57 protein-coding genes and 1 pseudogene are annotated in these 54,911 nt (G+C 62.9%); 32 read left to right on the top strand and 26 right to left on the bottom strand.

The features are described from left to right. Positions 1–214: 214 nt before the first annotated feature. Together AB0H22_RS21645 and AB0H22_RS21640 are read left to right on the top strand one after the other, a co-directional pair. A complete protein-coding gene (locus AB0H22_RS21645) occupies positions 215–589 on the top strand; it encodes a hypothetical protein (protein WP_180749519.1) in 375 nt (124 codons plus the stop codon). A gap of 188 nt (positions 590–777) precedes the next feature. Further along, complete coding sequence (locus AB0H22_RS21640) at positions 778–2,037, top strand: MFS transporter (RefSeq protein ID WP_180749518.1); 1,260 nt, start codon at positions 778–780, stop codon at positions 2,035–2,037. A gap of 27 nt (positions 2,038–2,064) precedes the next feature. On the opposite strand, the gene AB0H22_RS21635 is transcribed toward AB0H22_RS21640, so the two are convergent. After that, positions 2,065–3,096, bottom strand: coding sequence for a crotonase/enoyl-CoA hydratase family protein (locus AB0H22_RS21635; RefSeq protein WP_358148861.1), 1,032 nt, complete (start codon positions 3,094–3,096; stop codon positions 2,065–2,067). A 183-nt stretch (positions 3,097–3,279) separates the two neighbouring features. Between AB0H22_RS21635 and AB0H22_RS21630 the strand changes: the two genes are divergently transcribed. Beyond that, positions 3,280–3,879 (top strand): TetR/AcrR family transcriptional regulator, encoded by a 600-nt coding sequence (locus tag AB0H22_RS21630; RefSeq protein ID WP_180749516.1) that lies wholly within the window; start codon positions 3,280–3,282, stop codon positions 3,877–3,879. Positions 3,880–3,939: 60 nt separating this feature from the next. Here the strand turns inward: AB0H22_RS21630 and AB0H22_RS21625 are convergent, their stop codons facing one another. Next, positions 3,940–5,433 (bottom strand): PPE domain-containing protein, encoded by a 1,494-nt coding sequence (locus AB0H22_RS21625; RefSeq protein WP_358148859.1) that lies wholly within the window; start codon positions 5,431–5,433, stop codon positions 3,940–3,942. A 502-nt stretch (positions 5,434–5,935) separates the two neighbouring features. Here AB0H22_RS21625 and AB0H22_RS21620 point away from each other — a divergent pair. From AB0H22_RS21620 to AB0H22_RS21600, 5 genes are all read left to right on the top strand, one after another. After that, positions 5,936–6,322, top strand: a complete 387-nt coding sequence (locus AB0H22_RS21620; RefSeq protein WP_180749514.1) for a DUF2237 domain-containing protein — start codon at positions 5,936–5,938, stop codon at positions 6,320–6,322. A 59-nt stretch (positions 6,323–6,381) separates the two neighbouring features. Then, positions 6,382–8,046, top strand: a complete 1,665-nt coding sequence (locus AB0H22_RS21615; RefSeq protein WP_180749513.1) for an ABC-F family ATP-binding cassette domain-containing protein — start codon at positions 6,382–6,384, stop codon at positions 8,044–8,046. Positions 8,047–8,429: 383 nt separating this feature from the next. After that, positions 8,430–9,269 (top strand): SH3-like domain-containing protein, encoded by an 840-nt coding sequence (locus AB0H22_RS21610; RefSeq protein WP_180749512.1) that lies wholly within the window; start codon positions 8,430–8,432, stop codon positions 9,267–9,269. A 46-nt stretch (positions 9,270–9,315) separates the two neighbouring features. Continuing rightward, a complete protein-coding gene (gene scnC, locus AB0H22_RS21605) occupies positions 9,316–10,014 on the top strand; it encodes a thiocyanate hydrolase subunit gamma (RefSeq protein ID WP_180749511.1) in 699 nt (232 codons plus the stop codon). An 18-nt stretch (positions 10,015–10,032) separates the two neighbouring features. Then, positions 10,033–10,404, top strand: coding sequence for a thiocyanate hydrolase (locus tag AB0H22_RS21600; protein ID WP_358148855.1), 372 nt, complete (start codon positions 10,033–10,035; stop codon positions 10,402–10,404). Positions 10,405–10,438: 34 nt separating this feature from the next. On the opposite strand, the gene AB0H22_RS21595 is transcribed toward AB0H22_RS21600, so the two are convergent. After that, positions 10,439–11,188 (bottom strand): enoyl-CoA hydratase-related protein, encoded by a 750-nt coding sequence (locus tag AB0H22_RS21595; RefSeq protein WP_358148853.1) that lies wholly within the window; start codon positions 11,186–11,188, stop codon positions 10,439–10,441. A gap of 116 nt (positions 11,189–11,304) precedes the next feature. On the opposite strand from AB0H22_RS21595, the gene AB0H22_RS21590 reads away from it, so the two are divergent. Next, positions 11,305–11,901, top strand: coding sequence for a hypothetical protein (locus AB0H22_RS21590; protein WP_358148851.1), 597 nt, complete (start codon positions 11,305–11,307; stop codon positions 11,899–11,901). Between the two features lie 7 nt (positions 11,902–11,908). Here AB0H22_RS21590 and ppc read toward each other — a convergent pair whose 3' ends face one another. Continuing rightward, the gene (gene ppc / locus AB0H22_RS21585) at positions 11,909–14,698 is read right to left on the bottom strand and encodes a phosphoenolpyruvate carboxylase (RefSeq protein ID WP_358148849.1); all 2,790 of its coding nucleotides are present in this window, start codon (positions 14,696–14,698) and stop codon (positions 11,909–11,911) included. A 269-nt stretch (positions 14,699–14,967) separates the two neighbouring features. Further along, the gene (locus AB0H22_RS21580) at positions 14,968–15,996 is read right to left on the bottom strand and encodes a fused (3R)-hydroxyacyl-ACP dehydratase subunits HadA/HadB (RefSeq protein ID WP_358148847.1); all 1,029 of its coding nucleotides are present in this window, start codon (positions 15,994–15,996) and stop codon (positions 14,968–14,970) included. Positions 15,997–16,336: 340 nt separating this feature from the next. Here AB0H22_RS21580 and AB0H22_RS21575 point away from each other — a divergent pair, with 340 nt between their 5' ends. The 3 genes from AB0H22_RS21575 to AB0H22_RS21565 all read left to right on the top strand — a co-directional run bounded on the left by AB0H22_RS21575 (position 16,337) and on the right by AB0H22_RS21565 (position 18,314). Then, on the top strand, positions 16,337–16,594 hold the full coding sequence (locus AB0H22_RS21575) for a hypothetical protein (RefSeq protein ID WP_358149061.1): 258 nt from the start codon (positions 16,337–16,339) through the stop codon (positions 16,592–16,594). A gap of 110 nt (positions 16,595–16,704) precedes the next feature. After that, positions 16,705–17,664 carry a glycoside hydrolase family 6 protein gene (locus AB0H22_RS21570; protein ID WP_358148845.1) on the top strand — a complete coding sequence of 320 codons (960 nt, stop codon included), beginning with the start codon at positions 16,705–16,707 and terminating at the stop codon, positions 17,662–17,664. Between the two features lie 65 nt (positions 17,665–17,729). Next, complete coding sequence (locus AB0H22_RS21565; protein ID WP_358148843.1) at positions 17,730–18,314, top strand: helix-turn-helix domain-containing protein; 585 nt, start codon at positions 17,730–17,732, stop codon at positions 18,312–18,314. Here the strand turns inward: AB0H22_RS21565 and AB0H22_RS21560 are convergent. Further along, positions 18,296–19,117 carry a hypothetical protein gene (locus AB0H22_RS21560; RefSeq protein ID WP_255485639.1) on the bottom strand — a complete coding sequence of 274 codons (822 nt, stop codon included), beginning with the start codon at positions 19,115–19,117 and terminating at the stop codon, positions 18,296–18,298. The genes AB0H22_RS21565 and AB0H22_RS21560 overlap by 19 nt on opposite strands. A gap of 207 nt (positions 19,118–19,324) precedes the next feature. On the opposite strand from AB0H22_RS21560, the gene AB0H22_RS21555 reads away from it, so the two are divergent. Beyond that, complete coding sequence (locus tag AB0H22_RS21555) at positions 19,325–20,842, top strand: cytochrome P450 (protein WP_358148840.1); 1,518 nt, start codon at positions 19,325–19,327, stop codon at positions 20,840–20,842. Between the two features lie 19 nt (positions 20,843–20,861). Continuing rightward, positions 20,862–21,083, top strand: a complete 222-nt coding sequence (locus tag AB0H22_RS21550; RefSeq protein WP_180749505.1) for a ferredoxin — start codon at positions 20,862–20,864, stop codon at positions 21,081–21,083. Positions 21,084–21,110: 27 nt separating this feature from the next. On the opposite strand, the gene AB0H22_RS21545 is transcribed toward AB0H22_RS21550, so the two are convergent. Then, entirely contained in the window at positions 21,111–21,503 is a 393-nt protein-coding gene (locus tag AB0H22_RS21545) for a PPOX class F420-dependent oxidoreductase (protein ID WP_180749504.1), read from the bottom strand. Positions 21,504–21,514: 11 nt separating this feature from the next. After that, a complete protein-coding gene (locus tag AB0H22_RS21540) occupies positions 21,515–22,129 on the bottom strand; it encodes a class I SAM-dependent methyltransferase (protein WP_358148837.1) in 615 nt (204 codons plus the stop codon). A gap of 78 nt (positions 22,130–22,207) precedes the next feature. On the opposite strand from AB0H22_RS21540, the gene AB0H22_RS21535 reads away from it, so the two are divergent. Continuing rightward, entirely contained in the window at positions 22,208–22,819 is a 612-nt protein-coding gene (locus AB0H22_RS21535) for a TetR family transcriptional regulator (RefSeq protein ID WP_180749502.1), read from the top strand. A 163-nt stretch (positions 22,820–22,982) separates the two neighbouring features. After that, entirely contained in the window at positions 22,983–23,780 is a 798-nt protein-coding gene (locus AB0H22_RS21530) for a L,D-transpeptidase (RefSeq protein WP_358149036.1), read from the top strand. Positions 23,781–23,949: 169 nt separating this feature from the next. On the opposite strand, the gene AB0H22_RS21525 is transcribed toward AB0H22_RS21530, so the two are convergent. Next, a complete protein-coding gene (locus AB0H22_RS21525; RefSeq protein ID WP_358148835.1) occupies positions 23,950–24,399 on the bottom strand; it encodes a hypothetical protein in 450 nt (149 codons plus the stop codon). Between the two features lie 491 nt (positions 24,400–24,890). After that, positions 24,891–25,892, bottom strand: a complete 1,002-nt coding sequence (locus AB0H22_RS21520; RefSeq protein ID WP_358148833.1) for an adenylate/guanylate cyclase domain-containing protein — start codon at positions 25,890–25,892, stop codon at positions 24,891–24,893. A 132-nt stretch (positions 25,893–26,024) separates the two neighbouring features. On the opposite strand from AB0H22_RS21520, the gene AB0H22_RS21515 reads away from it, so the two are divergent. From AB0H22_RS21515 to AB0H22_RS21505, 3 genes are all read left to right on the top strand, one after another. Further along, positions 26,025–26,471 carry a hypothetical protein gene (locus AB0H22_RS21515; protein ID WP_358149034.1) on the top strand — a complete coding sequence of 149 codons (447 nt, stop codon included), beginning with the start codon at positions 26,025–26,027 and terminating at the stop codon, positions 26,469–26,471. Between the two features lie 178 nt (positions 26,472–26,649). Beyond that, on the top strand, positions 26,650–27,048 hold the full coding sequence (locus AB0H22_RS21510; protein WP_180749813.1) for an MmpS family transport accessory protein: 399 nt from the start codon (positions 26,650–26,652) through the stop codon (positions 27,046–27,048). A 35-nt stretch (positions 27,049–27,083) separates the two neighbouring features. Further along, entirely contained in the window at positions 27,084–29,867 is a 2,784-nt protein-coding gene (locus tag AB0H22_RS21505; protein WP_180749811.1) for an RND family transporter, read from the top strand. Here AB0H22_RS21505 and AB0H22_RS21500 read toward each other — a convergent pair. Together AB0H22_RS21500 and AB0H22_RS21495 are read right to left on the bottom strand one after the other, a co-directional pair. Beyond that, a complete protein-coding gene (locus tag AB0H22_RS21500) occupies positions 29,791–31,053 on the bottom strand; it encodes a PepSY-associated TM helix domain-containing protein (RefSeq protein WP_358149030.1) in 1,263 nt (420 codons plus the stop codon). The genes AB0H22_RS21505 and AB0H22_RS21500 overlap by 77 nt on opposite strands. A gap of 142 nt (positions 31,054–31,195) precedes the next feature. After that, on the bottom strand, positions 31,196–31,891 hold the full coding sequence (locus tag AB0H22_RS21495) for a cupin domain-containing protein (protein WP_180749499.1): 696 nt from the start codon (positions 31,889–31,891) through the stop codon (positions 31,196–31,198). 157 nt (positions 31,892–32,048) lie between these two features. Here AB0H22_RS21495 and AB0H22_RS21490 point away from each other — a divergent pair, with 157 nt between their 5' ends. Genes AB0H22_RS21490 through AB0H22_RS21475 form a run of 4 tightly spaced genes read left to right on the top strand, consistent with a single transcriptional unit; the run spans position 32,049 to position 35,216 of the window. Then, the gene (locus AB0H22_RS21490) at positions 32,049–33,065 is read left to right on the top strand and encodes a nitronate monooxygenase (RefSeq protein ID WP_358149028.1); all 1,017 of its coding nucleotides are present in this window, start codon (positions 32,049–32,051) and stop codon (positions 33,063–33,065) included. 17 nt (positions 33,066–33,082) lie between these two features. Beyond that, the gene (locus tag AB0H22_RS21485; protein WP_180749497.1) at positions 33,083–33,493 is read left to right on the top strand and encodes a tautomerase family protein; all 411 of its coding nucleotides are present in this window, start codon (positions 33,083–33,085) and stop codon (positions 33,491–33,493) included. A gap of 30 nt (positions 33,494–33,523) precedes the next feature. Next, entirely contained in the window at positions 33,524–34,417 is an 894-nt protein-coding gene (locus AB0H22_RS21480) for a LysR family transcriptional regulator (protein ID WP_180749496.1), read from the top strand. A gap of 28 nt (positions 34,418–34,445) precedes the next feature. Next, complete coding sequence (locus AB0H22_RS21475) at positions 34,446–35,216, top strand: DUF1906 domain-containing protein (protein WP_358148830.1); 771 nt, start codon at positions 34,446–34,448, stop codon at positions 35,214–35,216. Between the two features lie 27 nt (positions 35,217–35,243). Here AB0H22_RS21475 and AB0H22_RS21470 read toward each other — a convergent pair whose 3' ends face one another. Next, entirely contained in the window at positions 35,244–35,855 is a 612-nt protein-coding gene (locus AB0H22_RS21470; RefSeq protein WP_358148828.1) for a TetR/AcrR family transcriptional regulator, read from the bottom strand. A gap of 128 nt (positions 35,856–35,983) precedes the next feature. Between AB0H22_RS21470 and AB0H22_RS21465 the strand changes: the two genes are divergently transcribed. Further along, complete coding sequence (locus AB0H22_RS21465) at positions 35,984–36,919, top strand: metal-dependent hydrolase (RefSeq protein ID WP_358148826.1); 936 nt, start codon at positions 35,984–35,986, stop codon at positions 36,917–36,919. A 2-nt stretch (positions 36,920–36,921) separates the two neighbouring features. After that, positions 36,922–38,064 (top strand): hypothetical protein, encoded by a 1,143-nt coding sequence (locus AB0H22_RS21460; RefSeq protein WP_358148824.1) that lies wholly within the window; start codon positions 36,922–36,924, stop codon positions 38,062–38,064. 75 nt (positions 38,065–38,139) lie between these two features. Here AB0H22_RS21460 and AB0H22_RS21455 read toward each other — a convergent pair whose 3' ends face one another. The 6 genes from AB0H22_RS21455 to AB0H22_RS21430 form a co-directional block, all read right to left on the bottom strand. Next, positions 38,140–38,334 carry a hypothetical protein gene (locus tag AB0H22_RS21455; RefSeq protein ID WP_358148822.1) on the bottom strand — a complete coding sequence of 65 codons (195 nt, stop codon included), beginning with the start codon at positions 38,332–38,334 and terminating at the stop codon, positions 38,140–38,142. Positions 38,335–38,394: 60 nt separating this feature from the next. Then, positions 38,395–40,338, bottom strand: coding sequence for a YhgE/Pip domain-containing protein (locus AB0H22_RS21450; protein ID WP_358148820.1), 1,944 nt, complete (start codon positions 40,336–40,338; stop codon positions 38,395–38,397). A gap of 2 nt (positions 40,339–40,340) precedes the next feature. Beyond that, positions 40,341–41,108 carry a hypothetical protein gene (locus AB0H22_RS21445; protein WP_358148818.1) on the bottom strand — a complete coding sequence of 256 codons (768 nt, stop codon included), beginning with the start codon at positions 41,106–41,108 and terminating at the stop codon, positions 40,341–40,343. Between the two features lie 141 nt (positions 41,109–41,249). Then, positions 41,250–41,924, bottom strand: coding sequence for a nitroreductase family protein (locus AB0H22_RS21440; protein ID WP_358148816.1), 675 nt, complete (start codon positions 41,922–41,924; stop codon positions 41,250–41,252). Positions 41,925–41,937: 13 nt separating this feature from the next. Beyond that, the gene (locus tag AB0H22_RS21435) at positions 41,938–42,303 is read right to left on the bottom strand and encodes an ATPase (protein WP_358148814.1); all 366 of its coding nucleotides are present in this window, start codon (positions 42,301–42,303) and stop codon (positions 41,938–41,940) included. A gap of 26 nt (positions 42,304–42,329) precedes the next feature. Next, positions 42,330–43,175 carry a patatin-like phospholipase family protein gene (locus AB0H22_RS21430; protein WP_358148812.1) on the bottom strand — a complete coding sequence of 282 codons (846 nt, stop codon included), beginning with the start codon at positions 43,173–43,175 and terminating at the stop codon, positions 42,330–42,332. 241 nt (positions 43,176–43,416) lie between these two features. Here AB0H22_RS21430 and AB0H22_RS21425 point away from each other — a divergent pair, with 241 nt between their 5' ends. Then, positions 43,417–44,472, top strand: coding sequence for an NAD-dependent epimerase/dehydratase family protein (locus tag AB0H22_RS21425; protein ID WP_358148810.1), 1,056 nt, complete (start codon positions 43,417–43,419; stop codon positions 44,470–44,472). A gap of 21 nt (positions 44,473–44,493) precedes the next feature. After that, entirely contained in the window at positions 44,494–45,117 is a 624-nt protein-coding gene (locus tag AB0H22_RS21420; RefSeq protein ID WP_358148808.1) for an MBL fold metallo-hydrolase, read from the top strand. On the opposite strand, the gene AB0H22_RS21415 is transcribed toward AB0H22_RS21420, so the two are convergent. Continuing rightward, the gene (locus AB0H22_RS21415; protein WP_358148806.1) at positions 45,114–46,073 is read right to left on the bottom strand and encodes a DJ-1/PfpI family protein; all 960 of its coding nucleotides are present in this window, start codon (positions 46,071–46,073) and stop codon (positions 45,114–45,116) included. The two genes, AB0H22_RS21420 and AB0H22_RS21415, sit on opposite strands and share 4 nt — an antisense overlap. Positions 46,074–46,208: 135 nt before the next feature. On the opposite strand from AB0H22_RS21415, the gene AB0H22_RS21410 reads away from it, so the two are divergent. Further along, on the top strand, positions 46,209–46,844 hold the full coding sequence (locus AB0H22_RS21410) for an HD domain-containing protein (protein WP_358148804.1): 636 nt from the start codon (positions 46,209–46,211) through the stop codon (positions 46,842–46,844). A gap of 8 nt (positions 46,845–46,852) precedes the next feature. Here AB0H22_RS21410 and AB0H22_RS21405 read toward each other — a convergent pair whose 3' ends face one another. The 3 genes from AB0H22_RS21405 to AB0H22_RS21395 all read right to left on the bottom strand — a co-directional run bounded on the left by AB0H22_RS21405 (position 46,853) and on the right by AB0H22_RS21395 (position 50,057). Continuing rightward, positions 46,853–48,190: a DUF222 domain-containing protein gene (locus tag AB0H22_RS21405; protein WP_358148802.1), complete on the bottom strand. Its 1,338-nt coding sequence runs from the start codon at positions 48,188–48,190 to the stop codon at positions 46,853–46,855. A 107-nt stretch (positions 48,191–48,297) separates the two neighbouring features. Beyond that, positions 48,298–49,233, bottom strand: coding sequence for a patatin-like phospholipase family protein (locus AB0H22_RS21400; protein ID WP_180749481.1), 936 nt, complete (start codon positions 49,231–49,233; stop codon positions 48,298–48,300). A 56-nt stretch (positions 49,234–49,289) separates the two neighbouring features. Then, positions 49,290–50,057 carry an SDR family NAD(P)-dependent oxidoreductase gene (locus tag AB0H22_RS21395; RefSeq protein WP_358148800.1) on the bottom strand — a complete coding sequence of 256 codons (768 nt, stop codon included), beginning with the start codon at positions 50,055–50,057 and terminating at the stop codon, positions 49,290–49,292. 152 nt (positions 50,058–50,209) lie between these two features. Here AB0H22_RS21395 and AB0H22_RS21390 point away from each other — a divergent pair, with 152 nt between their 5' ends. Then, a complete protein-coding gene (locus AB0H22_RS21390; protein ID WP_358149026.1) occupies positions 50,210–50,752 on the top strand; it encodes a TetR/AcrR family transcriptional regulator C-terminal ligand-binding domain-containing protein in 543 nt (180 codons plus the stop codon). Between the two features lie 49 nt (positions 50,753–50,801). After that, entirely contained in the window at positions 50,802–51,230 is a 429-nt protein-coding gene (locus tag AB0H22_RS21385; protein WP_358148798.1) for a pyridoxamine 5'-phosphate oxidase family protein, read from the top strand. A gap of 14 nt (positions 51,231–51,244) precedes the next feature. Here AB0H22_RS21385 and AB0H22_RS21380 read toward each other — a convergent pair whose 3' ends face one another. From AB0H22_RS21380 to AB0H22_RS21370, 3 genes are read right to left on the bottom strand one after another with little or no spacing between them, the layout of a single operon-like run. Further along, entirely contained in the window at positions 51,245–52,441 is a 1,197-nt protein-coding gene (locus AB0H22_RS21380) for an MAB_1171c family putative transporter (protein WP_358148796.1), read from the bottom strand. Continuing rightward, entirely contained in the window at positions 52,438–52,890 is a 453-nt protein-coding gene (locus AB0H22_RS21375) for a regulator (protein WP_358149024.1), read from the bottom strand. The genes AB0H22_RS21380 and AB0H22_RS21375 overlap by 4 nt, the downstream gene beginning before the upstream one ends. A gap of 34 nt (positions 52,891–52,924) precedes the next feature. After that, complete coding sequence (locus tag AB0H22_RS21370; protein ID WP_358148794.1) at positions 52,925–53,392, bottom strand: XRE family transcriptional regulator; 468 nt, start codon at positions 53,390–53,392, stop codon at positions 52,925–52,927. 309 nt (positions 53,393–53,701) lie between these two features. Between AB0H22_RS21370 and AB0H22_RS21365 the strand changes: the two genes are divergently transcribed. Together AB0H22_RS21365 and AB0H22_RS21360 are read left to right on the top strand one after the other, a co-directional pair. Further along, positions 53,702–54,328 carry an MspA family porin gene (locus AB0H22_RS21365; protein WP_358149021.1) on the top strand — a complete coding sequence of 209 codons (627 nt, stop codon included), beginning with the start codon at positions 53,702–53,704 and terminating at the stop codon, positions 54,326–54,328. After that, positions 54,328–54,911, top strand: a pseudogene (locus tag AB0H22_RS21360) (hypothetical protein); the annotation flags it as partial. The gene AB0H22_RS21365 and the pseudogene AB0H22_RS21360, both read left to right, overlap by 1 nt.

The following is a 54,911-nucleotide window of genomic DNA, read 5'->3' as shown; positions in this document are numbered from 1 at the left end:
ACTGGTAGCGATCTGAGAACCGGTGTCCTACCCGGCTCTGGCGTGTACGACCGCACTCATACTTCACACCTCACGGGCAGTTCGTCATCTCCCGTGCCATCACCCTCTGCTCTGTATACGAGGGATAGTCTAACCACACAGATGACGAATGTCTACCCCGCCCACTGTAGATTTTAGATAGCGCCAGTTGAAGCAAATGTTCTACGATCCCGATATGCCCCTACGTGACCCCGCGGCCGGTGTTGACGCGATCCTGCGTCACATCGACACAGAAGCCGGTTCCGCCAGCATCGAAGTGACGCTCTACCTGCCCTGGGGTGTGGCGTCTGGAATAACCGTGACCAGCGCGTACTTCGGGCACTACGTCGCCAAGTTCTTCACCAGAAACGATGCCTCTGATGTCGCCGGCCGTATCGGGGCGCTCGAAGCCGAGCGGGACAGCGTCTTTCTTCACCTTCGTAAAGCCCGGTGTTATGTCGCAGGCACCATCGTCGAGCACGACTCGCTGCGCATCCGCCTCTCTGATGTGTCCGCATGGACAGTTACCGGCATCAAGGAACCATCAACAGAGCCGCCGCAGCTCCCCTAAACAGACCCGGTCGCATCCTCGCCGAGGTCAGGCCCGGCCAACTAGCGCTGGACCTAAATTCGGCGACCGGTTGAGGCGGTGCTGCGACGACCGGCATATGGCCCGAAGTGAAACGGTCGGCATCGTCCCAAGCGGCCCTCGTGCTTCACCACTTACAGTGGTCTATCGAAGAACTTCGAGAGGACCGGATGGCTACGGAAGTGCCTGCTACACGCCTGAGGACCGACGTTCGGGTTGTGCAGCCGCGAGCCTTCCTGCCCGTGTTTCTGCTGGCCTACTTCGCCTCCGCGGTTGCGCTGCTGGCCGCTGGTGGGGTGAGCATCCCGCTGCGTCTCGCGGAGCTGGACCCGGGGCACAAAACGCAGGCGCTGTCGTTGACTATGGCTCTCGGCGGTATTGCGATCATCGTGGTGACACCGCCGCTGGGTCATCTCAGCGACACATCGAGATCGCGATTTGGTATCCGCAGGCCGTATCTCGTGGGTGGCACTCTCGTCGGGGCGGTGGGCCTGACGACACTGGCCACAGCGCCGACAGTCGGAGGCGTCGTAGCCGGCTGGTGCATCACCCAGATGGGCTTCGCCGCAACGCTTGTGGTGTTCAACGCACTGTTGGCAGACCAGATATCGGTAGCAATCCGGGCACGTGTTGCGGCAGCGTTCGGCATCTCGACCAGCCTGGCGCCCGTGGTCGGCAGCGTTTTCATCAACGTTCTACCCAACGATCCCCGATGGTGGTTCGGTCTTCCTGCGGTGCTGGCTTTGGTATTCAATGCCGCTGCCGCACTCATCCTGCGCGATACCGTCCGCGCGCAGCGAGTGCCCCTGAGATGGCAAGCGATCCTGGCCAGCTATTGGATAAATCCAAGGAAGCATCAGGATTTCGCATGGGCGTGGATCTGCCGGCTCTTCGTCACAATGTCGGTGCTGTTGGTGACGGTCTACATGCTCTACATCGTGGCCGGCACCCTGGGGTTGTCTGAGCATGAGGCAGCCGCCAAATACGGCGTCATCATCGGTGCATTCTTGATCACCAATATGCTCACAGCGGCGATATCTGCCTGGTGGTCGGACCGAACCGGTCGGCGCAAGGGCATCGTCTGGACCTCGTGCCTGATCACCGCGGTCGGCTTGGTGATCCTGTTGCTGTTCAAAGACTTTCACGCCCTCCTGCTCGGCGCGGCGGTAATCGGAGCAGGGCAGGGCGCCTACGCCGCAGTGGATCTGGCACTGATGACAGAGGTGCTACCTGAGACTGAGTCCTCAGGGAAAGACCTCGGCGTGGTGGCAATGGCATACCTGCTCCCACAACTGCTTGTTCCCATGTTGGCGACGGTGCTGTTCGGACTGCACAACGCCCAAGGAGATTTCAGCGTCCTGTACTTCGCGTCGATGGTCTTATCAGTCCTCGGTGCTCTGGCGGTGCTGCCGATCAAATCCGTGCGATAGCAGAGGACGCCAGGGCGCCGGCCAGTTTCATTGCGGGGCGTTCTTGTCGAACTGTGCCCGCTTGTAGTCCCCGTAGGGCTCGTCGCGTTCACGCACTGCCTCACGGAATCCGGCTGTGGCCGAGCGTAATTGAAAGGCGTAGCCCTCACGCGTGTGTCGCGAGATACCGTCGAAGACCGTGCTGATCATGCCCGAGTTCGCCACCCCCTGCGAGTACAGCGCGGAGTTGAGGGCGAGCTTGGTCATCATCAGCTGATTGACGGGCATCCGGGCGATGCGTTCGACAAGGGCCTCAGTGCGTGCGTCGAGTTCGTCGGCGGGACAGGATTCGACCGCCAAACCCCATTCGGCGGCCTGCTTTCCGCTGATGCAGTCGCCGGTGAACAGCAGTCGTTTGGCGCGCTGGTCGCCAAGCCGGTGTGCCCACATACCGGCGGCGGGGATGCCCCAGGTCCGGGTGGGGGGATAGCCGATCTTGGTGTCGTCGGCGCAGATGATCTGGTCGCTGTAGAGAGCGATGTCGGTACCACCGGCGACGGCGAAGCCGTGCAGCTTGGCGACGGTGGGTTTGTTGGCCTGCATCAGACAGGCGAAGCCCCGATTGAAGCGGCTCATCATGGCGTAGTCGATCATCGGGTCCCACGTTCCCCACGGATTGTGGTTGATCGCGTTGACCACAGGGTCGAGCACGGTGCCGGTGACCTCGTCGGTCTCGTCGCGGGTGTCGAAGCCCTTCTCGGCGAACATGTCCAGGTCGTAGCCGCCGCAGAATCCCTTGCCGCGCCCCGAGACGAGGATGACGTGCACCCGGGGATCGAGGTCGGCGCGTTCGACGGCGTGGACCAGATCGCGCGGGGTGTCCGGGGTGATCGTGTTGCCCTTTTCGGGGCGGTTGAACGTGATCCGTGCAATACGGCCGTCCCGCTCGTAGGTGAGCGTCGGGTAGTCGCGCTCGAAGTCCGGTGCCGGCCGATCCTTCCACGGAGAATCGGGTACCTCGGTCCAGTTCTCGTACCAGGCCGCCGGCCGCGTGCCGGAATGAGAATCGTTGTTCGACAAGTGAATTGCCCCTCTCTAGCGTGCCGGGCGTCAATGTGCCCGTAGCGGTTGGCCAGAAGCAGCATCGCCTACCGGAAGGTTCACAGTCAAGTGTGACTGTGAAATAATTGGAGTGCAGACGTGCGACACTGCACGCGGATTCGGCATAAGAGGCAAGCGGCTAGCGCATTGAGAGGAGACGCGATGACCAGTCGGGAGGAGCAGAAACAGGCGACGCGGGCTCGTATTCTGCATGCTGCAACCGAACTGCTGGTGGCCCGCGGATACTCGGCGTTGACGACGGTGGCAGTCCAGGAAGCCGCCGGGACCAGTCGCGGCGCACTCTTGCACCATTTCCCCACGGCCGCGGACCTCACCCGGGCACTGGTGGCCAACCTCGTCCAATCGAATGAGGCTGCCGCGCGAGCAGCGGCAACTCGGATCGGCGGGAGCGTTGATGCCGTCGACCGGGCCCTGACGGCACTTCTCGAGACGATGACACGACCAGCCGCCCAGGCAGAGTTTGAGCTGTGGGCGGCCGCGCGTACCAACCGTGAGCTCGCCACCGTCCTCGTTGAGGCCGAGCGTCAAGCGGGCCGTGACCTGCGCAGGGTTGTCGACGACCTCTTTGGGTCCGAAGTTGTTGCACACCCACGGTATTCGGTGATCCGTGACCTCAGCATCACCATGCTGCGCGGTCTGGCGTTGTCGCGCTCACTGCGGACCTCGGACCGGTCTGTTCGCGCAACGCTGGGCCACTGGGCGGACACCGTCAGGACATTGCTCACCCTCAGTTCGGCGTAGCGCGTTCGGGCATCGCCGGGTGGCAATAAGGGCGCTGAATTGTGTTGAAGGTCAGTGAATCTAACGGTCGCCGTTCGCGGCGTTCCAGGTTCCCGGCAGCATCGGGGTCGTTCGGTTCTCGGGTGCGTCCGCGGCGAGCGTGGTCAAGCCGACGGCCTCGGTGGCCGCCGATGTGGTGCGGACGCCGGCAAAGCCGAGCCGCCCGGCACCCGTACTTGAGGCGGTCACCGCGACCGGCTCGTCGGGGCCGGCGGGCATGGCGTCGTCCATGGTGGCGTACTCGTGGCGATAGCCGCGATCCTCGGCGGTTCCGCGACGGCGCCTGCGGGTCTTGGACTTTCCTGGATTGCAGGCCAGTGCAGCGGCGGCCGCCACTGCACTGCTCGGTGCATGGGCCACGGCACCAGTGCTCTGTCCCATGGTCGGGCCGAACCCGAATCCGGGACCGTCGCCTCGAATGGCGTACCCCAGGCCCTCGGCTCCCGCCGATGGTGGTGTGGGCGCAGGGGCAGAGCCGGACGTCACCGTGGATGGGGAGGGCGGGGCCGGCGCGGCCGAACTCGCCGTGGGCGCCGGGCCACCACTCATCGCTACCGCGTTCGGTTGGTCGGCAGGCGGATTGACGACGACTGCGGGCTGGTCGACGGGCGGGGCTTCCGGCATCTGCGACAGGCTGGACAAGGTGATGGCAAGCGGGATCGAGATCCCCGCTGCGGGGCCCAAGATTGCGGCGTAGATCGGCGTGCCCATCACGCCAAAGGTTGCGGCGTAGGCGAATACGAAGAACAGCGGCTGCCACGTAACCAAGGCTGCCGCCGGGTTGGTGGAGAAGTCGATGATTATCCGAATGATGGTGCCGACCGGGTCTGTGATCAGTCCCTTCAGCGCGCGATACATGCCCAGGAAGTGTTGGGAGTTCGCTAACAACATCTCAATGGGATCGTTCGGATCAGGCACGATGGGCGGTGGCTTTGTGGCGGCCTGGGCCTCGGCGCGTGCGGTACCAACACTTTCCGGTGTGAGCAGCATCGGTGAGGGAAGGGTTGGCGGTGCTGATGTCAGCGAGATTTCGGAGACGGCCTGATAGGTGCTCATCACGGTAGCCGCTTGGATCCACATCCGGATGTAGTCGGCCTCGTTGACGGCGATCGGAATGGTATTGATACCAAAGAAATTCGTGCCGATCAGCGCGACGTGCGTCGCGTGATTTGCGGCGAGTTCGACAAGGGTAGGCATGGTGGCCAGTGCCTCGGTATAGGCCGTGGCTGCGGTCTCGGTTTGGGCGGCAACTCCGGCGCTGACGGTACTGGTCTGCTGTAACCAGCTCAGGTAGGGCACGTGCACCGCCTGGTATTGCTCGGAGCTGGGGCCGTTCCATGAGCCCGCCCGCACCGAGCCCAGCGTCGTGGTGAGATCGGTTGCTGCCGAGGTGTATTCCATGCTCAGCGAGCGCCAGGCGTTGGCAGCGGCGAGCAGAGGTCCGGGTCCGGGGCCGCTGCTCAACAAGGCCGAATGCACTTCGGGAGGGGCCGCGATCCATACCGGAGCCGTCATGACCCGTTGCCTGCGCCGCTGATCGGACCGACTGTGGGGGAATCGATTTCGCTATTCATCATCTGCCCGGTTTCCAGGGCCCGGCGCGCGGGCGGCCTGGCGTCTCCTCTCCAGTGCTCACTAACCGCTCATGACATTGGGTCAGCCAATGTAGGTTAGCGTAACCTTCCTTCGGCTGGTGGTGTCCCTCATCTGGTCGCTGAGGCCCTCTATATCCATCACGTCCCGCGGACTCAAGATGGATCCCTGGAATTCAAAGACGAAAGCCGCCTACCCGTGGCGACCGGTGCGCGGATTCGAGGGCCGATCGAACGGGGCGGATAGGCTGGCCAGGGTGGACATACAAGCGACCTTTGGAGCGATATGACCAACAAGACGCCACGCGAGGAAGTGATCGAGAAGGAAGAGAAGCGCCGCGAGGAAGAGCGTCGGCGTCTCGAAGCGGAAGAAGAGCGTCGCCTGCGTTAGTGCTGCGAGACCTACGAGGACCGATACTGGGCGCATGTCTGATCGCAATGTGCTCGGCGGCCCGCTGGAACCATGCGGTACCGACCCCCTCACCGGCTACTACCGCGATGGCTGTTGTTCGACGGCGGAAGAAGACCGCGGCCTGCACACGATCTGTGCGGTAGTGACCGCGGAATTTCTGGAGCATCAACGGTTCATCGGCAATGACTTGTCTTCGCCGGCACCGCGCTACCAGTTCCCCGGCCTGGTCCCCGGCGACCGCTGGTGCGTCACCGCGGCGAACTGGCTTCGGGCTCACGACGACGGCCGCGCGGCCCCGGTAGTGTTGGCGGCCACCCACGAACGAACCCTCGACGTTGTTGCTCTGGAGGTGCTGCAGCAGCACGCCATCGACGTACCCGACGACCCGCGTGACCTGTAATCATCGAGGGGTCACCGACTTGCAGACAGGGCGGATCGCGGTGGTGCGACGATGAACCCATGACTGCAACGCTTGTCGCGAAGAATGTGGCCGGCGGATTCGCTCATCGCACCCTCTTCGAGGCGCTCGACCTGACCGTGGCGCCGGGTGACGTAATAGGAGTCGTCGGCGCCAACGGCGCCGGCAAGAGCACACTGCTGCGGATCCTTGCTGGGGATCTCGAGCCGCTTGAGGGTGCCGTCAGCATCGCACCGGCTGACGCGTTTGTCGGGTGGCTGCCGCAGGAGCACGAGCGGGTACCGGGGGAAACCGTCGCCACCTATATCGCGCGCCGTACCGGATGCATCGACGCGACGCGGGCCATGGAAGCGGCGGCCGCGGCGTTGGCAGACCAAAACCAGAGCGCTTCAGGGATTGATCCGGCCGACGCCTACGCGGTCGCGTTTGATCACTGGCTCGCCTCGGGTGCGGCGGATCTCGATGAGCGGTTGCCGGCGGTTCTGGCCGACCTCGGCCTCGGCTCGGATGCGGTGCAAGCCGAATCGACCCTGATGACGGCCTTGTCGGGTGGGCAGGCGGCGCGTGTCGGACTGGCGGCGCTGGTGCTGTCGCGGTTCGACATCGCCCTGCTCGATGAGCCGACCAACGATCTTGACCTCGACGGACTCGCTCGGCTGGAGGACTTCGTCCGTGAACTTCGTGGCGGTGTGGTGCTGGTGAGTCACGATCGCGAGTTTCTCGCCCGCAGCGTCACCCACGTCCTCGAGCTGGACTTGGCCCAGAACACCACCACCGTCTTCGGCGGCGGCTACGAAAGCTATCTGGCAGAGCGCGCGGTTGGTCGACGGCACCGGCGCGAACAATACGAGGAGTTCGCCGATAAGAAGGCAGACCTCGTGGCGCGTGCGCGTACTCAGCGGGAGTGGTCGAGCCAGGGTGTTCGCAACGCGATGCGCAAGGCTCCCGACAACGACAAGATCCGGCGCCGCGCGGCTTCTGAGTCCAGCGAGAAGCAGGCGCAGAAGGTGCGTCAGATGGAGAGCCGGATCGCCCGCCTCGAAGAGGTCGTCGAACCCCGCAAGGAATGGGCCCTCGAGTTCACCATCGGCGCCGCACCCCGGTCGAGTTCGGTCGTTGCGACTCTCGCCAATGCCGTTGTGCAGCAGGGAGAGTTCGTCCTCGGGCCGGTGTCGCTTCAGGTCGATGCGGGTGAGCGGATCGGTATAACGGGCCCCAACGGGGCGGGAAAGTCGACATTGCTGCGCCTGCTACTAGGTCGCCAGCGGCCAGACGAGGGCCGCGCGAGTCTGGGCGCGAATGTCGCCATCGGCGAGATCGACCAGGCGCGTGCGGATTTCACCGGCCCCGGCCGGCTTGTCGATCGCTTCGAGCAGCGGGTGCCGTCATGGTCGACGGCCGATGTTCGAACCCTGCTCGCAAAATTCGGGCTGCGTGCCGACCATGTGGAACGCACGGTTGACGAGCTGTCGCCCGGTGAGCGAACCCGTGCGGGCCTCGCGCTGCTGCAGGCATGCGGCACCAATGTGTTAGTTCTCGATGAGCCGACGAACCATCTGGACCTCGCCGCCATCGAGCAGCTCGAGCAAGCGCTCGAGACCTATGACGGTGCGCTGTTGCTCGTGACGCATGACCGCCGGATGTTGCAGAACGTTCGGTTGGATCGTTCATGGATGGTCGACAACGGACACGTGGCGGAGCTCTGACCGAGAGAGTCGTCCAGCGAGCATGGTTGTGACAAATATTTTGCTGCATGCACGATTCATCAACCATTCCCGTTTGCGGTCCCGAAAAGCGTGCCGCAGCTTCCACGCCGAAGCCAGACACAGTGGAGAATGGTTGTAACCAGTGTTCATTCACCTTTTTCGGGGTCGACAGGCGACCTGGCGGCGTGCGTTGTGCGGCTGCACCCAGTGGACCATCAGCACCAGCACCGACGTCCGTCATGAATTAGCTGAAAGGGATTGTCGACGCTATCGAGAACTGCTAGCGTCCAGGTCTTAGGGAGCTCGGCTTCGCGAGATATTTGAGCCTCGGGATTGGCCTGCGCCTCTGTATCAACGTTCCGTACGACAGCAAGGGGACGTTCATGGGTACCGCAGCCGAGCGGGCGTCACGTCTGGATCTGGTGGCGCGCCTGAAGTCGTCCTATCCGGAAATCGTGGACGCACCGACTCCCGATCTCATCGATCACGCCTACTTCACCGCGTACATGAAGACATCCCATGACGTCGGCGGCGAGCCGGATGCGCCCATCAAGTACGAGAACAAGCAGTACGAGAAGTGGGAGGAATTGACTTACGTCATGTGCGAAGTCCTGGCGTGGCGCGGGATTTGGCTCTCGGAGGAGCGGCGCCGGATCGGGAACGTCGACGTGGGTCGCGCCATCTATCTCGGGCTGCCGTACTACGCGCGCTGGCTGTGGGCGGTCGGCCGGGTCCTGGTGGAGAAGCATCACATCAGCCTGGGTGAGCTGAATGACCGGATGTTGGAGGTCAAGATGCGGTACGCCGGCGGCCTGAATGGCAGGACCCCGGAGGCAAAGCCGAAGTGCGAAGGCGACGGTGCGCAGGTGAAACGCAACGCTCATCACATCGAAGCGGTCGGTAAGGGCGATCCGCAGGTCTATGCCGGGCAGGCCGGTGAGCCCAAATTTCATATCGGCGACCCGGTTGTTGTGCGTGAGGAGCCTGCCCTGTTCTACACCCGCACTCCGGAATACGTCCGGGGCGCTGCGGGCGAGATCGCGGCGATCGCATACGAAACCCCTGCCGCGGAGGATGAGACGTGGGATCACCCGGACGCCAAGACCGAATGGATGTACATCGTGCGGTTCAACCAGTCCGCGCTATGGCACGGCTACACCGGGTCCGCGACCGACACCCTGCAGACCGAGCTTCCTGAGCGCGCACTGGAAGCCGCCCACTAGACCAATCCGTCCCGAGACCGGCACCCGTACCGAGAGGGATCAGCACATGACCGACGATCACGATCACGATCACACGCGGACCGTTGCCCCCATGGTGGACGAGATTACCGACTTCGAAGTCCTGGAGATCGCATTGCGCGAATTGTGCATCGAGAAGGGGATTTTCACCGCCGAGGATCATCGACACTTCACCGAGTTCGCCGAGCAGATCGGTCCCACTCCGGCCGCACGTCTGGTGGCGCGGGCGTGGCTCGACCCGGAATTCAAGGAGCTCGCGCTCACGAAACCGATGGACGCCAGCAAGGAAGTCGGCGTCGATTGGTTGGAACCCACCGGGTGGGGTACACCCAGCGACTTCGTGGCGTTTCAGATACTGGCGAACACACCGACGCTGCACCACGTCATCGTCTGCGCATTGTGTTCCTGTTACCCGCGACCGATCCTGGGGAATTCCCCTGAGTGGTATCGCACACCCAACTATCGTCGCCGCCTCGTTCGTTGGCCGCGCCAGGTGCTCTCCGAATTCGGCCTCAATCTGCCCGACGACGTCGAGGTTCGGGTGGAGGACTCCAACCAGAAACATCGGTTCATGGTGATGCCCGTGCGCCCGGGGGGTACCGAGGGCTGGGATGAAGACCGGTTGGTCGAGATCATCACCCGCGACTGTCTGATCGGTGTTGCCCTGCCCAAGGTCGGTGTCACCACCAACGTCATCGTCGACACGCGTCCAGCCGTCCATCCGTAGCCGACTGAGGGCTGAAACATGACGGAGACAGAGAATTCCGGCTCGATCGAACGAGTTGTCGTTGCGCCCTTGCAGGACATGGTGAAACGCCATCAGGTCTGGCCGGAGATGGCCGCCAAATACGGCGTCGAGAATCCCGTGCCACCGTGGAAGACCAGTTTGGACGGCCTCTGCGATGCCCTCGACCATGCCGCCTGTGGGGCCGACGTCCCCACCTTCGCACAGCGGCGCGACGAGGAGGACGCGCTATCGGCAACCCTCTATTCCAGTCTGCCCTATCCCGAGAGCCAGCTGGTTTCACTCGCGCATTCGCTGGTCGCCCGCGGTATTGTCGACGAGGCCGAGCTTCGACGCCGACTCGCCAGCATCCGAGCCCGGCTGGAAGCCTGAACGCCGTCGGTGAGGCGCCAGGACACGGCCTGAGTTACCGACCCGTCCATTGAGGTGAGCGACGTTCGAAGAACGCCGTGATCCCCTCGGCCATGTCCGCAGACTGAAGCACAGCCCCGAATGCTGTCTCGGTGTGCGTCCACCCGGCATCGTCGGCGTTCGCGAAGGCCTTGTCCATCGCGCGCAGGCTTTCCTGTACGGAGACAGGCGAATTAAGCACTATCCGCTGGGCAAGTGTGATTGCGGAGGACAGCGCGGCTCCGTCTTCGGTCACCTCGTTGACCAGGCCGAGCTGGTAGGCGCGGTCGGCGGTTATCGGATCGCCGGTGAGGAGTATCTGTCGTGCGATGTTCAGTGGCAGCGCTCGCTGCGCTCGAAACAGGCCACCGCAGGTAGCGATGACTCCCCGCCGCACTTCCGGTAATCCGAAGGTTGCCGATGACGACGCCACCACTAGGTCGCAGGCGAGCACCATCTCCATCCCTCCGCCGAGGGCCATTCCCTCGACGGCAGCGATCAGTGGCTTGCGCCGTGAGCGTCGGATCAGGCCGTATTCGCCGCCGCGCTCGGTACGCGGACCCGAGGATTCTGCGAGATCGGTACCAGCACAAAATCCCTCGCGGTACCCCGTCAACACGGCCACCCACAGATCGGCGTCGTCCTCGAACTGATTCAATGCGGCGTCTAGCGCCAGTGTCATCTCCGGATTGATGGCGTTGCGCTTCTCCGGACGGTTCATCTGGATCACGCAGATCTGTTCGTGTCTCTCGATCGTGACAGGCATACTGCCGAGCATGCCTGAACGCCGCACGCGACGCACGTAGATACCGGCTGATTGGTTTGTAAGACGATAAGCGGTTCCCCTTGGGGAAAGCGAGCTTTCCTCAGTGTCGACCTGATGTGGCAACACATCTGGACGAGTTCCTACATGTCAGCGACACTTTGCGGGCCGGTCCGGTGGTGCTTGCGAACTTCCAAAGACGAGTAGAAAAGTACCGCGTGCTAGTTGATTATGATGGGGTGATCTTATCGAATGTATCTGTTGGGCAGCATAGTTGGAGTGCGACCTGTGTTGAGGTCGTTGTAACTGGAGCACTAATTGCAGCGGCAGTCCTAGGAGCGGGTGACGCGCACGCTGAGCCGGCCGCCCTCCCATCGCCTGACCAGTTGACCAAACAGTTGTCGGTGATCTTCGATAACAACGCCAGCAGTGCGCAACGTGCCTCGTATCTTGAAGGCGGCGATGCGGCGCTTCCAGTGGCAAATTCGATTGGGGGGCCGATTGCCGAACACCGTTCGATGGTGTCGTTGCAGGTCGAAAATCCAACGTTCGCAGGCGATCACCTCACCTCGCAACTGAAGATGTCGGTTATGGGCATGGGTTCTCAGCGTCGCCCATTGGACTGGGTCGAGCGGGGCGGAGTGTGGAAGTTATCGAACGGATCTCTCTGCGACATCTTCAACGAAACTGCCAGAGGCAACAGTTGTCCGCTGTGACAGAGACCTATCCGCTGTTCCGCAGCGCGGAGGCCAGACCGCTCATCGTGAGCAGTATGCCGCGCTGAACCAACTCGGCCTGGTCGCCGGAGCGGTATCGCCGAAGCAGCTCAACCTGAAGGTGATTGAGTGGCTCAAGGTAGGGAAAGCGGTTGAACACCGAACGTGCCAGCGCCGGGTTGTCGGCAAGCAGATCGTCATGTCCGGTGATCAGTTGATGCATGGCGATGGTTCTGTTGTGTTCGGCCACGATCTTGTCGAAAACTCGATGCCGTAGGGCCTCGTCATCGACGAGTTCGGCATAGCGCGCGGCCAACCCCATGTCGGACTTGGCCAACACCTGGGCCATGTTGGACAGCACCGTTCGGAAGAACGGCCACTGAATGTAGAGCCGCTGCAATACCTCCAGCCGCCCGTCACCCTCCCCGATCCACTGCTCGAAGGCCGACCCGGTGCCGTACCAGCCGGGCAGCATGACCCGCGACTGGCTCCAGGCCAACACCCACGGGATGGCGCGCAGGTCGGCGATCGAGGTCGTGGGCTTGCGTGAGGTGGGCCGACTGCCGATATTGAGCGCCCCGATCTCGCTGACGGGCGTCGAAGCCTTGAAATACTCTACGAAGCCGGGTGTTTCGTGCACGAGCTCGCCATAGGCGCGCTGTGCCCGAGCGGCCAGATCGTCGAGTATCTCGTAGGCCGTGGTAGCTGCCTCGCCTAGACCCTCGACGTCGAGCAGCGTCGACTCCAAGGTCGCCGCCAGCAGTGTCTCCAAGTTGCGATGCGCAGTTCGCGGTTCGGCGTACTTGGCCGCGATCACCTCGCCCTGTTCGGTGATACGAAGCGATCCTGATACCGCTCCCGGTGGCTGAGCCAGGATCGCGTCGTAGCTCGGACCGCCGCCGCGGCCCACAGTTCCGCCCCGACCGTGGAAGAGTCGCAGACGAATACCGGTCTTGCGCGCCGACTCCACCAGATCCAATTCGGCACGGTAGAGCGCCCAGTTGGCGGCCAGGTAGCCGCCGTCCTTGTTGGAATCGGAGTAACCGAGCATCACCTCTTGGCGCTCACCGCGGGAGGAGACCAGTGCGCGATACAACGGAAGTTCCAGTGCGGCTTCGAGAATCGTTGACCCGCGCTGCAGATCATCAATGGTCTCGAACAGCGGCACAATGCCCACTGGGCACCTCGGCTGCGGACATGACGCATCCAGTAGGCCCGCCTCTTTGAGCAGTATCGCCGCTTCCAACATATCCGAAACCGATTGACACATCGAGATGATGTAGTTGGGGACCGCTCCTGGGCCATAGGTCTGGACGGCCCGCGCGGCGGCGGAGACGATGTCGAGTTCCTTGCGGGCTAGCTCGGAGAGCTCCGCACCCTCGCCGACCAGCGGGCGGCGAGTGCGCAGCTCGGCGACCAGCACCTCGATACGTTCCGATTCGGGCAGCGAGCGATAGTCGGCATGAACGCCGGCCCACGACAGTAGTTCGGCCACCACTTCTTCATGGATATCGGAGTTCTGCCGCATATCCAGTCCGCTGAGATGAAACCCGAAGACATGCACTGCTTCTCGAAACCCGCGCAGACGATCGTCGGCCAACACCACGCTGCCGTGCGCCCGCAACGAAGCGTCGACGACGTCAAGGTCATCAAGGAGTTCGTGCGGCGTGAGATATGGACTAAGGCCCAGGTCCAGATCATGCTCCGGCATATCGTCAAGGATCTGGGCAGCCGTCGCGGTGAGCCGCGCATGAATCGTGCGCAGAGCGCGGCGATAGGGCTCATCGGCTCGGGCGGTCTCTCCGCCCTGTTCGGCTAACGCGGTCAGGTCGTCAGAGACGGTGACCAGTCGGGCCGATAGAGAGAGCTCCTGTTCCAGCGCCACCAACTGTTCGAAGTAGTAGGAGATCGCCGTTCGTGCGGCACTGCTCGTCGCCAGGTGCACCACCTCGGCGGTCACGTTCGGATTTCCGTCCCGGTCGCCGCCGATCCACGAGCCGGGTCGCAGAATCGGCTCGGCGAGCAATTGAGCGTCCGGCCAGCGATGATGTAACGCCGTCCGGACCTCGGCATTGATACTCGGTATTACCTCGAAGAACGCCGCCGGGTAGTACCGAAGACCCACAGCGATCTCATCTTGAATCTTCAATCGGGACAACCGAATCAGGGCTGTCTGCCACAGCGTGAGGATGTGTCGGCTGAGCTCGCTCTCGATGTCGCGACCGGTTTCGGTTTGAGACAATCCGTGCATCCGGAGCCGCATGAGCTCGGTCACCCGATGCTGTGTTTCGAACACGGTACGCCGGCGGGTCTCCGTCGGGTGCGCGGTGATCACCGGGGATACCAGGGCGCCGGCGAGCAGGTTCGCGACAGAATATGAATCTAGCTGTGCTGCATCGAGTTTGAGGTAGGTGGCAGCGAGCGTACTGTTCTGCGGTGCAGCGTCGGCGGCGACGTGAACCGCCCGTCGGCGCTCCCGATGAATGTCTTCTGCGACATTGGCCAACAGCGCGAAATGGGTGAAGGCCCGCACGACCGGGATGGCCTTGTGGATATCGATGCCGTCGAACAGCTTTGCCAGCTCGGCGCGTTCGATCTCTGATCGGCGTACCTTGAATGACTCCACGCGAGCCCGCTCGACGAGTTCGAACACCTCGTCGCCGGACTGCTCACGTATGGTGCGCCCCAGGATCGATCCCAGTAGTCGAATGTCTTCACGCATCGGCTCGGTGGCCTCACGGCCTACCTGCGTTCGGGTAACCGCGCCGATCGGTGCAAGTTCCGCAATCTCGGCCATAGTGCCGAGTATCCGTGGCGAGAATGCTATCTGCACGCCAAGCGCCAGGTTTATGGCGCCACCAGGCATTTTGGCTAACGATACGGTGATTTTCGAGAGCACCTCGTCAGAACCCACTCCGGAGCTAGCCGACGGTCGCGCAGACGGAGCCGGTCCGTCGTGACAGACCGCGGCGATGAGATGACCCTCGCCATGCTGGTCCGAACCGAGATGACCGCAGCATCATCACGGAACGGGTCCTCGTGACCGGCGTCGGCTAGGCCGCGACGTCAGCTGAAGCGGACGTTCAACGTCGCCAGGCCGAAGATCTTCTTCCCACTGGACTTCGCCGCGACCACGATGACACCGGTGCGGGTCTCCGGATCCAGCGACTTGATCTTGCCGCTGAACTCGATATCCGCGCCCTCGGCGGCCGACACGATCGCCGGCGCGGATAGCCGCGCCGCGTAACGGGTAACCGCACCGGGGTCGCCCGACCATGCGGAGGCGAATCCGGCACCCAAACCCATGGTGAGCATTCCGTGGGCGATCACATCGGGCAGACCGGCCAGCTTGGCGATTTCCTCGTCCCAGTGAATCGGGTTGGCATCGCCTGCCACGCCGGCGTAGTTCACCAGATCGCCGCGAGACAGCCGTGTGTGGTGCACCGGTAATTCGTCGCCGACCTTCACCTCGTCGAAGGACGGCGTACCCGGTTTGCGGGTCGTGTCCTCGGCGATCCGGAACTCGCCCTCGGGGCGCACCGTCTTCTGGTAGTCGGCCTCGGATAAGCCGATACCGGAGAAGTCCACGTCGTGCATCATGGCCCTCTGCACGGCCGCCATCGTCCCCGGATTGATGTCGTCGGCGGTGACGCCGACGACGGTGGTGTGCAGGGTGTGCACCCGTTCGCCAGCGGTGTCGGTGAACGTGTTGGTCACCGTGATGAGGTCTCTGCCGGCCATCCTGCGCACGGATGTCAGTTCGACATCGATGTGCAGTTCGTCACCGGCCACGATCGGGCGGTGCTGCTCGAAGACTTCTTCGGTCTGCAGGTAGGTGTCGTAACCGACGACCACGGACTCGAACATGCGGCGATTGCAGGCCATGGCCGGGGTCGACGTGAACGTCAGTGGCGCCACCAGACCCGAGTAGCCCAACTCTGCTGCTGCGGCGGCATCCCAGTGCACGGGGTGATAGTCCTGCACCGCACGGGCGTACTCGCGCACCTTCTCACGGCCGACCAGATAGGGGCCGTCCATCTGGTAGTAGTGGCCGACGCGCGCCTCGAGTGCCGACGCTTCTGCGGGTGCAGTCATGGGTGTACTCAACTTTTCTATCGGTCTGTTCGCTGATGCCGACGAAAGCACAGTAGCGCGCGGAGGTCGTAGTCCGGGTATCTCAACGTCCATCCCCTCGTCCCCCGCATGTGGTTCACGTGGGAGACGATGACGACCATTTTCAAAGGCGGCGATAGTCACTTCGATCGATATGTCCGACTTACATTCCGCAGAGGCATGCGGTTGTAAAGTGAAATGCGTGCTTTTAAGCATTTGAGAGGCGGAAATTAGGCGGATACTCACCGCCGCCTCCGCCGCCAGTAACTGCTGAGAAGCCGTGGTCAGAGGTTGTGCCCGTAGGAAGAAGGGAGGGCGCGCTATGACAGCCAATATTCGAGGCGCCGTTGCAGTGGCCTTTGTTGTAGCAATCGCAGGTGCCTACCAAGTCTCGATTCCCGATATGTATACGACGCACGAAAATCGCGCGAGCTGCGAGAGGGTCAACGTCTTCGGTGATTGCGAGCAGGACCCGCCCAGTCAGCAGGACGGCGGAGATAGCTGCGTGCTCGTCAATGCTTTGGGTGCTTGTGAGAGCCAGCAGGAAGTGGATGACCCGCCACACACAATGGACAGGTAGCCGCAGGAGAGTTGCCCGCCTTTGGGCGCATAGCGGCGGGCGGGGTGTGATTTTTGGGGTGCGTCATGGGGTGGCTGGCGATCATGGCGTGCAGCCGCTACTTTTCTGAGGTGATTTCTTCAGCTGTCGGTGCAGTCGGGCGGCGGATCGTCCCCTTCCTGGTCGTTGCGTGCATGGGTCTCTTTGTCGGCCCGGTGGCCAAGGCGGATAACCCGCTGGACGGTCAGGGGTTCTACGTCAACCCGAACTCGGCGGCCATGCGCGCCGCGCAGGGTGCGCCACAGAGCCCCGAACTGACGACCATCGCCAACACGCCGCAGGCGTACTGGATGGACAACGTGTCGACTCCCGGTGTGGACGCGAAGTACATCAGTGCGGCCCAGGCCTCCGGTGCTACGCCGGTGCTGGCTCTGTACGCAATCCCGCACCGCGACTGCGGCAGTTTCGCCGCCGGCGGGTTCGGATCGGGTGATGCGTATCGAGGGTGGATCGACGGCGTTGCATCCGCCGTGGGTTCCGGTCCGGCGGTGATCATCCTCGAACCCGACGCGCTTGCGATGGCCGATTGTCTGTCAGCCGGCCAACGCCAGGAACGCTTCGAATTGATGCGCTACGCCGTCGACACGCTGACCCGCAATCCGGCCACTGCGCTTTACGTCGACGGTGGCCACTCGCGCTGGGCAAGCGCCGACACCATGGCTGCCAGGCTCAACGACGTCGGCGTGGGCAAGGCCCGAGGGTTCAGTCTCAATACCGCGAACTTCTTCACCACCGACGAGGAAATCGGTTACGGCGATGCGATTTCGGGGATGACGAACGGCGCGCATTACGTGATCGATACCTCGCGTAACGGCGCCGGACCGACCAACGACCAGCTCTACTGGTGCAATCCCAGCGGCCGGGCGCTGGGTACCCCGCCCACCACGGCCACCGCGAGCCCGAACGTCGACGCCTACCTGTGGGTCAAGCGCCCCGGTGAATCGGACGGGAGCTGCGACCGCGGGGATCCTCGGGCTGGCGCCTTCGTGAACCAGTTCGCGATCGATCTGGCCCGCAACGCGGGTCGGTAAGGAGCCGGACGCTGTCGCTCTTAGACAGATTTGATCACCAGATCGTCTCTCTATTGCTTACAGAGATGGACGATCCGGTCGATGCTCGCGTCCTCGATGCCGCTGCTGAATTGATTGGCCGCGACGGCGAGCAGGGTGTGACCATGCGCGCGATTGCCGCGCATTCGGAGGTCAGTCGCGCCACCGTCTTCCGGCGATTCGGAACGAAGAACGTTGTCGTCAACAGAGTGATCCTGCGCGAACTCCGAAAGTTCGTGCTGGGCACGCTCGCAGCCATCGATGAGGGTGTCGGTCCCGCCGCTGCCATCGCAGAGCTGCTTACCCACGCTATCCAGTTCTCGCGTGTGAACCCGGCCTTTCGCCGACTGGTGGCGGACGATCCGCAACGGCTGGTGAACTTTTCGAGGTCGAGCGAGCTGGGTGCCATGGATTTGGCGCGTGCGCTCGTTGCGACCGTCCTCGTCACCTCCGAACCGGGATCCGCGCTGCCGATCGATGCGATTCACCTCGCCGACATCGTCTGTCATCTGGCCATCGCGTATGCGCTGGTGCCGGATTCGAGCATGGACGTGGAAGATACCGTCGAGTTCCAACAGGTGTTTCTCCGATTAGTCGGACCCGCGCTGGGTGCTCACCGCGATACCGACTGAGCCTGCGCGGCTGTAACGGGAGTCTCGTGGGTCGTCGAGGTGATCCGGTGCTGCCGAGCCGATCGCGAATAGATGCACAGAAGCGGTAGCGCGGCGTTGGTGATGGTGACGGCGATCCCCAACAGGAGAAGCGTGGAACGGGATGCGCCGGTGTTGAGCGCCAGGTACATCGGCCAGGTGGCAATGAATGCCTGGAGACCAAATGCGATGGGGACCAAGGGGATAAGCAGCAGTCGTTGCCTTCCCGCGAGATGCGGCATCGCGATCAGCACGGCCCATCCGCCGACGACGGCGAGTGCCCCGTTCTGGATCAGCACGTACAGGGGTAGTCCGAGCACCAGCGTGGGATTGTCGCCGTAGTAGGTCATCACGTCAAAGTGGATGGCGGTCATCTCCATAGCGGCATCGAAGAGGCTGAAGACCACGATGATGACCAACAGGCGCGCCACACCCAGCCCGGTGACCAAGAACCGGTAGGCGTAGTAGACGGCGGTCGCGAAGAACATGGATTCGCCGACGAAGACGTATAGCGGGATGTGTCGTCCGAATAGTTCGAACACTAAGAGCGGAGTGTTCAACGGGTAGAACGTCGCACCGAGGATGTCGCCGAAGGGTTCCAGGAATCCGCACAGGGCGCCGCCGGTCATCAGGATCAGCGGCAGCCAGTCCTTGGAGCGAACGCCCAGTCGCACCGCCCACGCGAACGTTGCGACGAACGAGACCACGGTGAACGCGAGAAATCCCCACGATGCCGCGACATTTGCGGTCATCTCGATGGGGATCGGCGGGTGCTGGAACTGCATGTTTCTCTCCTGAAGTCGGCGACAATAACGCCTCCGTGGCGCTTTGAGGTGCTCTGTGAGATGAACCAATGGGAAAAGTCGCATGCGACCTTCTATTGGTGATAGTCTCATTTGAGACTTTAGATAGTCAAGAGTCGCATCAACGCTCTATCGAGTAGCGGCGGGCAGATCTGTCGCAGACAACGGAGGCACACGATGGCGCAGCCGATGACGAGCACGTTTGGAGACGAGCAGGAGGCAGGCCGGCTTGACGTCGACAGCGATGAGGTTGGCCGGTGGGCGACGGCCCGGCGCAGTGTTCTTGGTGCATTGCGCGAAGACCCGTTCTGGCCGACTCGACGCCCGCTGCGTGTGGCGTCGAGCATCGTCAACGGCTCTGGACGTCCCGGCCCGATACCACCGGGACCGAAGGGGCTGCCCGTCATCGGGTCGTGGATTCCGTACTACCGCAACCCATATGAGTTCCTGCGAACCAGTGCCGCGAAGTATGGGGACGTGTTTCGCGTGCCACTACCGCTGCATGACCTGGTTGTGGTCAGTCACCCGGATGATGTTTCGTACTTCATGGACAGCACCACCGGGAACTACAGCATGTTCGGAACCACGCAAGGGCTGTTTCGGCAGATCGGCCGGTCGGTACCGACTTTGGAGGGCGAAGCGTCCAAAGAACGCCGTCGGATGCTGTTGCCGATGTTCGGTCGCCGCCACCTGTCGCGGGTCGCCGACACGCTCGTCGAGGAGTTCGTCAGCAGGATCGATCGCTGGTCGGTGTGGGCCGGAACCGGTCAGTATGTCGACCTGCAGCACCAGATCGCTCGGGTGACGCTCCCGACCTTTCTCCGCACGATGTTCTCCACCTCGATATCGGACGAAGAGATCGAGCAGATTGATACGGACATACGCGCCACGATGCGCCTCGGCGCCACCTATCTGCTGCTGAGCCCGCCGCCCAATCTGATCCCCTTCCCCGGAGTCGAGAGTGCGCCGCGTTCTCTGCTCCGTCTGGTGATGCAGATGAAGCGAATTATCCGGCGTCGCAGGGAGAACCCCGTCGACAAGCCGGACTTGTTGAGCATCCTGTTGGAGGCGCGCTATGACGATGACTCGGCGCTCAGTGAACGAGACCTGATTGCCGAGCTCATCGTTCTCATCGCGGGTGGATACGAGACGATCGTTGCGGCACTGTCCTGGACACTGGCCCTGCTGCTGCGTAACCCGGAACATCTCGAACGCGTGTACGGCGAAGTCGATGCGTTGAAGGGTGCGCCCCCGGGTGTGGCCGATCTGCCGAATCTGAGCTGGCTCAAAGCCTGTTTCGACGAGGGGCAACGCCTCCAGGGTGCACCGTTGAACTGGCGATTTGCCATGCAGGAGGACGAGATCGGGGGATACGGCATACCGCGGGGCACCTTCGTGGCCACCTCGCTGTATGTCGTACACCGCGACCCTCGGTGGTGGGGTGACGATGCGGACCGATACGACCCCAGGCGATTCGCAGACCCTGCGCGGGCGCGGTCGCGGCCACGGCTCGCCTTCATGCCATTCGGGTCAGGTCCACATCACTGTGTGGGCACCGGTATGGCGTACATGAATGCACAGTTCCTGCTGTCGATCATCTTTCAGCGCTACCGGCTGAGCGCCCCCGTCGGATGGAATCCGGAGCACAGGTTCGCCTTCTCGACCGTCATCAAGGGCGGGCTCCCGGTGACGATCACCCGGATATGACGAAAATCTGTGCGCACCAATGACTCTCATCTCAATTGACCAGGATATGTGCATGTCCTCGGAGTACTGTGTCCGTTCGAATCCGGAGCTGTTCTCCGTGGACGCCGACGGAGTGGCCCAACTCGCCGGCGGCGGTGCCGGTCCCGCCGAGCTAGCGGAGGCACACCGGGATGCGGCAGTCGCGGCCGCCGGAGTGTGCCCGGCCGGGGCAATCGAGATATCGAACCGCGAGACGGCTTAACCGGCAACGGAATACCCCGCGTATCCGTCAGACCGTTCTGGCGCGCGTCTCCGGATGATCGATTCCCCACGAGATGATCCGGTGGGGCGTGATGCGGATGACGTCACCGCTCAGCCCGCCATCTGTGCTGCCCTGACCCGGCAGCACCTCGGCCGTTCCCCGGATCTCCACGCCCCGCGCCCGGGGCGGCGTCACAGAGGTCACCTCGTCCACGATGAACGCCACCCGTGGGTTGTTGATCACGTTGCGCCACTTTTGCGTTGACGCGAGTGCGTGACCAACGATATCGATCGACCCCTCGCCTGGGCCGAGGTGCACGCCCACCGGCCTGATCTGTGGATCACCATCGGGGCCTATTGTGCACAGGCGACCGATGGGCTGTTGGCGCAGGAATTCTTGTTCACCTGGGGTGAAGGCCATGACCGGGTCCCTCAGGCCTTGTGGGCGATCACGAGATGTCCGGGCAACTGCACGCTCGCCGGGCCGGCTCCCGCCTGCAGACGTGCGGGGCGGATGTCCTCGACCCGCCAGTGCTTCGAGACCACTTCGCGCAGTTGGTCTTCGGTGAACTGAGTGGGTGCTGGCCCGGCGTGGTCCGGGAACGCACCGGTACCGAAGGCCAGGATGTAGAACGAGGCGCCCGGTGCCGCCGCGCGATGTACCGATTGCAGGTATCCGTCCCGCAGCTCCGCGGGCAGCGCATGCAATAGGCCGCTGTCGAAGATGGTGGAGAAACGACCGTCATGGCCGGTGAACGAGCTGATGTCGGCCTGCTGAAACGTGGCGGTGGGCAAACCGCGTTCGGCGGCGGCGGCCGTGGCGGCCTCGACCGCGGTGGGTGTCAGGTCGATCCCGACGACGGTGTGTCCACGTGCGGCCAGCGCGAGTGCCAGTTCGGCGTATCCGCAGCCGGCATCCAGCACTTCGCCGCGCACGACCCCGGCTTGGTCGATGAGTGCGGCGTATTCGGGTTGCGGCTCACCGATGTTCCATGCGGGCTTGTCTTCTTCCCGGTAGGCGCCATCCCAGTCGATCACGTGCGTCATCTGTTCGTCCCTTCTCGTCGGTACTATTGACACAATAACTCAACGCTTGTCTACTTTTATTCCTGCGAGGATGTCCACATGCCTTCACCAGCACCCGAACGCAAGGGACAGCGGACGCGACAACGAATCCTGTCGGCCGCCCGGCGGGTGTTCGCCGAGGTCGGGTACGAGAAGGCCACCATTAGGGGTATCGCGGCCGCGGCCGACGTAGACAAGTCGTCGGTCATCCAGTACTTCGGGACCAAGAGCAACCTCTTCCGCGAGGCCGTCCACTGGACGATCCCGGTGGCGGAGCTGACGGTGACGGACCCGGCGGAAACGGCTGAGAACTACCTCCGAGGGCTGCTTTCGGGATGGGCCGCAGAGCCGAACGGCCCGATGGCGGTTCTGCTCCGCAACAGCATGACCAGCGAGGATGCGTTGGAACTGTTGCGCGAACAGGTCACCGACCATGCGGTGAGTTCGGTGGCGGCCACCATTGACGAGCCTGACGCGCGGCTGCGAGCGGCGCTGTTGAGCGCCATGTTGATGGGGATCGCCAGTCAGCGCTATCTCCTGCGTCTGCCCGATCTGGCGGCCGCCAGCGACGACGAGATTGTTGCGCTGACGGTGCCGCTGCTGACGGCTCTCATCTCGCCCGGAAGCGCCGCCGGAAGTACGACAATTTTGGGTGAGCCCGAGACCAGTTAGCGGGCCCGATTCGCTGACTTTTTTGTTACCAAACCGTGGGGAATGCGTGACCGAAACGGCAAGCGCGCCCGCTACTTCGGGTGTTGATGCGTCCTTACGATCACATCATTCATGACGAAGTGGTCATCCCAGAGGGGTCGGGTCGATGAGGGCAGTTCTTCACATGGTTGTCGCGGTGTCCGTGGTCGCCGTGACGCTGGCAGGGCGTACTACCGGCATCGACACTACGGCTGTCAGCCTGCCGCTCGATCTGGATGTCAGGTCGATTACGCCCGCACCGGGCAAGCCGGTGGGTATCGCGCATCCGGTGGTGGTGACATTCAACGGACCCATCGCCAACCGCCAGGCCGCCGAGCGCGCCCTGGGGATCACATCCACGCCGGCCATGACGGGCACGTACGAATGGCTCGACAACAATGCCGTGCAATGGATTCCAGACCGGTTCTGGCCGTCGCACAGCACGGTGAGACTGATGGTGGGTGGCAAGCCCGCGGAGATCTCGACGGGCCCGGCCCTCATCGGTATCGCGAGCATCTCGCGGCACACTTTCACCGTGTCCTACGAGGGAGTGTGGAGGCGACCATCCGAGGGAACGACGGGATTACCTGCGCCGCACCATCTTCCTCGTATGGGCGAGGAGGGTGTCTTTCCGGCCTCTATGGGGCGGCCGGAGTATCCGACCCCTGTCGGCACCTACTCGGTTCTGGGGAAGGAGCGTTCAGTGCTGATGGATTCCAGTAGCGTCGGCATTCCCGTCACCGCTGCCGACGGCTACAAGATCGACGTGGAGAACGCCGTCCGCTTCACCAGCCGCGGCCTTTTCGTGCACTCGGCTCCCTGGGCCGTGCCGGCGATGGGCTACGAGAATGTCAGCCACGGCTGCATCAGCCTGACTCCGGCGGCCGCCGAGTGGTACTTCAACAACGTCAATGTCGGCGATCCGGTGGTCGTGCAGGAGTAGTAGCATATTCGTTTGAAATCCGTAGTAGCGCAGAATGTTTGGAACGTAGGGGATGCCTTAGGGCCTTATGTGCAGTCGCGTGATGGAGCCGCGGAAAGGCCGAGTAGCAATGATGCCGAGGCTGCTGTCGGCAGCCTCGGCATCATCGAAGAATTGGATTCGGCGACGATTAGCCTTGCGGGCCGGCCGGAGTCGGGACACCCGGTACCGGAGCACCCGGAACCGTAGAACCGACGGGCGCGCCCTTACCGGCAAGCACAGGCCCTGCGGCCACCGCCCCATCCAGGGGTGCTGCGGCAGGTACTACGGGTGCCGCCGGAACTACAGGTGCTGCCGGCACAATGGGAGCGGCCGGCACAATGGGAGCGGCCGGAACAATGGGAGCGGCGGGTGCCGCGACAGGTCCCGGCAGAATCGGCACGCCGGCTACGGGTGCCACTCCGGCGGCGGGAGCGCCGATCAGCGCACCCTTACCGGAGCCGCCGGTGCCGTCTTCGACGGCGTAGTGCGCACCGGCGAATGAGTCTGCGACTGCGGCGGGCGCCAATGCTACGGCGGCCGCGCATAAACCAGCGCTGGCAATTACCTGAATAGCCAATCGATCAGAGATGACCGCCACCGACCCGACTCCCTAGCTTATGCGTGTAAATCACGCTGATGAAATTCTCTGACTGAACTTTATAACGCTCCTAAAATGGCGTCCAGCTGACGTTCAGGTTGGTTATGAAGTTGATGCGAAAAATGAACTACTCCCGTGATCTAATAGGCGCACGGCGGTGATCAGATGTTAAGCACTGGTTATGCTAACAGGCATGTCAGAGGGCGCATCTCGGTAGTGCTGGGCGCTCGTCCCGGTGAGACGGAACCGTAACGGAAACGTATTCAATACGCGCTTCTTGTCGTGTATGCGGGCACGTATGTGCAGCGAATAAATCGCTCAAATTTGTGACAAGCGGGATGAATTTAGAGGTTCACAAAAGGCGTGCGAAATGAACCTGGTGTACAAATTCCCGCTCCGAAATTCTGCATCCGCCGTTACTCAAATTTGAATCCACGAATGCGTTAGGGGCTAGGACTTTCCAGCCGCACTTCGGCGCGTGCTCGTACCTGTCAGTGCTTTGGCGGTCGCAATACGTGCGAACCCAGCCGCGAGAACCCCTTGACCCGCACTCCGCGCAGGTGGCGGAGAGTGAACTCGCGGTGGCTGGTCAATGCCGCGGCGGCGCCGTCGTCGAGAAGTACCGTACCTGGGCGAGCGACGCCGGTCAGTCGCGCGGCGACGTTGACCACGGTTCCGTAGAGGTCGCCGAAGCGGGTCAAGACCTCCCCATATGCCAGACCTACGCGGATTTGAGGCATGTCCGGAATCGTTTGTGCCGCTTTAGCAATCGCGGTATTCATAGACAAGGCGATACGTGCGCCCTCGTCCACACTCGCGGCGGCGAACATGACCTCGTCGCCGACGTTCTTGATCACCCAGCCGCCGTGCGTGGTGATGGCTTCGGTGAGGGCAGTCTCGAACGCCTCCAGAAGGTTGGTCAGCTCAGTGGATTCGAGGTGGCGGGACAGGCGTGTGTAGCCGACCATATCGGCAAATCCGACGAGTAATTGCCTTGTGGTGCTACCGGATTCAATGGAACGAACGAGAGATGCCGCCAAATGTCGCTGCCACGCATACTCCTGCAACTCCGTAAGCGTGTCGATGGTTCGCGCGACGGCGTTGACGTTGAGCTCGGGCGTGGAGTCGCCACCCCCGGCCGTGATACGGCCTTCGATCTCACGAGTGATCAAATCCGCCTGCCATTCGGCCAATCGCGCCATGGCCTGACCGAGAGTACGGGCGGCGGCGATCTGGCTTTTTTCGTCCGCCTCCGTCACCGGACCCAGCGACGCGAAGGTGCGCACCGCGGCGATGTCGGCGTCGGTGAAGGCAACCTCGTCATCGGTCGCGGCCGCCGTAAAGCCCAGCGCCACCCAGAGTTTCCGGGCGCGTTCCACAGAGACCCCGGACAGCTCAGCCACTTGCGCGCGGGTGTACCGGCGCGGTCCTCCGAGTAAGGACTGTTCGATCGTCGCGTCGACCACCTCGTTGAGCCCGCCAGACTCGACCATCTCGCTAGTACAGCACAAGCGGGACCGGCTAACCAGATGTGCTCTGGCAGTGTCAGGAACCTTGACTTGATCCCGGGAAACCCCGAGTATCTCCAGGGAGATTGCTCGACAGTGAGGCAAAGGGACGGCGCGATGAACTGGAACTTCTTGGGGCATAACTGGCACCTCTTCGGGTACCTGGCGGTTTTCGCCTTCGTGGCCCTGCTGGCCTTCGCCACGTGCATGTTCGTGTACACCACGCGCCTGCGGACCCAAGCGTCGTCACCGCTGGCGGACAGGGTGGGTGGTTACCCATTCATCCTGAAAAAGGTGCGCAAACGCGAGCAGATGTCGGCGGACGAGCTCCGCTTTGCGCGGCAGGCAATTGCCGATCGGGGGTCGTTGTGGGCGTTCTCCATCCCGGCCACCATCTTCAGCCTCGGCTGCTTCTACGTGCTCGGCAGCCTCGAACAACTACACGGCGCCACCCCCTCCGAGCGAACGTTTCTCGGGGTGATCCCGATGATCTCGTCCATCAACATTACGGCGCAGGTACTCAGGATGAGAAGGCTGAAGGGGCGTCTGCCGAGCGCGTCATGAGGCCCATCTGACGGACTCTGGATGCGGTAAATGTTGGTCCGCGCATTCCCAGGTTGTGCTGATAGCATTTCCGACCGTACGAATGTCAGTTTCATTGACATGCGCGGGATGTGAGGTGCGGAAAGGTGGTTGGGTGAGCCCACGTTCGGTTGGCAGGACGGTCCTGGCACGAGCCTGGATGCCCTTGGTCGCCGTCATCGCGCTCGGTGTGGCGGGGGGCTCGATGTTGAAGGTTCACCAGCTGTCCGCTCCTGGACCCGTGATCACCGTCAACCCACCGCAGGCACCGCCGGAGTTCACGCCCAAGACGCTCACGTACGAGATATTCGGCTCGGTCGGGAACGGCGGGATGTTGAGCTATGTCGATATCGACGGTCACCCACACCAGGTTGACCTGACCGCGCTCCCCTGGTCTCACACGGAGACGACGACTCTCACCGTGGTGTCGGGCAGCATCTCCGCGCAGGTGCACGGGGGTCAGATCGGTTGCCGGATACGAGTGAACGACGTTGTCCGCGACGAGCGGTCGGATGATCATCAGGATGCGAACGTTATGTGCAGGGTGAAGTCGGCATGAGCGAGCACCGGGTGAAGCGACCGTTCGTCGCTCGGATGGTCCGCATCCTGGCTGTACCCATCATCGTGTTCTGGGCCATTGTCGCGGTGACGACGAATACGTTTGTGCCGCACGTGGAAGATGTCGCCACGGAGCTCGCGGGGCCGATGATTCCGCACTATGCCCCGTCGCAGCGGGCGATGCTGCAGATCGGTGAGAAGTTCCAAGAGTCGACGTCCACCAGCTTGACCATGCTCGTGTTGGAAGCCGACCGGCCCCTCGGCGATGCCGATCACCAGTACTACGACGATCTGGTGCGCAGGCTGAAGAACGACACCGAACACGTGCAATACGTGATGGACACCTGGGGGAAGCCCATCACTGCGGCCGGGGCGCAGAGCCTCGATGGCAAGTCCGCGTTTGTCTTGTTGCGATTGGCGGGTGATATCGGCCAGATGCAGGCCAACCGCTCCGTTGATGCGGTGCGCGACCTGATCGACAAGGACACGCCACCGGCCGGACTCAAGGTCTACGTCAGCGGCGCGGCTCCGCTCGCCTCGGACACGCTGAGCGTCGCTAACTCGAGCCTCAACAACATCACGATCGTCACGATCTTCCTCATCATCTTCATGTTGCTGATGGTGTACCGCTCCGTCACCACGATGCTGGTGCCGTTGTTCGGAGTTCTGGTCGAAATGCTGGTTGCAAGGGGAGTTGTCGCCACCCTCGGGCACTTTGGGTACATCGAGCTGTCCTCGTTCGCCGTCAACATCGTCATTTCGCTGACGCTTGGTGCGGGGACGGACTACGGCATCTTCTTGCTGGGGCGCTATCACGAGGCGCGGAACGCGGGGTTGAGTCGAGAGGAGGCGTACTACGCGGCCTACCGTGGCGTCTCCCACGTGATCATCGGCTCAGGCCTGACGATCGCGGGGGCGGGTCTGTGCCTAAGTTTCGCCCGGCTCAACTACTTCCACACCATGGGTCCGGCTGTCGCCATCGGCATGCTCTTGACCATCGCGGCAGCACTGACGCTCGGACCGGCCATGTTGAGCCTGGGCAGCCTATTCGGGCTCTTTGACCCCAAGCAGAAGGCCAAGGCACGTCTGTATCGGCGCATCGGGGCGAGCGTGGTGCGCTGGCCCAAGCCGATCCTGGTGGCAAGCACCGCGGCTGTTCTGGTCGGGGCGGTTTTTGTGCCGACTTACCAAGTGAACTATGACGATCGCGCCTACCAGCCGGCGGACGCTCCGGCGAAGGAAGGTTTTGCGGCCGCAGACCGGCACTTCCCGCCGAGCAAGCTGTTCACCGAGATGCTCATGGTTGAGTCGGATCACGATATGCGCAACTCGGCCGATTTCATCTCCCTGGACCGGGTCGCGAAAGGCCTTGTCCGGCTTCCCGGTGTCGCGATGGTGCAGAGCATTACCCGGCCCATGGGGCGCGCACTCGAACATGCCTCTCTGCCTTACCTGTTCACAACGCAGGGAAGTGGGAACGGTCAACAGCTCCCGTTCACCAAGGCGCAGAACGCCAACACCGATAAACAAGCCCAGATCATGGCGCATTCCGTCGCGGTGCTGCGGCAAACCGTCGACCTGACGCAAAAACTGGCGGACGAAATGCACAACACCGTCGTGACGATGGAAGACATGCAGCAGGTCACCCAAGACATGAACGAGAAGGTCTCGAACCTCGACGACTTCATGCGTCCCCTGCGCAACTATTTCTATTGGGAGCCACACTGTTTCGATATCCCCGTGTGCTTGTCCTTTAGATCGTTGTTCGACATGCTCGATAGCATCGACAAACTGGCGGCCGACATCAAGGATGCGGTGGGCTCCCTCGAAGCCGTCGACAAACTGTTGCCTCAGATGGTGTCGCTACTGACGCTCACGGCCAACGACCAGGAGGCCTTGCAGGCCCTCATCGTCAATACGTACGGGCAGACGAATCTGCAGGCCACCGCCACGGACCAGACCTTCGACGACATGATCAACGTGGGTAATGACTTCGACAAATCCCGCAGTGACGACTTCTTCTATATTCCACACGAGGCCTTCGACAACGAGGACATCAAAACCGGTATGACGCTGATGATGTCGCCGGATGGCAAGGCTGCCCGGTTCATCGTCACCCACACGGGAAATGCCATGGGCCCGGAAGGCATTGAGCACGTCGACGATTTCCCCGATGCCGTCACGACGGCATTGAAGGAGACCTCGCTAGCAGGCTCCAAGGTCTACATCGGTGGCGCCGGGTCGAACAACAAGGACATCAAGCAATACTCGGCGTCCGATCTGCTCATCGCCGCGATTGCAGCCTTCACATTGATCTTCTTGATTATGATGGTCATCACGCGAAGTCTGGTGGCCCCCTTCGTCATTATCGGCACGGTGGCATTCTCGTTCGCGGGGGCGTTCGGCCTTTCGGTGCTCATCTGGCAGCACATCGTCGGTCTGCCGCTGCACTGGCTGATCCTGCCGCTGACGTTCATCATCCTGGTAGCGGTCGGCTCGGACTACAACCTGCTGTTGATCGCTCGCCTCAAGGAGGAGACGCACGCCGGGTTGAACACGGGGCTGATTCGGGCGCTGGGAAGCACCGGTGGCGTGGTGACCTCCGCGGGTTTGGTTTTCGCCTTCACCATGTTGGCCATGCTGTCGAGCGATCTGCGAACCATCGGCCAGGTGGGCACCACGGTGTGCATCGGCCTGTTGCTCGACACGCTGATCGTGCGCTCGTTCATCGTGCCGTCGCTCGTCAGGCTTCTGGGGACGTGGTTCTGGTGGCCGACAAGGGTTCTCGCTCGTCCGCGCCGGGAATCTGCATCGCCCTGACACGGGCACGTAGCCGGGCTCGGCGCCGCCAGTGCCAGGTGCTGAAGCCGGTGAGGGCAAGCAGCAGTGGAGTCATTCCTAGGATGAACCAAAATGCGCGCCAGTAGCCGTTGACTGCAAGGCCGAAATGGGCAGCAGGCCCGGCCCATTCGTCAGCGAGGGTATTGGACGCAGTCGGAGGCTTTCCGCGAAGGACCTGCACGTGTCCGGCATCGTGGGCGTCTACGCTCACCGAACGGTTCCCATGGTAATTGGGGCTGTGTGCCCGTAGGTCTGGTCCGTCACGGTCGAGCAGGTCGACGGTGTAGAACGGATTATCGTCGTCCGGCATGCCTATCCAGGTCACCTCGGCCCCGGGGAAGTTGCTTGCGGCGGCGGCCGCTGCACGCTCCACACTGACCTCCTGATCACCGTGCTCCCCTTCGGGGGCGTTCAAGACGGGCTCGTAGGCCCGGCCACCGGTCATCGAGTACCAGAGGTTGGTGAGTCCTGGGATCTCGAACTGCAGCCCGGTCAGCCCCCAAAGCAGCAGCGGTACGGTCGCGGTGATGCCGATGAGGGCATGGAGATCGAAATCACGGGCGAACCGCCCGAAGGCCCACCGGACACGCAAAGCGTTGCGCAGCTTGCGGATCGCCTTCCACCAGATGAATGGCGCTGGCATCACCAGCAGTAGCAGGATGAGAGCTGCGAATGCCAGCAGCGCCGATCCCCAGGACAATCCCGAGAACACGCTCAGATGCGCCAGCGGGGTCGGCTGGTCCAGGAATGGCAAGTAGCCGCTGTAGTCATCACAGGTGAACCCGCAATCGTGCATGTTCACCAGGAACCCCAGCATGCCGGCGCCGAGATCAACTCTCCCGTTGAAAAGGCCGGTCCCCGCATCGACGAAGAAGGTGTCGTGCGTGCCGGACGAGGCGCTCAGCAGGTACACGCCGTCTTTGAGAGAAGCACTCGCAATCTGGATTTCGGGAAAGCGGGACTGTACTTCGGCGATCGCCTGCGCGAACCCAGCCGGTTCCGCGGTGGGTGTGGTGTGGAACATCTCGGGGTGCAATATGCGAACCAGCTCCGGCTGGTACACGAGGAGGGCACCGCTGGTGCTGACGATCACCACCAGGAGCCCGCAGATAAGACCCACCCAGCGATGGCTCAGCACCAAAGCCCGCCGGGTTCTTAACGCCACACCGCGGCGACGGGAACCGCTGCGCGATACGCGGGATGTAGACACCTTCTCCTCCAGAACCCGCACCGACGGTTACCCGGGAAGTAACGCTAGCGTCAGTCGATCTTGAAAAGGGACGTCCCCATCGCCTTCGCATGGTGCCTTACGTCCTCGGTCTGCGCAGGATGGTGATGGACTCGTCGATCTTCTTGAACGTGGAGAAGGTCTCCGTCGGCACTCCGAACACCGCGGCCAACACATCGGGTGGGAGCTTGCTGATCGAGGCGCCAATCCCGATGTCGTCCTTACCTTCTGCGGTGCTGGCGTTGAATACGATCAGCAGCTTGAGGTCTTCGGTGCCCTTGTTCTCGAAGTAGTGCAGTGATCCCTGTGGTGCGAAGACGACATCGCCGACACGGGCGTCGAAGGTTTCGGCGTGTCCCTCCGGGTCCAGCAGCGTCCACTTCGCGACGCCGCTGGTGATGATGTTGATCTCCCAGGCGCTGGGATGCCAGTGCGGTTCTCGAATTCCACCCGGTTGCAGGGTCACCATGACGATGCTGGCCTGCTGTCCGGTGAGGATGGGGAAGTTGCCCTCATGAGCTTGGCGCAGATCGCCACCGTCGAAGGTGGTCGGTGCCAGTGCGCCGAGGTGAAACATGTGTGGCTGTGCGGTATTCAGTTCGGCGGGGATGCGTGGATCCCCGAACCGGGCGGCGTCGTCGGTCACGATCTCTTCCTTCTGGTTGTCGTGGGAGCGCGGGGAGAAGAGCGCCCGATCCGCACCGGCACCAGCGGCGGCCGCGACCCCCGCCACGCCGACGCCGCCGAGCATGGTGCGTCGATTAATCGGCTTCATCCCGTCACGGTATGACTGCGCGCACTGATAGCGAAAGACGATAGAAGTGATTACTTCAAACTGAAACAGCGATTAATACCCGCCGTCACGGGTCCGTCGCACCTTCTCGCTTGATGGGGGCTCTATATATGAGCATTCTGAAAAACAGAATGCTCATATCGCTAGAAACCGATTTAACTGCGGTTTCTCATCGGCATACGGTGAACACGTGAACCTGGAAACGCGCCTAACCCGCCGCCTTGGCATTGAGCATCCGGTGGTGCTCGCACCGATGGACGATGTCGCAGATGCGCGTTTGGCGGGTGCGGTCGGTGCCGCGGGCGGTCTCGGCTTGCTCGGCGGCGGATATGTCGACGAGGCATGGATTAGTCGACAGTTCGAGCAGGTCTCGGCTCCGTTGGGATGCGGATTCATCACCTGGAACCTGGCAGGCAAGGAACACGTGCTGGACTACGTGCTCGATCAGCGGCCCGCGGCAATCTTCCTGTCCTTCGGAGATCCCGCACCGTACGCGCCGCGTATCCGCGCCGCCGACGTGCCGTTGATCTGCCAGGTCCACAATCTTGAGCAAGCCGCCCGCGCCATCGAGGTTGGTGCCGATGTCATCGCCGCCCAGGGCGGAGAGGCCGGTGGTCACGGTGCCGGGCAACGCTCGACCTTCACCTTGGTGCCGGAGATTGCCGATATGGTCGCCGGCACCGCACCCGACGTCTTGGTGCTCGCCGCCGGGGGAGTCACGGACGGCCGAGGTCTGGCGGCTGCGCTCGCTCTCGGGGCCGATGGCGTATTGGTTGGAACCCGATTCTGGGCTGCGCAGGAGGCGGCGATCCCTGCGGCCGCGCAACGGCGCGGTCTGCTGGCCAGTGGAGATGACACGATCCGTCAGCACGTCTACGACATTGTGCGCGAAAAGAAGTGGCCGAGCGGCTACAGCGGCCGAGTACTGCACAACGACTTCGTCGACAAGTGGCATGGCCACGAAGCCGAGCTCACCCGACATCGCGCCGAAGCTCACGCCGATTACGAGGCGGCGGTCAACGCCGAGGACTACGCCACCGCGAATCTGATCATCGGCGAGGGGATCGGTCGGATACGGCGAATCGAGAGCGCCGCCGACATCGTGCACTCCATGGTCGCCGAGGCAGCCACCATCCTCCAACGTCCCCAACTCTGAAACAAAGGAGCCAACTCATGCCATTGGTGCGTATCGATCTGACCGCGGACCGGTCAACCGAAGAGCGGCGTGCAATCGCCGACGCAATACACGAGGCATTGGTCGAGGTGTTGAAAATTCCTGTGCGCGATCGATTTCAGATCATCACCGCCCACGACCCCGCGGAGATCATCGCCGAGGATGCGGGATTGGGGTTCCAACGGTCACCCCGCGTGGTGATGGTGCAGATCTTCACCCAAACCGGCCGCTCGACGGAAACCAAGCAGCGTCTCTTCGCCACAGTTGCCGACAAGCTTGCCGCTGTGGGGGTCGACGGCGCCGACTTCTTCGCAGGCATCAACGAAAACGGGCCGCAGGATTGGTCATTCGGTTTCGGCGTTGCTCAGTACGTCACCGGTGAACTCGCCGTACCGGCTGCGGTGAACTGATGATGATGGATCCCTGGCAGCATGGACATCATGGAGCTGAGTGACGTCATCTTCTTCTTGGCGGTCGCTGAGGCCGGCGGTATCTCGCATGCATCGAAGAAGCTGCATACCGTGCAATCGAATGTCAGCACCCGCATCAAGTCGTTGGAGGATGAACTCGGCGTCGAGCTGTTTCGACGGCACGCTCGCGGCGTCACCCTGACCAATGCGGGTGAGGCATTCCTGCCGTACGCGGAACGGATGACGGCGCTCATGCGGGAGGCCTCACAAGTGGTCGGCAACGAGGCCGAGCCCACCGGGTCTCTCGCGATCGGGGCGATGGAAACCACCGCAGGCCTCCGTCTGCCCGACGTCCTGGCGGCCTATACCGCCTCGTGCCCCCGAGTGGACCTGACTCTCATCACAGGAACCAGCGCTGAGTTGAACGATATGGTCATCGACCATCGACTCGACGGCGCTTTCGTCTGTGGCCCAGTCGAACACGATGCCCTCACGGTAGATCCGGTCTTCGTCGAAGAACTCGTGTTGATCACCGCGCAGCGTCATAACGACATGCGAGAGGCCCTCGATGCGTCTCGCCGGATGCTCGTCTTCCGCAACGGATGCGCCTATCGAGACCGGCTGCATCAGATCCTTCGGGATCACGGGGTCGCCGATCCACACGTCCTGGAGTTCGGCAGCATCGAAGGCATCCTCGGCTGCGTCGCGGCGGGGATGGGCGTCGCACTGCTCCCTGCTGGTGTCGTCACCGCCTCGACGCGGTCCACCGCACTTCGCCTGCACCGTCTTCCCGGTGCGCAGGCCAGAGCCGAAACGGTGTTCGTCCGCCGTGTCGATTCGGTTCTCTCACCGGCGATGTCACAGTTCCTGCGTGACCTCCAGCGTGCCGATACACCGGTGATGCTGCGATCTGTCGCACCGTGATCCGGACTGTGCAATACGCTTACCGGTCGTGACGGATTCCGTTTCACGACGCGAAGTTCTTAGATTGTTGACCATCGCCCCGGTGCTCGCCGGTGCGGGCATCTCGGTGGCGACCGCGCCGAAGGTCCATGCCGCCAACCTGCGGCTTATCGACTTCACAGAGCGGCTGGTCAAGCCCGAGTCGATCAAGGCGGCAGGCTTTGACGGGGCACTGGTTTATGTGTCCGAGCTACGGCCAGGTGCCACGTTCGATTTCAAACCGGTCACTCGCGAGTACACCGACGCCCTGCGTGCGGTCGGTCTACATGTCGTGAGCTGTTACCAGTTCGGGAAGCCCGGCTGGCCGACACCGTCCGACTTCACTCGCGGATACGACGGTGGCGTTGCCGATGGGCGGACCGCGCTGCGGCTGCACGCCGCGGCCGGCGGCCCGGATACGGCGCCCATCTTCTTCAGTGTCGACGAGGATGTGGACGCCAAAGCATGGAAAAGCACTGCGGTTCAGTGGTTTCGGGGCATCAACTCGGTGTTGGGTGCCGCCCGGACCGGTATCTACGGGCATAACCGTGCGTGCGCCTGGGCGATCGATGACGGGGTCATCGGGCACTCGACCACATCGGGTTATCACTGGGCGTGGCAGACCAAGGCCTGGTCGCGCGGTGAGCGGGAACCGGCGGCGGTGCTCTATCAATCCGAAGTAGTGACCGCCTCAGATCCAGGTGTCGTGATCGACGATGTTCATGTCGACGTGGATGAGGTGCTTGCCGCCGACTTCGGTCAGTGGGGCCTTGTTCGGTGACCTACTCGGCGGTGACGGTGACGCCGCTCAGGTATTGCCCTTTTGCGCCAGGATGGCTCCGCCGAGCCAGCGCTTGAGGAATTGACGCAGCTCATCGCGGGAGCGGGTCGGCTCATTGGGGGAGACGAAGAACGACAGCATGATTCGTAGTGCGAACTCCACCAGACCGTCTTTGGCCGCGTCGTCGTAGCCATAGTGGTCCCAGTCCACGTCGAACCTGCTGAGCATGCGCAGACCGAACGCCTGGGCCTCGTCGGAGGTCATATCGCTCGTGTGCGAGTGTGCGTACGGCTCAGACATCATGATGCCCAAATGCGGTGTGCGGGCGACCTCTTCGAGGGTGAAGAGCACGCCTTCGGTGAGCGCATCGGCGGGATCGGTAATGCCACGCACGACGTCGGTCAGTCGGTCGAGGAATCCGTCGACTGAGGCGATCGCCGCGGCATGCATGAGTGCGTCGGTGGTGGGGAAGTATCGATAGACGGTTTGGCGGATGATGCCGAGCTCGGCCGCGACCTCGGCGAGGCTGACTCCCGATCCGGTCTCACCGATCAACTTCACGGCCGCGGCGACAATCCGCCGGGTTGCTTCGTCATCTGTACTGGGCGGTTGTCCGTCCCATCCCCGTCTACGCGCCATCGTTGAGTCCCCCGGCCGCCGGCATCTCTGCAGCATATCGCCGTTGACATAGCTCGCTCGTTCAAGTAATCATACAGAAAGACGATAATGCGTCTTATTGTATGTTCTGAAATAAGCGAGGTGCCTCCATGACGGAACTCATCGTGCGCAAGCTGCGGTTTGCGTTCGCCGACCATCACGTCCCGTTCCTGTGGAACGAGTCCAACCCCGCGTTTTCGAGCATGGCCAACGCGGTGTCCTTCCTTGCGATCGCCTTCGAGAAGATGATCGGCCAGATGATCCCCGAGGCCATCCCGCTGATCTCCGACCCCAAGATTGCAGAGGAGGCTGAGGCCTTTGTCCGGCAAGAGGGGCAGCACTCCATGGGGCATCGGCAGCACGCTAAAGGTCTGATCAAGAGTTACCCGGGACTCAAGGAGACCCTCGACGAGGTCATCGCGTCGTTCGATGACCTGACCGCCAAAACGCCGCTGAAATACCGGTTGGCGTACACCGCGGATCTGGAAGCCACCTTCACGCCGGTCTTCAAGCTGATGCTCGACCATGACGACACCCTGTTCGCGCCGGGAGACGATCGCGTCGCCTCGTTGTTCCTGTGGCATTTCGTCGAGGAGGTCGAACACCGAAGCTCGGCGCTGATCATCTACGACGCGGTGGCCGACGATCCCTGGTACCGAATGCGTATGGCTCCGTCGATCTTCAAACATGTGTGGGCGGTGCTGCGCATCGCGTGTGAAGGGTTCAACAAGCATGTTCCCCTCGAAGACCGCAAGGTAGACGCCCTGTCGATGTTCGGCATGCAGGCCCGCAAAAAGGCGTTGCTGCAACGCCTCCCGTTTGGAGATGCGCCTAATGACGGGCCCGTCGAGAACGCATTCAGCCACCTGCCGGTGCGAGAGGTGATAGTCGCGCTGTCGGGCGCGGTGCGCAGTCAGATCCCTGGGCACAATCCGGCACATGAGAAGCTGCCCGTCCTGGCCGACGAGTGGTTCGCGCGCTATGAGGCCGGGTACGAAGTCACCCAGTGGTACACGGCCAATCAATCAGCACAGGTGGGAGTCTGAGCATGTCTGATCTGTGTGCACCGACATTCGCCGATCTCGCGTCCCGCCTTGGGTTCTCTTGTGACACAGCGGGAGGGCTCGTCGCGTTTCGCAGTCCGTTCTCTCTAGAGAACTGGACGCTGCCTGTCCTGGAGCTGACCGTGATCGCCGGTGCCGTTTTGGCGCTGGTGTACGCGATCGTCCGGCTGCGCCGCCACAATGATCCGACCAACATCGTGGTCTGGTTCGGGGCGATCGCCTATCTGTTGATCATCGAACCGCCGCTGTACTTTCCCGGGCCGTTCGGCATCAGCGAGCATGTCGACACGATGTTCGCGCACAACGTATTTACCGTGGACTTTCTTTGGGGCCGGTTGCCGCTGTACATCATCGCGATCTACCCGATGATGGCCACCGTGGCCTTCGAGATCGTGCGGACGCTGGGAGTCTTCCGCCGCTACGGAGTCCTGGTAGGGGCGACCTGTGTCGGCCTGGTACACCACGTGTTCTATGAGATCTTCGACCATCTCGGACCGCAATTGCGATGGTGGGAATGGACTCTGGACAACCCGATGAACAAGCCGTTCTTCGACTCGGTGCCGATGGGCAGTGTGGTCGTCTTCGCCGCGCTGTGGCCGATGTCGCTGGCATTCTGTGTGCAGCTGTTCGTCGGCCGCCAGGTCGATGATGGCCGCACCTTCAGCGGTGGCCAACTGCTCTGGCGCACAGTCGTTATCGGTGTAATGGCTTCGATCGGAACCGCAGTCTTGCCACTGCCCGCCACCATCGCGGGGGCCGTATCGGGTAGCACCACCGCGGTCGGTGTCGTCTATGCGCTGGAGCTGATCGCCGTGGTGGCGGTGGCTGCACCCGTACTCATCAAACAATGGCTCGGTGTTCGCCGTGGCGGCACGGACCGTTACACCACCCATCCGGCCATCCTCATCTACGCCGCGATCTACCTGGCGGTGATGACGGTGCTGTGGGCGACCGCACTGTCCGACTACTTCGGCGCGACGAATGGACTTACCTCCAACGGCGATCCGATCGGAAGTCTCTGGTACACCGTCCTGTGTCTCGTTGTCGCGGCGGCGAGTGTGGGGGCGGCAGCCGGCGTTGTCGCCCGCACCCGCCATGTGTCTGAAACAGTCACGGTTACTTCATAAGTTCCGTGCCGACGAGGAGATCCTCGATGACGGAGCTACGGAACTCGCCGGTGGCCTCGGTTCCGTCGATGTTCATCAGTAGTACGACTGCACGGCTATGGTCCGCGCTGAGCACGCCCGCATGCGGTCCTGGATCCTCGATTCGAACTCGCGGCGCCAATCCTCGAATGACCGGTCGGCCGCACGGCGCCCGCACCCCGAGAGCGCGGCGGGGATAAGTAGCGCGGTCAGACCCACCTTGAGCATGGTGCGCCGCGTGAAGGGCACCATCAGGAGTCCTTCACGGTGAGCACGGTGTGTGGCGGCAGCTGTAGGGACATGTAGTAGTGCTCACATCTTGATCGACGGCAGCAGCCTCGTCAGATTCCACAGTTGATTGCGCCGAGCCGACAGGCTCGTGATCAGGAGCCCACCCAGCGCGATACAGAGCAGTGTGATTGCCGCCTGCCACAACCGGCCATCGATACCACCCAAGATCAGCTGACGTAACCCGTTGACCCCGTATGTCATCGGGTCGTACTTGTGAAGGATCTGGAACGGTTTCGAGGTGGTTTCCACGGGGTACATGCCGCCGGCACTCACTAGCTGCAGCATGAGCAGCGCCATGATGAGGACGCGACCCACTGCCGGGCCGACGAGCGCGTTGATGGCCTGCGTCGCGGCGACGAAAGCGAACGAGATCAGCACCATGAACGCCAGCATGGCGACGGGATGTGCGGCCTGCATTCCGAGGCCGAACCGCACCACGCAGTACAGGATGACCGCCTGGAAGATTCCGATCACGGCGGCGGGTAGATAGCTGGACAGCGCCACCCGTAGGGGCAGCACCTCCGCGGCGATCGCGCGGGTTTGCAGGGGCCGCAAGATCATCCACAGCACCAATGCTCCGAAGAACAACGCGAGCGTGAGGAAGAACGGTGCCATGCCGGTCCCGAAGTTTGGTGCGGCATTCTCGTGTGAGGTCTCCAAATGGACGGGGCCGCCGATGGTATCGGCGATGGCGTCCTTTTGTTGAGTGCTCCAGTGGGGCGCCTGCTTGGCCCCGTCGGCGAGCTTGGTCGCCAATTCGGCCGACCCGGATCGCAGTTGCGCGGTACCCGATTTCAGTTGTTGCGCACCGTCATCCATTTGGGCGATACCGCTGGCCAGTTGCGCGTTTCCGGTGGCGAGCTGCTGCGCCCCGCTACGCATCTGGGTGAGCTTGTTGGTGAGGTCCTGCCCCTTACCGCCGACGCGGTCCAGCGCGGATCGCAGTGGGCTACCGGGGCCCAGCGTCTCCGTCATCGCGATGGCCGCATTCTCCGCGTCGGTGAGCTGCTGACGGATCTGTGGCGAGAACTGATGCCCGCGAAGCTGGTCCTGAATATCGCGCAGGGTGTTCGCGGCCGGATCTTGGCGTGCCGCAAGCTGATCGATGACGGACGTGAGCGAGTTCGCGGCGGTGTCCTGTGCCTTTGAGATGCCATTGATCTGGTCGTTGGCCTGCCGGAGTGCCTCCGTCCCCTGCTGTAGTTTGTCGGTGCTTCCGCCGATTGTCGCGACCGCCTTGGTCACCGTCAGTAAGGGATCGGTGGCCTGGTTGATGCCGTCGGACAGCTGCTTGGCGCCGGTGGCCAATTGCGCGGACCCGGGCCGGGCCGTGTGCAGCCCGGTGGCCAGCTGCCCCGCGCCGTCGTCAACCTTGGCCGCGCCATCGGCTAGTTGTTGGGCACCGTCGGCTGCCTGTTGGATACCCGCACCCGACGAAACCACCACGGAAAGAACCTGATTAACGGCCTGGCCGGAGATCCGCGTCGAAACGGCGTTGAGCACCTGGTCGATGGCGGTGCGGCCGATACTCGACGAGATGTAGTTGTTTGCGTCGTTGTAGACGGCGACCAAGTTGGCCTGTTTCGGTTGTCCGGTCAGCGGTGACGCGATGGCCTCGCTGAAATCGGGAGGCAACTCCAACATGAAGTAGTACGTGCCGTGGTCCACCCCGTTGCGTGCCTCGTCGAGGTTGACGACGTGCCAGTCCATGCTGCCGTCGGCGGTGAGGCTCTTGGAGATCTCCTCGCCGATGTTCACCTGTTGGCCGGAGACGACGGCGCCCTTATCGGCGTTGACCAGTGCCACGGGCATCTTGTTGACGTGGCCGAAGGGATCCCAATACGCCCACAGGTACAGCGCGCCGTACACCAACGGCAGCAGCATGAGCACCACGATGGCGGCGCGGGTCATTCGGCTACGGCCGAAACGCTTGATCTCCGAACCGAATGCAAGTCCAGCGAGCATGGTCATTCCTTCCCGGTCAATATCCGGTGATCGTGCAAGTCGTGGATGGGTGCGTCGGTGCCCAGCGGGTTGGTCACCCCGACGATGACGGTGCGTTGTTCGGCGATGATGCCCAGCCGTTCGACGGCCGTCGTGCGCCGCAGGTTGTCCCGGACCTGTTCGAGGTCCCCCACAACGAGGATCGGGCGCTCCGAGAGCAGCGCCAACGTGATCCTCAGCAGGAACAGCTCGAGATCGGAGAGTTCGACGATGTAGGTGCCTCCCGACGGTGGCGGGAGCTCACCGAACACCTCGGCCAGTTTGTCGCGTCCGGTGTCGGCCGGGACTCGCGAGAACCACGGTGCCAGCCAGCGGACCTGTTCGGCGAGCACGGTCTGGACGGTCACGGTCTCTTCCAGCTCGTCGATATCGGCGAACGCGGCGATGGCGCAGTGCCGGCGAATCGCACGGGGGTCGGTGTCGCCCATCACGGTGACGGTGCCGTGGCTGGGCTTGAGCCGGCCGGCCAGTGCCAGCAGCAGCGTGTGCTGTCCGGGTCCGCCGGGCATTTGGATGGCGTGAAACCCGGACGTGAGCTCCAGATCGATATCGGCGAAGAGCGGTCCGTGCTCGCCGTCCACACCCAACCCGGCAGCGGTGATGAGCGCCGGGGTGGTCTCGGTCTCCGTCTCGGCGTCCGGCGGATCCTGGAGAGATTCGTCGCCCGGCTTCTCGGGTAGGGCGATATCCGATTCGTCCGGCGTGGTGCCCGGTTCGTCCTGTGCGTCCATGGGTTGCTCGTTTCAGATCGCGGACTGACGCGTCTATTCGATCAAACACCAGGCTGCCAGGGGAAATCAGTGTGACGTCGCATATTCACGCCGTCAGGAGTGATGCCTCCGGGTTCCCCTGGTCACAGCCGGCGGGCACATTCAGTCGTTCGCAGGCGAGAAAGGGTCCCCGTCGAAGCGTTCGAGGGTGACGAACTCGTCGATGTTGTTGCGTCTCAGCCTGGTCAGTTGCTTGACCGGCTTGCCGATGGGTAGCACCGCGGCCACCGCATACGTATCGGGAATGCCCAGCAGTTCACGCACTTTGGGCTCCTGTGCCACGGCCATCGTGGTGAGGGTTCCGCCGAAGCCCTCCGCGCGCGCGGCCAGCAGAATGTTCCAGACCAGCGGATAGATCGACGCTCCGCTGATCACGCCGACACGATCCAGATCCTGATCAGCCGCGGCGACGAGACGCAGGTCCAGGCATACGACAAGGACCACGGACGCGGTGCGCAGCGGTTCGACGACCGACTCGGGGACCGTGGTCGCCGCGATGGTCTCCGGGGCAACCTGTGTGGGGATGACCGGATTCCACGGTGTCTCACCCGCCATGATCTGTGCGTAGTAGCGCTGCGCGCCCGGCTTGGTCGCCTCGGCGAGAGCCTCACGCGTCCCGTGGTCTCGGACCACGATGATGTGACCTGCCTGTCGGTTGCCCCCGCTCGGTGCGAACCGCGCGTTGTCCAGGATGCGGTCTAAGACCTTGTCGGGCAGTGGTTCCCCGGTGAACTCGCGTGCCGCGAATGTCGTGCGCATGACGTCGTAGAGCTCCATGTCGTCACACTAGTCAGCGCGATGGGTTCAGACGCCGCTTGATCTCGTTCTGGAATGACACGATGACACCGCGGACCGCCGATTCGGTGACGACCACCGGGGTGAGCACCGACTCGGCGAGGCCGACGATGCGCTCGACGCGGGTCATGACGTTCTCCATCCGCTCGACGACGAGCATCATCCGTGGCGTGAGTTCACCGATGACGCCGAGTGTCTCGTTCATATCGACGAGAACAGCGGACATATCGGTCAGCACGGTGTCGAGTTGTTCCACGGTGACGTCGGCGTTCAGCGCCGCTCGGGCGAGCTTCTGGATGCGCTCACGCCCCGTGCGAGAGCCGGGTTGGCTGCCTTTTTCCTGGGTGTCGTCGACCGCCACGGCGCCAGTATTACAGGTGGGAACGCTTACTCGTGGTGATGTTCCAGCAGATCTGCCTGATTGATTCTGTACCGGGGCATACTCAACCACCTGCGTGTCTGCTCGTGGGCGCGGCCGATCAGCTCAGCCGAATGAGAGAAATCCGCCGGTGAGGTACGGACCGGGCATAGCGGCGGGACCACCCGTAGGTCGACTGTGCTCTCGAACCGGATGACATCGGCCGTCAGTCGTTGATTGATGGCGAGAGTCAGCGCATGAAGCACCATAGCCATTGCCCCCCTTGGGGGTTCGGATAGTGCGCACGCATATCCGGTGGGCAGCACCCAGATTTCGGTGGCGCCCAACGCGACGGCGTGCGAGAGCGGGGTGTTGTTGACGATGCCGCCGTCCATGAGATCTCGTCCGTCGATCGTGACTGGTGGCAGGATCGACGGAACCGCGGCGCTGGCCGCGATGGCGTCGATCGGGTTACCACGGGACAGCAGCACGTCCTGTCCGGTCAGCACGTCGGTGGCGACGACGTGCAGCGGGGTGGGAGCGTCTTCGAGCCTGGCGAACCGCAAGTGTGTCCGCAGCAGCCGGCGTAAACCCGAGTCCGACACCAGGCTGCGGCGACGGCCTATAAACCCCAAGAACCCCGTCGACAGACTGGTGGGGAAGACATCGTTGCGGGATAGCGCTCGCCATACCGCCGCCAGTGCATCGATACCGTCGGTGTCGGACCGCGCGGCTACCCAGCCGCCGTTGAGGGCACCCACCGAAGTTCCGACGATCAGGTCGGGGCGGATACCGGCCTCGGCCATCGCCAGCAGCATCCCCACTTGGATGGACCCGAGGCTGGCGCCACCGGACAACACGAACGCCGTTGTCATGAAACGACACTAGCGAGCTGAAGCGGCACGCTTGCCGAGGCTCTCGCACCGGAACATCTGAAAAGTCGTTCTGGACAGGTGTCTGGTTTTCCGGGACAGTAGACGCGGTAAGCGTGTCAGTCTGGAGCGGCCACGGGCGGCTAATTCCGTCGAAACTGCTGACAAATCGGCATTCAGTCTCACTGTGGGCTCGATTCGGCGTCGGCTAGCTGGCTAGACACCTGTCTATTTGGAGGTTGATGTGACCAGCGATCGTGTTGTGGTGACCGGCGCGTTCGGGTTGGTCGGGTCTGCTGTGGTGGCGGTTCTCGCGGCACAGGGTTACGCGGTGGTTGCCACGGACCTGCGCACCCCGGCGAACCTCGCAAGTGCACAGGGTCTTCCGCCCGAGGTGCAGGTTCGGTGGGCGGACCTCACGTCCGCCACGGAGGTTACGTCGTTGGTCGCGTCCACTACGCCCGCCGCGATTGTTCACCTGGCCGCGTTGATTCCGCCGTTCTGTTACGCGAATCGGCCGTTGGCGCAGGCGGTCAATGTCGAGGCGACGGGTTCCCTGCTCGCTGCGGCCGCGGACCTGGCGTCGCCACCGCGGTTCGTCCTAGCCTCCAGCGTTGCCGTGTACGGCGCCCGGAACCGATATCGCGACCAGGGATTGCTCACCGCGGGCACACCGGTCAATCCGAGCGACCTGTACGGCGCCCACAAGGTAGCGGCGGAAAACCTCGTGAAGTCCTCGAGTCTCGAATGGGTAGTGCTCCGGCTCGGTGGGGTGCTTACGGCTGCTCCTCGTTGGAGCATCGATCCCAACCTGCTGCGATTCGAAGCAGTACTTCCGTCGGACGGGCGGATCCAGACCGTCGATGTGCGCGACGTCGCGCGTGCCTTCTGTGCCGCGATCACGACAAGCCACGTAGATGAGGTCTTCCTCATCGGCGGTGACAGTTCCCATCGCACCACGCAGTCGGCCGTCGCAGCGGAAACGGCCGCGGCCATGGGGCTTGCCGGCGGCATTCCGATAGGACGACCGGGCGATCCCGACGATGACCGCAGCTGGTTCGTCACCGATTGGATGGATACCGGACGCTCCCAGCAGGTCCTCGACTTCCAGAGGCATGCGTTGCCTGCGATGCACGCCGAGACCAGCGCCGCGGTGGGGTGGAGGCGCGGGCCGCTGCGGCTGGCAGCGCCCATCGTGCGGACCGTGCTCAAAACCCAGTCGCCGTACCGCGGGATGGGTGGGCGGTTCGCCGATCCTTGGCGCGCGATCGAACGGTGTTGGGGCGATCCGCAATACTGAGGCGATGCGAAAGGTCGATGGATGAGTGACATTGAGCGGCTCGTTACCAGCGGAACTTTTGAGCTCGACGGCGGCAGTTGGGAAGTCGAGAACAACATTTGGCTGGTCGGCGACGGCGACGACGTGGTGGTCTTCGACGCCGCTCATTCGGCTCAGCCGATCATCGAGGCGGTAGGCGGCCGCAACGTGATCGCGGTGGTGTGCACTCATGGTCACAATGACCACATCACCGTCGCCCCCGAGTTGGGCCGGGCTCTGGATGCGCCGGTGCTACTACACCCGGCAGATGACATGCTGTGGCGAATGACGCACCCGGACAAGGAGTTCCGAAGTGTCGAGGATGGCGTGGTGCTGAGGGTGGGCGGTCTGGAACTGCACGCCCTGCACACACCGGGACATTCCCCGGGCTCGGTGTGCTGGTACGCGCCCGACCTGCGTGCGGTGTTCTCAGGCGATACCCTTTTTCAGGGTGGACCGGGTGCCACCGGCAGGTCGTTCTCCGATTTCCCAACGATTCTGCAGTCTATTTCGGGACGGCTCGGGCCGCTGCCCGCAGACACGGTGGTCTACACCGGGCATGGTGACACGACCACTGTCGGCGACGAAATCGTGCACTACGACGATTGGGTGGCGCGCGGCCACTAGCGCGCGGCGGTGCGGAATCGGTCGCGATAGGTCTTCGGTGAGACGCCCAGCTCGTTGATGAAGACCCGACGCAGCGTTTCGGGGCTCCCGAACCCGGCGATCCGTGCGGCTTCGGCGACCGTGCTTCCCGCGTCCAGGGCGCCGCGGGCTGCATCGATTCGAACGATCTCCACGTATCGTGCTGGGGTAGAACCTAATTCAGTGTGAAAGAGCCGAGTGAGCTGGCGGGTGCTCAGCGCCGCCCGCGAGGCGAGCTTGGCGACGCTGTGATTGGCGGCGGGGTCGGCGGCTATCGCGTCGGTTGCCGGACGAAGCGTGGAACCGGCGGGCGGTGCGGATTCCACAAGGACGGAGAACTGGGACTGGCCACCCGCGCGTTTGAGATAGACGACCAGCGACCGCGCTACCTCCCGGACGATGTCTGATCCGTAGTCATCCTCCACCAATGCCAGCGCCAAGTCGATACCCGCGGACACCCCGGCAGAGGTGAAAACATTTGCGTCCCTGACGAAGATTGCGTCGGGATCGACGGTGACGTTCGGGTATGCGCGTTGCAGCAGACCCGCGTGACGCCAGTGGGTCGTGGCACGACGACGATCGAGCACGCCGGCCTGAGCCAACAGGAAGGCTCCCGTACAGATGGACGCGATCCGACGGCAGCGCAAGGGAATCCGGGCTAAGGCGGCTACGAGCTCGGGGTCGAGTGGTCGGCCGATCAGCACATCCCCACCGGCCACCAGCACGGTGTCCGCGGACTCGATCGAGTCGATTGTCGCAGTTACCGTGAAGGATGATCCGATGGACGTCGCCACGTCACGGCCATCGACCGAAGCGACCACCAGTCGATAGTGCGCGCCGAATCGGTTGGCCTCCGCGAACACTTCGGCAGGCCCGGCCAGGTCGAGCAGCTTCATGCCGTCGAACACCACGATGGTGACGAGCCGCTCATCGGTCATGCTCTCAGGATCGCAGATGCGCGCCCGAACACATGTCCGGATCTGTGGGATGGACGGCGGATACGCACCTCTCGCCAAACTGCTGGTGCGCCACAGACTCGGGAGTGACCGAGTTCCCAGGAAAGAGGAAACGCCATGACTGAGATTGCCGGAATCGAGATCCCCGATAGCCCGCTGGTCCGGGAGATCACCGAGTACATCCGCGATACCGAGGACGATCTGCTGTTCCACCACTCTCGCCGGGTGTACCTCTTCGGCGCGCTGCAGGGGCAGCGCCGCGGTGTGAAACCAGATCTGGAGCTGCTGTACGCCGGCGCAATGTTCCACGACATCGGGCTCACCGATGCATACCGACAGTCCGACCTGCGGTTCGAGGTCGACGGCGCGAATGCCGCCCGCGACTTTTTGACCGAACGCGGAGTGAGCGCCGAGGACGCCCAGAACGTGTGGCTGGCCATCGCGCTGCACACCACGCCCGGGGTTCCCGAATTCCTCAGCCCGGAGGTGGCTCTGGTGACGGCAGGTGTCGAGACGGACGTGGTTGGTATTGAGCGGAATGCGCTGTCTGCCAAAGATTTAGATTCGGTGACTGCCGCTCATCCGCGTCCCGACTTTAAGAACAGGATTCTGAAGGCCTTCTTCGAGGGCAATCGGCATCGGCCGCGCAGCACGTTCGGCAACATGAACGCCGATGTGCTCGCGCATTTCGACCCGTCATTCATACGGGATGATCTGGTGGAGCTAATCCGAGCCAACAGCTGGCCGGAGTAGATCAGCGCCTAGAAGGGCGGTGGGTCTTTGGCGGCGAGTGTGGCCAGGGCTGCTTCGCGTTGTAATCGTTCTTGGTGGTTCAGGTTTCGTTCTGCCTGACGCCGACATGCACGTTCCTGTTTTCGGGTGCGCTGGCGGGTAAGGGTGGGGAAGAGGAACCAGCTGGCGGGGCTGGTGGCATAGGTGTGCCCCGTGGGCGCCTTCCACACCACGGTGCCGTCGGGTTCTTGGACCTCGGTCCAGTTACCGAAGGTCTTCAGGAGATGGTGCTTGCGGCACAACGCCTTCAGATTGGAGCCGGTGGTGAGCCCACCGGAGGCCCAGGGCACGGTGTGGTCGATATCGGTGCGGTCGGCGGCGGCTTCGCAGCCGGGGAATCGGCACAGCTGGTCGCGGGAGCGCACGAAGGCAGCCAGCCCGCTAGAGGGGCGGTATCCGGCGCTGCGGGAATCGGTGAGCGTGCGAGTGCGGACACCGGCGGCCGCGGCACGGGCGTGCTCGGCGGCTAGCACCCCGAAGCCCGGAACATGTGCCGGTACATCATCATGGCCGTCGAGGGTGGATTGATTGACGACCACGTTGACGAGGACCGCGACATCGGCGACATCGCGGCCGGCGCAGTCGGGATGTCCACAGGTGCAGCGCATCTGGTCAAGGCCGCGAGTCAATGCGCCTACGGCATCGGCTCGGCGCTGGGCCTTAGTACGTGGGTCTGCCGGGCACACGCTGTCGGCCAAAAGATCGAGGCGCTTGTCCAGTGCCACGGCATGGGTGGCCTGCAAGGTGCCCCAGATTTCGGCGACCGGTTCTCCGTTACCGAGGGGGCGGATCTCGACATGCCGGCCCTCGTTGGCGGACTTGCTGCGCCGCACAGCGTCCCGATCGAAGCGAAGCACCAGCGCATCCAGCGCCGTGATGATGCGTTTGTGTGACCAGTGTGCCCAGCGGGGCAGGGCCTGGACGATGGCAGCATCTACTTCAGCCACCACCGCGTCGTCGTCGACGAGTTCGGTGCGATTGACGATCAACGCGACCGTTCGAAAGTCGAGATCGCCAGCGGCGAAGCGTTCGGCGACTGCTCTGAGCCGGTGCCGCAGAACCTGGGCGTAACGCATCTGGCTGGAGGCCAATGCCTGCGTGATGCCCTGAGCCGCGGCAATTTCGGCAGCAACCCGATCCCAGCGATCCAACGGGTGACGGTCACGCTCGTCGGGCTTGTCGAGGTCAGCGCGCCGGTCTACCAGCACACCGATCGCGTCCAGTCGCCGGGCACATGCCTGCGCCTCGGCACGCTGTGCCGACGTGACCACGTCGATCAGATCTGCGTCAGGCAACGAATCGAACACATGTTTGAATGTAGCGGAATTCCCTGTGCCGCACCTGGTGCAGGACCATCGTTGTGGATAGATCGCGGATTGTGGATAAACCGGAGGGTCAGGTGCCGGTCGGCGGGCTAGTTGGTGTTCGCGTATGCGTCGAGAGCGGTAGCGGCACAACGGCGCCCGACCTCGATGACCTCAGTGGCACGATGAAAGTCGAGACTGCGGCTGACACTGCGGGGCACCTCGATAAGGACATCCGGCGGGTGTGCCGCGAGCTGCATGCGGGCAAGTGCCGACTGCATGACCTCGATGGTCCGGTTCATCACTTCGAAGCTCGTCAGTTTGGCGGCGGGATCTGGTTGGCCGGCTGCCTCGGTGTCATCGGTTTCGAAGAGCGCCGAGGTGCTCCGCAACAGTCGGTTCAACCACTCTGTCGTCACGCGCGGTTCACGAGGCTCGGGGTCAAGGGGCGGCGCCGGAGTGCGTAATTCGTCGCCTCCGCTGAGGCTTACCGCCACCCGCAGCTCGGCGTGTACCCCGGCCAGGGGTGCCACCGCCATCAGGTCCAGAACGCCGCCGTCTGCCAGCACTCGGCCGTCGAGCACGTGCGGAGAGATCATCCCGGGAATCGCGATAGAAGCACGGATTGCGGAGGACAACGACCCGCGCTGTAGCCATACCGATTTTCCGGCGATCAAGTCGGTCGCGACGGCGGTGAACGGGATCGGCAGGTCTTCGATCGCGACGTCGCCGAGCAGCTCGCGCACCACGTCGAGGATCTTCTCGGCGCGGAAGAAGCCGGGGCTGGTCCATGTCGGGTCCAACAGCCGGAGCACCGCACGCTGGGTCAGCGACGTTGCCCACGAGGTGAATTCGTCGAGTGCTCCGGCCGCTTCCAGGCCGCCCACCAGTGCACCCATTGACGAGCCCGAGATCCCGGAGATCTGGAACCCGCGCTCGTGCAACTCTTGGATCACACCGATATGGGCATAGCCGCGTGCGCCGCCGGCGCCCAGCGCCAGCGCGATCTTGGTGCCGGGCGTATTTGCACCCACCTCGTCAGTCATCGACTCAATCTTTGCAAGAGCGAGGCCAGGTATCCAGGTGAGGTGTGCGACACCGGCTATTGGCGAGCGTGGGGGTCGGATGCGTTGAGCATCGCGACCACTTCGTCGTAGTCACCGCGCGCCTCGCCGTAGCGTAGGAACTTCACCCGCTCTACCTGAATCTCGGCGGCATCGGGCTGGGTCTCCAGCAGGCTAACCACTTCGTTGACGAAGTCCTTCAGGGGCATCGCGAAGCCACTTTCTTGCTGTCCCGGCATGAGATCTGTGCGAACCGCGGGTGGCTGGAGTTCCTTGACCGTGACCCGGGTGTCCGCGAGCTGCAGCCGGATCGACTCACTGAGCATGTGGATCGCGGCTTTGGACGCGTTATAGCTGGGTGTGACCTTCAGCGGCGCGAAAGCCAACCCGGACGACACCGTGATGATGGTGGCTTCGGGTTGTGCCTGTAGGTGCTCGATGAAATTGGCGATCAAGCGAATCGGACCGAGCACGTTCGTGGTGACGATTTCCTCGGCCGACTGAAGGAACGACTCTGGGTGATGCCAGTCCTCGACGCGCATGATTCCAGCCATCGCGATAAGGACATTCACGTTGGGATGGTCGGCGAGTACCTGTTGTGCAGCGGTGCGAATGCTCGCCGGATCGGCGATGTCGATCTGCACGGCCGAGATGCCGGGGTACTCAGCGCTGATTTGCTCCAACAGCTCGGTGCGGCGGCCGCCGACTATCACGGTATTGCCCTTGGCCTGCAAGGCCAACGCGAGTTCCAGGCCGATCCCGCTGGTGGCCCCTGGGATGAACACTGTGTTGCCCGAAATTTTCATCAGCGGCCCTTCGATTTGATGATGTGTACGGATCGTACATATAGCATAATGTACGGTACGTACACATAGTTGGCAAGGAGTGGGAGACGATGGTGACTGCGGCAGGGGATGAGGTGAAGCAGCCGCGGCGAGGGCGTCGGCCGGCCGACGAGGTGCGCGAAGAAGTGCTTCAGGCCGCGGGCGACCTGCTATTCGCCGAGGGGATGAACGGATTCACCATCGACAAGGTCGCTGCCCTTTCCGGTGCCAGCAAGATGACGATCTACAAGTGGTGGCCGTCCAAGGGGGCTCTTGCGCTCGACGGTTACTTCCGAAAGGTCGAACCGGAGTTGGAGTTCCCCGACACCGGGGAGATCGAGCGTGACCTCCGCACCCAACTGCGCGCTTTCCTTGGCATCATTCGGAACACTGTTGGGGGCGGAATCATCGGCGAACTCATTGGTCAGGCCCAAGTGGATCCGGAACTCAAAGCGGCCTTTCTGCAACGGTATTCAGGTCCCCGTCGAGCTCTCGCGGTGGCGGCGATACGTCGGGCGCAGGACCGCGGCCAGCTCGGTGCGAACGTGGACCCGGAGGTCGTTGTGGACCAACTGTGGGGCGCTTGCTACCACCGGCTACTGATACCCGACCAGCCGCTGACAGAGGATTTTGTGGACGCCGCGTTGAACAACCTGTTCGGTGGGATCAGAGCCTGAGATGTGCGGTTCGGGAATAAGCCCGGCAGATCCGCGGGTTTGACGCGGTATGCCACGTCAGTTCACCGAAGCCGAACGCCAGGAATTTCTCGCGGACAAGCACATCGCTGTGCTGTCAGTTGCCGCCGGTGATCGTCCGCCGGCCAGCGTGCCGATCTGGTACGACTACGCGCCCGGTGGAAACATCCGAGTCAACACCAGCGCAGGGAACCGCAAGGCGCGTCTTATCGAGCAGGCCGGGGCGGTGACCTTGACGGTGCAGCGTGAAGAGCTGCCGTACCAGTACGTAGTCGTCGAAGGCACGGTCGTTGACACAGCTCGGCCGGCTCCTTCGGACGCTCGCGAGGCCATCGCCATCCGCTATTTCGGCGAAGAGGCCGGGCGAGAGTTCGCGAGCGCCTATGACAATGCCGACACGGTCCTGTTCACGATTCGCCCAGACCGCTGGTTCACCGCGGACTTCTCGGGCGACTTCTGAGCCGTAACCGGAGACTAGGGACTCAGGGTCACGGGGTGGTTGATCTGGCTTTGTTCTTCCGCGACGTGTTTGACGGTGGGCCACCAGATAGCGAGGTCGATGAGTTGGGTGAGTTCGTCTTCGCGGGTGGCGGTAGCGGATAGGGGTGCGCTGCTGGCAGGTGCAAGGTTGGCGGTGTCTGGCTGGGCGATTGCTTTGGCTATCTGCAACGCGTGCAGGGCACTTTGGTTGACGTCGATCCTCGGCGGGCAGGCGTGGACGAGTTGTTGTCGGTCGGTGGGGGTTAGTTCGGTGATGTGAGGGGCCAGTTGCAAGAGGGCGTCCCGGATTTCGATGATGACGCGGTGCAACTGAAAGTCCGTGACTGGCTGGAGTTGTTGCGGTGGCTCGTTGAGGACGGTGTCGGGGTAGGCGGCGGTGAGATCGGTCCATAGGGGTTGGAGTTTTCGCCAGGTGTGGCCGTTGGTATCGCGGTGCAGGAGGGCCTGGGCGGCTACGAAGCAGGGGCCCAGGGCCAGGGGCAGAACGGCGAGTAGTGCTACGAAGATGGCGTGGGAGTAGAACGTTTGGCGTACCTGGAGGGTGTGGGCCAGCTGGAGGCGTTCAAGCAGAACCAGGGTGAATATGGCTAGGCCGGGTAAGCAGATGGCGCCGGCAAGCCCGATGAGTTCGACCACGATGAGACGTTCGGCGACGGTTTTGTTGGGGCGGCGAAAGCGGGTAGCTAGGAGCCGCAAGATCATGGCCGCCGCAGTGACAGATAGGACCGACCACACGAGTGCGGCGAGTACCTCTGAGTTGTCGCCGGCTAATGCGATGGGTTGGTGGCGAACGCGGGGGCCAGTGGCGATGACGCCCAGTATCGCGATGGTGATAAAGGTTGCGATCCGATATTGGTGGTAGCCGCGGGCGAGGGCGGCCGGGTCGGTGTTGTCGATCATGGCGATGAATCCGATGAGTTCGGGGCTGATCAACAGCAGCAGGGCGAACGGGATTTGGGACATCGTGGTCGGAGGGCACGGTATGGCCGCAGCCAGCAGGTGCTGCACACCCGGTTCAGTGAACACTTGCGTGGCGGCAACGAAGATCAGCGCCCTGTTTCGGTGTCGAGCGGCGAGCCCGGTGCCCAGCCAGCGCAGCCGAAACGCCAGCACCAACGCAAAAAGAGTTAGGACTGGCCAAGAGATAAAGCCCGGTATCGAGCTGGTCACTCGTTCCCCAGGAGGATTTCGGTGAGGGTCCGATCTTTGGGCGTATGACTGAGGATGAGGCTGGCGAAGAGTTCGGCGTCGTGTTCGGCGGTGGTGTTGTAGGCGCTGCGGCCAAGGGCGGCTTTGACGGTGGCAGGGTCTAGGTTGGGCGTGAGCGCCGAGACCATCTGCGCTGTATCGGTTTTCGCGTTCTTGTCGTGACCGAGCAGCATGTGGCCAAGTTCGTGCAGGATGATCTGATCGGCGTGCAAGCGGGAGGTTCCGTCTTGATACAGCACGACGTCGTCGTGTTCGCGGACAAGCCACAGGCCACAGGCGCTTCCTGCAAGCAATGCACCGTCCACCGGTAGAAGCGTGATTCGGCGACCGCGTAGCTGTTCGACCGTGTGGACGAATGCCGCCCGGTCCCATGGGGCGGGTACGGGCAGCTGCCCGATGAGCTGGCGCATCTCGGCTTCGGTTGAGCCGCTGTGCTGCAAGCGTTTACGGCGAAGTCTCATCTGAGGGTCCGATCGGGGGCAGGTTTTCCAGCTGGCGCAGGCGATCGACGATGCCGGCCAGGTTTCCGATCGACTCGGGTGTCAGCCCGGACAGTCTGGTGGCGATATCGCGGATGCCGTTGTCGCGCATGGCCTTGACGAGACCAAGCTCCGACTCGATCGCGGCGTCGCCGCCGGTGTCAATGAGGTAGGAGGCAGGGACGCCGAAGTACTCGGCGACGGCCTGCACATTCTGAACGGTCGGGTTGGTGCGCTTGCCGGTGCGCAACAGGCACAGGTACGGCGCACTCATCTGAACCCCAGTCTTCTCGAAGATTCCGTCGGCGACCGCCGCATCTGACGGCGGTTCGCCCGCAGGACTCATGACCTCGTACAACTTGGTGAGCTTAGCTGCCAGGCTCTGATGGCGCATGTCCTCAGCAACCTGCAGCTCGCCGTCCTTGCTCGCCATTTACCCCATCCGTTCGTCGACTTTCCCGCCTTCCTGACAAGCTACCCCAGTCCTTGACCAGTAACCGCACTACATGCATAGTTTTTCCAGTAAATATTGCTAGAGAAGTCGTTGACTGATATACATCTGCGTGTGCCGCCGCGAAGCGTGGCATCCAACCCACCGGTTGTGCCAAGACGGGGAGATACGCGGTTGACTAGTTCATTAGCGCGCAGACGCTCGAAGTGCTGCGTCACCGTCGCAACGTCGGCGGCAGTTGCGGCTGTGATCTTGATCGGTGCGCCCTGTGCGGTTGCGGATCCGCAGGTGATGCCGGATCAGTATCAGCAGTTCGTGACCGATGACGGGTGGACTGTCGGGTTGACGATGACCAATGAGGTCATCGATCACATCGACAACATCGCCGGTGCGAGCAACTCGTGGCAAGCCCGGGTGTCCTACCGCGCGGAGGCCAGGATCTCGGGAGCAGGTTCAGCGGTCATTCAGGACGCACAGCTGGAGACCGGATACTTCGTGGGCTGCCGCACCGACTCCTCCTCGGGTGTCGAGCTTGGCGGTGACCTCGGGTTGACGCTTAGCCAGCAGCTCAACGGCCAGGCCTATGGCGGGGCTTATGGCGGCGGCCAGGGCGGGTCTGGTGGCGGTGGGGGTCAGGGCGGCGGTTTCGGTGGCGTCTCCGGTGGAGCCTCGGTGGGTGCCCAAGAGCACATAGGTGGCTACATGCGGGTGCTGCTCAAGCCCGGTGGCTTGGCTCAGCTGCCAATGGACCGGATCAACTTCCGCAACATGCACGCGGTCTCGCAGGTACGTAACCAGAACGTCGAGGCCGACGGCTGCGGTGGTCAGGTGAAGATCCAGTCCTTCGCCACGTTCCGGATTCGTACCGAGAACGGCAACGACACTCAAACCGTTTACGGCGAGCCGAAAGACCTGTGATGACGAAGGTTTTCAGAATTGCGCTGATGCTTCTTGCTGTTGGGCTGGTTGTCATACCCGCCGAGGGGTCGGTCATGACAACCAGCCGGGCATATGCCGATCCGGTGGTTCCGACGCCTGCACCGCTGCCGGCGCCGCGCGAGATGCCCCAAGATGCGCCGCGCATCAACAATATTGGCGGGGCCAAAGTCTCATCGAGTGCCCCTCAGGGCGAGGGCAACGGCATGGGCCAGCCGTTGGCGGCCGCACGTGAGCTGTCGAATTTCACGGTGCCGATGTTCGCCAAGGACGGTGTCTTCTTCCCAACCACCTGGGCGGGTAAGAATATCGCGATCCACCTGCCGGGTGAGATGACGCTGCAGGCGGCGGCGTGGTCGGGTGATGGCGGCGCTACCTACACCTCCAATGATGTGGATTATCAGGTGATTCCGTTCTCCGGTGGTGGCGGTGACATCGTGATTCGCCGCAAGACGATCTTCTCGCCGTCAGATATGCAGGTCGGGGTGCGCATCCCTGAGGGCACGCACTTGCGCCAGGGCACCAACGTGGTCTTGGTCGAATCAGATCCGCACCCCGGCGCCCC

Origin of the sequence: Mycobacterium sp. NPDC050853 (assembly GCF_040653875.1) — a bacterium.
Classification (GTDB): Bacteria; Actinomycetota; Actinomycetes; order Mycobacteriales; family Mycobacteriaceae; genus Mycobacterium.
Note: the sequence above shows the minus strand (reverse complement) of the source record. Positions and strands in the feature narration are given on the sequence as shown.

What these genes read in the sequence shown, in the direction of transcription:
- AB0H22_RS21400 (WP_180749481.1), bottom strand. Translation starts at nt 49,233, where the DNA reads ATGACTGACGAGGTGGGTGCAAATACGCCCGGCACCAAGATCGCGCTG.
- AB0H22_RS21540 (WP_358148837.1), bottom strand. Translation starts at nt 22,129, where the DNA reads ATGACGCACGTGATCGACTGGGATGGCGCCTACCGGGAAGAAGACAAG.
- AB0H22_RS21440 (WP_358148816.1), bottom strand. Translation starts at nt 41,924, where the DNA reads ATGGAGCTCTACGACGTCATGCGCACGACATTCGCGGCACGCGAGTTC.
- AB0H22_RS21410 (WP_358148804.1), top strand. Translation starts at nt 46,209, where the DNA reads ATGACTGAGATTGCCGGAATCGAGATCCCCGATAGCCCGCTGGTCCGG.
- AB0H22_RS21375 (WP_358149024.1), bottom strand. Translation starts at nt 52,890, where the DNA reads ATGCGCCAGCTCATCGGGCAGCTGCCCGTACCCGCCCCATGGGACCGG.
- AB0H22_RS21415 (WP_358148806.1), bottom strand. Translation starts at nt 46,073, where the DNA reads ATGACCGATGAGCGGCTCGTCACCATCGTGGTGTTCGACGGCATGAAG.
- scnC (WP_180749511.1), top strand. Translation starts at nt 9,316, where the DNA reads ATGACCGACGATCACGATCACGATCACACGCGGACCGTTGCCCCCATG.
- AB0H22_RS21645 (WP_180749519.1), top strand. Translation starts at nt 215, where the DNA reads ATGCCCCTACGTGACCCCGCGGCCGGTGTTGACGCGATCCTGCGTCAC.
- AB0H22_RS21445 (WP_358148818.1), bottom strand. Translation starts at nt 41,108, where the DNA reads ATGGACGCACAGGACGAACCGGGCACCACGCCGGACGAATCGGATATC.
- AB0H22_RS21535 (WP_180749502.1), top strand. Translation starts at nt 22,208, where the DNA reads ATGCCTTCACCAGCACCCGAACGCAAGGGACAGCGGACGCGACAACGA.
- AB0H22_RS21365 (WP_358149021.1), top strand. Translation starts at nt 53,702, where the DNA reads ATGCCGGATCAGTATCAGCAGTTCGTGACCGATGACGGGTGGACTGTC.
- AB0H22_RS21460 (WP_358148824.1), top strand. Translation starts at nt 36,922, where the DNA reads ATGTCTGATCTGTGTGCACCGACATTCGCCGATCTCGCGTCCCGCCTT.
- AB0H22_RS21385 (WP_358148798.1), top strand. Translation starts at nt 50,802, where the DNA reads ATGCCACGTCAGTTCACCGAAGCCGAACGCCAGGAATTTCTCGCGGAC.
- AB0H22_RS21610 (WP_180749512.1), top strand. Translation starts at nt 8,430, where the DNA reads ATGGGTACCGCAGCCGAGCGGGCGTCACGTCTGGATCTGGTGGCGCGC.
- AB0H22_RS21470 (WP_358148828.1), bottom strand. Translation starts at nt 35,855, where the DNA reads ATGGCGCGTAGACGGGGATGGGACGGACAACCGCCCAGTACAGATGAC.
- AB0H22_RS21505 (WP_180749811.1), top strand. Translation starts at nt 27,084, where the DNA reads ATGGTCCGCATCCTGGCTGTACCCATCATCGTGTTCTGGGCCATTGTC.
- AB0H22_RS21580 (WP_358148847.1), bottom strand. Translation starts at nt 15,996, where the DNA reads ATGACTGCACCCGCAGAAGCGTCGGCACTCGAGGCGCGCGTCGGCCAC.
- AB0H22_RS21515 (WP_358149034.1), top strand. Translation starts at nt 26,025, where the DNA reads ATGAACTGGAACTTCTTGGGGCATAACTGGCACCTCTTCGGGTACCTG.
- AB0H22_RS21420 (WP_358148808.1), top strand. Translation starts at nt 44,494, where the DNA reads ATGAGTGACATTGAGCGGCTCGTTACCAGCGGAACTTTTGAGCTCGAC.
- AB0H22_RS21595 (WP_358148853.1), bottom strand. Translation starts at nt 11,188, where the DNA reads ATGCCTGTCACGATCGAGAGACACGAACAGATCTGCGTGATCCAGATG.
- AB0H22_RS21640 (WP_180749518.1), top strand. Translation starts at nt 778, where the DNA reads ATGGCTACGGAAGTGCCTGCTACACGCCTGAGGACCGACGTTCGGGTT.
- AB0H22_RS21450 (WP_358148820.1), bottom strand. Translation starts at nt 40,338, where the DNA reads ATGCTCGCTGGACTTGCATTCGGTTCGGAGATCAAGCGTTTCGGCCGT.
- AB0H22_RS21530 (WP_358149036.1), top strand. Translation starts at nt 22,983, where the DNA reads ATGGTTGTCGCGGTGTCCGTGGTCGCCGTGACGCTGGCAGGGCGTACT.
- AB0H22_RS21565 (WP_358148843.1), top strand. Translation starts at nt 17,730, where the DNA reads ATGGACGATCCGGTCGATGCTCGCGTCCTCGATGCCGCTGCTGAATTG.
- AB0H22_RS21480 (WP_180749496.1), top strand. Translation starts at nt 33,524, where the DNA reads ATGGAGCTGAGTGACGTCATCTTCTTCTTGGCGGTCGCTGAGGCCGGC.
- AB0H22_RS21560 (WP_255485639.1), bottom strand. Translation starts at nt 19,117, where the DNA reads ATGCAGTTCCAGCACCCGCCGATCCCCATCGAGATGACCGCAAATGTC.
- AB0H22_RS21395 (WP_358148800.1), bottom strand. Translation starts at nt 50,057, where the DNA reads ATGAAAATTTCGGGCAACACAGTGTTCATCCCAGGGGCCACCAGCGGG.
- AB0H22_RS21555 (WP_358148840.1), top strand. Translation starts at nt 19,325, where the DNA reads ATGACGAGCACGTTTGGAGACGAGCAGGAGGCAGGCCGGCTTGACGTC.
- AB0H22_RS21510 (WP_180749813.1), top strand. Translation starts at nt 26,650, where the DNA reads ATGCCCTTGGTCGCCGTCATCGCGCTCGGTGTGGCGGGGGGCTCGATG.
- AB0H22_RS21430 (WP_358148812.1), bottom strand. Translation starts at nt 43,175, where the DNA reads ATGACAACGGCGTTCGTGTTGTCCGGTGGCGCCAGCCTCGGGTCCATC.
- AB0H22_RS21550 (WP_180749505.1), top strand. Translation starts at nt 20,862, where the DNA reads ATGACTCTCATCTCAATTGACCAGGATATGTGCATGTCCTCGGAGTAC.
- ppc (WP_358148849.1), bottom strand. Translation starts at nt 14,698, where the DNA reads ATGGCCGAGATTGCGGAACTTGCACCGATCGGCGCGGTTACCCGAACG.
- AB0H22_RS21600 (WP_358148855.1), top strand. Translation starts at nt 10,033, where the DNA reads ATGACGGAGACAGAGAATTCCGGCTCGATCGAACGAGTTGTCGTTGCG.
- AB0H22_RS21625 (WP_358148859.1), bottom strand. Translation starts at nt 5,433, where the DNA reads ATGACGGCTCCGGTATGGATCGCGGCCCCTCCCGAAGTGCATTCGGCC.
- AB0H22_RS21520 (WP_358148833.1), bottom strand. Translation starts at nt 25,892, where the DNA reads ATGGTCGAGTCTGGCGGGCTCAACGAGGTGGTCGACGCGACGATCGAA.
- AB0H22_RS21575 (WP_358149061.1), top strand. Translation starts at nt 16,337, where the DNA reads ATGACAGCCAATATTCGAGGCGCCGTTGCAGTGGCCTTTGTTGTAGCA.
- AB0H22_RS21615 (WP_180749513.1), top strand. Translation starts at nt 6,382, where the DNA reads ATGACTGCAACGCTTGTCGCGAAGAATGTGGCCGGCGGATTCGCTCAT.
- AB0H22_RS21630 (WP_180749516.1), top strand. Translation starts at nt 3,280, where the DNA reads ATGACCAGTCGGGAGGAGCAGAAACAGGCGACGCGGGCTCGTATTCTG.
- AB0H22_RS21465 (WP_358148826.1), top strand. Translation starts at nt 35,984, where the DNA reads ATGACGGAACTCATCGTGCGCAAGCTGCGGTTTGCGTTCGCCGACCAT.
- AB0H22_RS21545 (WP_180749504.1), bottom strand. Translation starts at nt 21,503, where the DNA reads ATGGCCTTCACCCCAGGTGAACAAGAATTCCTGCGCCAACAGCCCATC.
- AB0H22_RS21485 (WP_180749497.1), top strand. Translation starts at nt 33,083, where the DNA reads ATGCCATTGGTGCGTATCGATCTGACCGCGGACCGGTCAACCGAAGAG.
- AB0H22_RS21370 (WP_358148794.1), bottom strand. Translation starts at nt 53,392, where the DNA reads ATGGCGAGCAAGGACGGCGAGCTGCAGGTTGCTGAGGACATGCGCCAT.
- AB0H22_RS21620 (WP_180749514.1), top strand. Translation starts at nt 5,936, where the DNA reads ATGTCTGATCGCAATGTGCTCGGCGGCCCGCTGGAACCATGCGGTACC.
- AB0H22_RS21495 (WP_180749499.1), bottom strand. Translation starts at nt 31,891, where the DNA reads ATGAAGCCGATTAATCGACGCACCATGCTCGGCGGCGTCGGCGTGGCG.
- AB0H22_RS21455 (WP_358148822.1), bottom strand. Translation starts at nt 38,334, where the DNA reads ATGGTGCCCTTCACGCGGCGCACCATGCTCAAGGTGGGTCTGACCGCG.